This is a genomic window from Streptomyces ossamyceticus, assembly GCF_001418475.1.
GTDB lineage: Bacteria > Actinomycetota > Actinomycetes > Streptomycetales > Streptomycetaceae > Streptomyces > Streptomyces ossamyceticus.
The window spans coordinates 1-44839 of record NZ_LIQX01000241.1 but is presented as its reverse complement, the minus strand read 5'-3'; the positions used below and the strand labels follow the sequence as shown (position 1 = coordinate 44839).

At 69.7% G+C, this 44839-nt stretch carries 67 protein-coding genes and 1 pseudogene; 59 read left to right on the top strand and 9 right to left on the bottom strand.

Annotated elements, in window-relative coordinates; all coding sequences use genetic code 11:
- Positions 1-576 (bottom strand): type II secretion system F family protein (locus AOK15_RS18970; RefSeq protein WP_055518353.1); only part of this gene is annotated, 576 nt, incomplete at its 3' end.
- Positions 560-1171 (bottom strand): annotated as a pseudogene (locus AOK15_RS18965) (ATPase, T2SS/T4P/T4SS family); the annotation flags it as partial. The pseudogene AOK15_RS18965 and the gene AOK15_RS18970, both read right to left, overlap by 17 nt.
- A gap of 36 nt (positions 1172-1207) precedes the next feature.
- Between AOK15_RS18965 and AOK15_RS48325 the strand changes: the two are divergent.
- Entirely contained in the window at positions 1208-2704 is a 1497-nt protein-coding gene (locus tag AOK15_RS48325) for a recombinase family protein (protein ID WP_055518351.1), read from the top strand.
- A gap of 38 nt (positions 2705-2742) precedes the next feature.
- Here the strand turns inward: AOK15_RS48325 and AOK15_RS18955 are convergent, their stop codons facing one another.
- Positions 2743-3753, bottom strand: a complete 1011-nt coding sequence (locus tag AOK15_RS18955) for a helix-turn-helix domain-containing protein (protein ID WP_420876927.1) — start codon at positions 3751-3753, stop codon at positions 2743-2745.
- Between the two features lie 189 nt (positions 3754-3942).
- On the opposite strand from AOK15_RS18955, the gene AOK15_RS18950 reads away from it, so the two are divergent.
- From AOK15_RS18950 to AOK15_RS18855, 21 genes are all read left to right on the top strand, one after another.
- On the top strand, positions 3943-4248 hold the full coding sequence (locus AOK15_RS18950) for a helix-turn-helix domain-containing protein (RefSeq protein WP_079058565.1): 306 nt from the start codon (positions 3943-3945) through the stop codon (positions 4246-4248).
- A gap of 17 nt (positions 4249-4265) precedes the next feature.
- Positions 4266-4781, top strand: coding sequence for a hypothetical protein (locus AOK15_RS18945; protein WP_055518346.1), 516 nt, complete (start codon positions 4266-4268; stop codon positions 4779-4781).
- Positions 4778-4984, top strand: coding sequence for a hypothetical protein (locus AOK15_RS18940; RefSeq protein WP_055518344.1), 207 nt, complete (start codon positions 4778-4780; stop codon positions 4982-4984). Before AOK15_RS18945 ends, AOK15_RS18940 begins: the two co-directional genes overlap by 4 nt.
- Positions 4981-5226 carry a hypothetical protein gene (locus tag AOK15_RS18935; protein ID WP_055518342.1) on the top strand — a complete coding sequence of 82 codons (246 nt, stop codon included), beginning with the start codon at positions 4981-4983 and terminating at the stop codon, positions 5224-5226. The genes AOK15_RS18940 and AOK15_RS18935 overlap by 4 nt, the downstream gene beginning before the upstream one ends.
- Entirely contained in the window at positions 5223-5540 is a 318-nt protein-coding gene (locus AOK15_RS18930; protein WP_055518337.1) for a hypothetical protein, read from the top strand. Before AOK15_RS18935 ends, AOK15_RS18930 begins: the two co-directional genes overlap by 4 nt.
- Complete coding sequence (locus AOK15_RS18925) at positions 5537-5962, top strand: hypothetical protein (RefSeq protein WP_055518335.1); 426 nt, start codon at positions 5537-5539, stop codon at positions 5960-5962. The genes AOK15_RS18930 and AOK15_RS18925 overlap by 4 nt, the downstream gene beginning before the upstream one ends.
- Before the next feature lie 79 nt (positions 5963-6041).
- On the top strand, positions 6042-8714 hold the full coding sequence (locus AOK15_RS18920) for a helix-turn-helix domain-containing protein (protein WP_055518332.1): 2673 nt from the start codon (positions 6042-6044) through the stop codon (positions 8712-8714).
- Between the two features lie 52 nt (positions 8715-8766).
- Positions 8767-9198 (top strand): hypothetical protein, encoded by a 432-nt coding sequence (locus AOK15_RS18915; RefSeq protein ID WP_055518330.1) that lies wholly within the window; start codon positions 8767-8769, stop codon positions 9196-9198.
- Positions 9199-9300: 102 nt separating this feature from the next.
- The gene (locus tag AOK15_RS18910; RefSeq protein WP_055518328.1) at positions 9301-9792 is read left to right on the top strand and encodes a single-stranded DNA-binding protein; all 492 of its coding nucleotides are present in this window, start codon (positions 9301-9303) and stop codon (positions 9790-9792) included.
- Positions 9792-10265, top strand: a complete 474-nt coding sequence (locus tag AOK15_RS18905; RefSeq protein ID WP_055518325.1) for an HNH endonuclease — start codon at positions 9792-9794, stop codon at positions 10263-10265. The genes AOK15_RS18910 and AOK15_RS18905 overlap by 1 nt, the downstream gene beginning before the upstream one ends.
- A gap of 10 nt (positions 10266-10275) precedes the next feature.
- The gene (locus tag AOK15_RS18900; protein WP_055518323.1) at positions 10276-10476 is read left to right on the top strand and encodes a hypothetical protein; all 201 of its coding nucleotides are present in this window, start codon (positions 10276-10278) and stop codon (positions 10474-10476) included.
- Positions 10473-11096 (top strand): hypothetical protein, encoded by a 624-nt coding sequence (locus AOK15_RS18895; protein WP_055518321.1) that lies wholly within the window; start codon positions 10473-10475, stop codon positions 11094-11096. The genes AOK15_RS18900 and AOK15_RS18895 overlap by 4 nt, the downstream gene beginning before the upstream one ends.
- A gap of 32 nt (positions 11097-11128) precedes the next feature.
- The gene (locus AOK15_RS18890; RefSeq protein ID WP_205632168.1) at positions 11129-11338 is read left to right on the top strand and encodes a hypothetical protein; all 210 of its coding nucleotides are present in this window, start codon (positions 11129-11131) and stop codon (positions 11336-11338) included.
- Positions 11339-11434: 96 nt separating this feature from the next.
- Positions 11435-11803: a hypothetical protein gene (locus AOK15_RS18885; RefSeq protein ID WP_055518317.1), complete on the top strand. Its 369-nt coding sequence runs from the start codon at positions 11435-11437 to the stop codon at positions 11801-11803.
- Positions 11800-12180 carry a DUF6907 domain-containing protein gene (locus AOK15_RS18880; protein WP_055518315.1) on the top strand — a complete coding sequence of 127 codons (381 nt, stop codon included), beginning with the start codon at positions 11800-11802 and terminating at the stop codon, positions 12178-12180. Before AOK15_RS18885 ends, AOK15_RS18880 begins: the two co-directional genes overlap by 4 nt.
- Positions 12177-13289 (top strand): hypothetical protein, encoded by a 1113-nt coding sequence (locus AOK15_RS18875; RefSeq protein ID WP_055518314.1) that lies wholly within the window; start codon positions 12177-12179, stop codon positions 13287-13289. Before AOK15_RS18880 ends, AOK15_RS18875 begins: the two co-directional genes overlap by 4 nt.
- Entirely contained in the window at positions 13286-13462 is a 177-nt protein-coding gene (locus AOK15_RS45670) for a hypothetical protein (RefSeq protein WP_167738830.1), read from the top strand. Before AOK15_RS18875 ends, AOK15_RS45670 begins: the two co-directional genes overlap by 4 nt.
- On the top strand, positions 13459-13785 hold the full coding sequence (locus AOK15_RS18870; RefSeq protein ID WP_055518312.1) for a hypothetical protein: 327 nt from the start codon (positions 13459-13461) through the stop codon (positions 13783-13785). The genes AOK15_RS45670 and AOK15_RS18870 overlap by 4 nt, the downstream gene beginning before the upstream one ends.
- A 103-nt stretch (positions 13786-13888) precedes the next feature.
- Positions 13889-14083: a hypothetical protein gene (locus AOK15_RS18865; protein ID WP_055518310.1), complete on the top strand. Its 195-nt coding sequence runs from the start codon at positions 13889-13891 to the stop codon at positions 14081-14083.
- Between the two features lie 78 nt (positions 14084-14161).
- Complete coding sequence (locus AOK15_RS18860) at positions 14162-14341, top strand: DUF6257 family protein (protein WP_055518308.1); 180 nt, start codon at positions 14162-14164, stop codon at positions 14339-14341.
- An 83-nt stretch (positions 14342-14424) separates the two neighbouring features.
- On the top strand, positions 14425-16557 hold the full coding sequence (locus AOK15_RS18855) for a cell division protein FtsK (RefSeq protein ID WP_055518306.1): 2133 nt from the start codon (positions 14425-14427) through the stop codon (positions 16555-16557).
- A gap of 193 nt (positions 16558-16750) precedes the next feature.
- Here the strand turns inward: AOK15_RS18855 and AOK15_RS18850 are convergent, their stop codons facing one another.
- The 3 genes from AOK15_RS18850 to AOK15_RS18840 form a co-directional block, all read right to left on the bottom strand.
- On the bottom strand, positions 16751-17290 hold the full coding sequence (locus tag AOK15_RS18850) for a PIN domain-containing protein (protein WP_055518304.1): 540 nt from the start codon (positions 17288-17290) through the stop codon (positions 16751-16753).
- The gene (locus AOK15_RS18845) at positions 17287-18429 is read right to left on the bottom strand and encodes a helix-turn-helix domain-containing protein (protein WP_079058563.1); all 1143 of its coding nucleotides are present in this window, start codon (positions 18427-18429) and stop codon (positions 17287-17289) included. The genes AOK15_RS18850 and AOK15_RS18845 overlap by 4 nt, the downstream gene beginning before the upstream one ends.
- Before the next feature lie 184 nt (positions 18430-18613).
- A complete protein-coding gene (locus AOK15_RS18840; protein WP_107099442.1) occupies positions 18614-18811 on the bottom strand; it encodes a hypothetical protein in 198 nt (65 codons plus the stop codon).
- A gap of 184 nt (positions 18812-18995) precedes the next feature.
- On the opposite strand from AOK15_RS18840, the gene AOK15_RS18835 reads away from it, so the two are divergent.
- From AOK15_RS18835 to AOK15_RS18675, 34 genes are all read left to right on the top strand, one after another.
- The gene (locus AOK15_RS18835; protein WP_055518298.1) at positions 18996-19196 is read left to right on the top strand and encodes a hypothetical protein; all 201 of its coding nucleotides are present in this window, start codon (positions 18996-18998) and stop codon (positions 19194-19196) included.
- A complete protein-coding gene (locus tag AOK15_RS45080; RefSeq protein WP_157870299.1) occupies positions 19193-19405 on the top strand; it encodes a hypothetical protein in 213 nt (70 codons plus the stop codon). The genes AOK15_RS18835 and AOK15_RS45080 overlap by 4 nt, the downstream gene beginning before the upstream one ends.
- A 14-nt stretch (positions 19406-19419) precedes the next feature.
- Entirely contained in the window at positions 19420-19620 is a 201-nt protein-coding gene (locus AOK15_RS18830) for a hypothetical protein (protein ID WP_055518296.1), read from the top strand.
- A gap of 547 nt (positions 19621-20167) precedes the next feature.
- Positions 20168-20650 carry a hypothetical protein gene (locus tag AOK15_RS18825; RefSeq protein ID WP_055518294.1) on the top strand — a complete coding sequence of 161 codons (483 nt, stop codon included), beginning with the start codon at positions 20168-20170 and terminating at the stop codon, positions 20648-20650.
- A gap of 148 nt (positions 20651-20798) precedes the next feature.
- Positions 20799-21197 (top strand): PASTA domain-containing protein, encoded by a 399-nt coding sequence (locus tag AOK15_RS18820; protein WP_055518291.1) that lies wholly within the window; start codon positions 20799-20801, stop codon positions 21195-21197.
- A gap of 129 nt (positions 21198-21326) precedes the next feature.
- A complete protein-coding gene (locus tag AOK15_RS18815; protein WP_055518289.1) occupies positions 21327-21536 on the top strand; it encodes a hypothetical protein in 210 nt (69 codons plus the stop codon).
- Between the two features lie 88 nt (positions 21537-21624).
- A complete protein-coding gene (locus AOK15_RS18810) occupies positions 21625-21930 on the top strand; it encodes a hypothetical protein (protein WP_055518287.1) in 306 nt (101 codons plus the stop codon).
- Between the two features lie 20 nt (positions 21931-21950).
- Positions 21951-22235: an HNH endonuclease gene (locus AOK15_RS18805; RefSeq protein ID WP_055518285.1), complete on the top strand. Its 285-nt coding sequence runs from the start codon at positions 21951-21953 to the stop codon at positions 22233-22235.
- Between the two features lie 2 nt (positions 22236-22237).
- Complete coding sequence (locus tag AOK15_RS18800; protein WP_055518283.1) at positions 22238-22426, top strand: hypothetical protein; 189 nt, start codon at positions 22238-22240, stop codon at positions 22424-22426.
- Between the two features lie 6 nt (positions 22427-22432).
- Positions 22433-22870 (top strand): AAA family ATPase, encoded by a 438-nt coding sequence (locus AOK15_RS18795; RefSeq protein ID WP_055518281.1) that lies wholly within the window; start codon positions 22433-22435, stop codon positions 22868-22870.
- A gap of 190 nt (positions 22871-23060) precedes the next feature.
- Positions 23061-23336, top strand: coding sequence for a hypothetical protein (locus tag AOK15_RS18790; protein ID WP_079058566.1), 276 nt, complete (start codon positions 23061-23063; stop codon positions 23334-23336).
- On the top strand, positions 23329-24843 hold the full coding sequence (locus tag AOK15_RS18785) for a terminase (protein ID WP_055518277.1): 1515 nt from the start codon (positions 23329-23331) through the stop codon (positions 24841-24843). The genes AOK15_RS18790 and AOK15_RS18785 overlap by 8 nt, the downstream gene beginning before the upstream one ends.
- Positions 24840-25040 (top strand): hypothetical protein, encoded by a 201-nt coding sequence (locus AOK15_RS18780; protein WP_157870297.1) that lies wholly within the window; start codon positions 24840-24842, stop codon positions 25038-25040. The genes AOK15_RS18785 and AOK15_RS18780 overlap by 4 nt, the downstream gene beginning before the upstream one ends.
- Complete coding sequence (locus tag AOK15_RS18775) at positions 25037-26371, top strand: phage portal protein (RefSeq protein ID WP_055518273.1); 1335 nt, start codon at positions 25037-25039, stop codon at positions 26369-26371. Before AOK15_RS18780 ends, AOK15_RS18775 begins: the two co-directional genes overlap by 4 nt.
- Positions 26371-27186, top strand: coding sequence for an HK97 family phage prohead protease (locus AOK15_RS18770; RefSeq protein WP_055518271.1), 816 nt, complete (start codon positions 26371-26373; stop codon positions 27184-27186). Before AOK15_RS18775 ends, AOK15_RS18770 begins: the two co-directional genes overlap by 1 nt.
- Positions 27183-28640, top strand: a complete 1458-nt coding sequence (locus AOK15_RS18765; protein WP_055518268.1) for a phage major capsid protein — start codon at positions 27183-27185, stop codon at positions 28638-28640. Before AOK15_RS18770 ends, AOK15_RS18765 begins: the two co-directional genes overlap by 4 nt.
- Positions 28641-28713: 73 nt before the next feature.
- Positions 28714-29001 carry a hypothetical protein gene (locus AOK15_RS46110; RefSeq protein ID WP_055518266.1) on the top strand — a complete coding sequence of 96 codons (288 nt, stop codon included), beginning with the start codon at positions 28714-28716 and terminating at the stop codon, positions 28999-29001.
- The gene (locus tag AOK15_RS18755; RefSeq protein WP_055518264.1) at positions 28998-29420 is read left to right on the top strand and encodes a hypothetical protein; all 423 of its coding nucleotides are present in this window, start codon (positions 28998-29000) and stop codon (positions 29418-29420) included. The genes AOK15_RS46110 and AOK15_RS18755 overlap by 4 nt, the downstream gene beginning before the upstream one ends.
- 10 nt (positions 29421-29430) lie before the next feature.
- The gene (locus tag AOK15_RS18750) at positions 29431-29988 is read left to right on the top strand and encodes a head-tail connector protein (protein WP_055518262.1); all 558 of its coding nucleotides are present in this window, start codon (positions 29431-29433) and stop codon (positions 29986-29988) included.
- Positions 29988-30455, top strand: a complete 468-nt coding sequence (locus tag AOK15_RS18745) for a hypothetical protein (RefSeq protein ID WP_055518260.1) — start codon at positions 29988-29990, stop codon at positions 30453-30455. Before AOK15_RS18750 ends, AOK15_RS18745 begins: the two co-directional genes overlap by 1 nt.
- A gap of 27 nt (positions 30456-30482) precedes the next feature.
- The gene (locus AOK15_RS18740) at positions 30483-30689 is read left to right on the top strand and encodes a hypothetical protein (RefSeq protein WP_055518258.1); all 207 of its coding nucleotides are present in this window, start codon (positions 30483-30485) and stop codon (positions 30687-30689) included.
- Positions 30690-30692: 3 nt separating this feature from the next.
- The gene (locus AOK15_RS18735; RefSeq protein WP_055518256.1) at positions 30693-31679 is read left to right on the top strand and encodes a phage tail tube protein; all 987 of its coding nucleotides are present in this window, start codon (positions 30693-30695) and stop codon (positions 31677-31679) included.
- Between the two features lie 7 nt (positions 31680-31686).
- Entirely contained in the window at positions 31687-32193 is a 507-nt protein-coding gene (locus AOK15_RS18730) for a hypothetical protein (protein WP_055518254.1), read from the top strand.
- Between the two features lie 9 nt (positions 32194-32202).
- The gene (locus AOK15_RS18725; protein ID WP_055518251.1) at positions 32203-32667 is read left to right on the top strand and encodes a hypothetical protein; all 465 of its coding nucleotides are present in this window, start codon (positions 32203-32205) and stop codon (positions 32665-32667) included.
- A 130-nt stretch (positions 32668-32797) separates the two neighbouring features.
- The gene (locus tag AOK15_RS46105; RefSeq protein ID WP_055518249.1) at positions 32798-36181 is read left to right on the top strand and encodes a phage tail family protein; all 3384 of its coding nucleotides are present in this window, start codon (positions 32798-32800) and stop codon (positions 36179-36181) included.
- A 6-nt stretch (positions 36182-36187) separates the two neighbouring features.
- On the top strand, positions 36188-38659 hold the full coding sequence (locus tag AOK15_RS18715) for a LamG-like jellyroll fold domain-containing protein (protein WP_055518247.1): 2472 nt from the start codon (positions 36188-36190) through the stop codon (positions 38657-38659).
- 8 nt (positions 38660-38667) lie between these two features.
- Positions 38668-39111 carry a hypothetical protein gene (locus AOK15_RS18710; protein ID WP_055518245.1) on the top strand — a complete coding sequence of 148 codons (444 nt, stop codon included), beginning with the start codon at positions 38668-38670 and terminating at the stop codon, positions 39109-39111.
- Complete coding sequence (locus AOK15_RS18705; RefSeq protein WP_055518242.1) at positions 39108-39653, top strand: hypothetical protein; 546 nt, start codon at positions 39108-39110, stop codon at positions 39651-39653. The genes AOK15_RS18710 and AOK15_RS18705 overlap by 4 nt, the downstream gene beginning before the upstream one ends.
- An 8-nt stretch (positions 39654-39661) precedes the next feature.
- Complete coding sequence (locus AOK15_RS18700; RefSeq protein ID WP_157870296.1) at positions 39662-39862, top strand: hypothetical protein; 201 nt, start codon at positions 39662-39664, stop codon at positions 39860-39862.
- A 63-nt stretch (positions 39863-39925) separates the two neighbouring features.
- The gene (locus AOK15_RS18695) at positions 39926-40432 is read left to right on the top strand and encodes a hypothetical protein (RefSeq protein ID WP_055518237.1); all 507 of its coding nucleotides are present in this window, start codon (positions 39926-39928) and stop codon (positions 40430-40432) included.
- Positions 40432-41181 (top strand): LysM peptidoglycan-binding domain-containing protein, encoded by a 750-nt coding sequence (locus AOK15_RS18690; protein ID WP_079058561.1) that lies wholly within the window; start codon positions 40432-40434, stop codon positions 41179-41181. Before AOK15_RS18695 ends, AOK15_RS18690 begins: the two co-directional genes overlap by 1 nt.
- A 9-nt stretch (positions 41182-41190) precedes the next feature.
- Positions 41191-41418 carry a hypothetical protein gene (locus AOK15_RS18685; RefSeq protein WP_055518233.1) on the top strand — a complete coding sequence of 76 codons (228 nt, stop codon included), beginning with the start codon at positions 41191-41193 and terminating at the stop codon, positions 41416-41418.
- A complete protein-coding gene (locus tag AOK15_RS18680) occupies positions 41382-41858 on the top strand; it encodes a hypothetical protein (protein WP_240508494.1) in 477 nt (158 codons plus the stop codon). The genes AOK15_RS18685 and AOK15_RS18680 overlap by 37 nt, the downstream gene beginning before the upstream one ends.
- The gene (locus AOK15_RS18675; protein WP_055518231.1) at positions 41855-42184 is read left to right on the top strand and encodes a hypothetical protein; all 330 of its coding nucleotides are present in this window, start codon (positions 41855-41857) and stop codon (positions 42182-42184) included. Before AOK15_RS18680 ends, AOK15_RS18675 begins: the two co-directional genes overlap by 4 nt.
- Positions 42185-42255: 71 nt before the next feature.
- Here AOK15_RS18675 and AOK15_RS18670 read toward each other — a convergent pair whose 3' ends face one another.
- Genes AOK15_RS18670 through AOK15_RS18660 form a run of 3 tightly spaced genes read right to left on the bottom strand, consistent with a single transcriptional unit; the run spans position 42256 to position 43890 of the window.
- Positions 42256-43107 (bottom strand): helix-turn-helix domain-containing protein, encoded by an 852-nt coding sequence (locus AOK15_RS18670; protein WP_055518229.1) that lies wholly within the window; start codon positions 43105-43107, stop codon positions 42256-42258.
- Between the two features lie 23 nt (positions 43108-43130).
- Entirely contained in the window at positions 43131-43658 is a 528-nt protein-coding gene (locus AOK15_RS18665; protein WP_055518228.1) for a DUF6879 family protein, read from the bottom strand.
- Entirely contained in the window at positions 43630-43890 is a 261-nt protein-coding gene (locus tag AOK15_RS18660; RefSeq protein ID WP_055518225.1) for a hypothetical protein, read from the bottom strand. The genes AOK15_RS18665 and AOK15_RS18660 overlap by 29 nt, the downstream gene beginning before the upstream one ends.
- Positions 43891-44098: 208 nt before the next feature.
- Here AOK15_RS18660 and AOK15_RS18655 point away from each other — a divergent pair, with 208 nt between their 5' ends.
- From AOK15_RS18655 to AOK15_RS18645, 3 genes are read left to right on the top strand one after another with little or no spacing between them, the layout of a single operon-like run.
- Positions 44099-44332 carry a hypothetical protein gene (locus AOK15_RS18655; RefSeq protein WP_240508493.1) on the top strand — a complete coding sequence of 78 codons (234 nt, stop codon included), beginning with the start codon at positions 44099-44101 and terminating at the stop codon, positions 44330-44332.
- The gene (locus AOK15_RS18650) at positions 44329-44550 is read left to right on the top strand and encodes a hypothetical protein (RefSeq protein ID WP_055518223.1); all 222 of its coding nucleotides are present in this window, start codon (positions 44329-44331) and stop codon (positions 44548-44550) included. The genes AOK15_RS18655 and AOK15_RS18650 overlap by 4 nt, the downstream gene beginning before the upstream one ends.
- Positions 44547-44735 (top strand): hypothetical protein, encoded by a 189-nt coding sequence (locus AOK15_RS18645; protein ID WP_055518221.1) that lies wholly within the window; start codon positions 44547-44549, stop codon positions 44733-44735. Before AOK15_RS18650 ends, AOK15_RS18645 begins: the two co-directional genes overlap by 4 nt.
- Positions 44736-44839 lie beyond the last annotated feature (104 nt).

The window sequence follows — 44839 nt, the reverse complement described above, 5'->3', positions numbered from 1 at the left end:
GCCCGCGCCCCGGTCGACGGCCACCCGCCAGCACGCGGCGAGCCCCAGCAGTCCGTCGGCGCCCGGTTGCCGCGCCGCGTCGGCGAGCGCGCCCGGCACGTCCCCGCCGAACCGGGCCGCCGCCAGCACCACCGCCTGCGCCTCTCCGAGCCCGCCCGAGTCCCGTGCGGCCCGCAGCAACGCCTCTCCCGGCTGCCGTCCGGCCCGCACCTCCCCGGCGAGCGCCGAGCACAGCGCGACCACGGCTTCCCCGCGCCTCTCGTGGGCCCGGCGTTCCTCCGCCGCCCGCCTCACCCGTCGCAGCAGCGGCACCCCGGCCGCCCCGGCGAGGACCGGCAGCACGGAGGCCCCCAGCACAGCGAGGAGCAGCCCCGCCACCGGCGCCCACCACTCGAACCCGAGCTGCCGCACCCGGCCGACCACCCTCTGCCAGGGCGGCGGTCCGATCACCCCGCCCCCGGTCAGCAGGGACCGGGCCCGTCGAGGGACGCTGTCCCGGCCCCCGCCCACCATCCAGGCCGCCGCCCCGGCACACACCAGGGCCACGCCGGCCGACGCCTCATCGACTCCCGTCACAGGCCCTACTCCCTTCCCGCAGTTCGCCCCGGAGCAGCCCTCGCAGCCGCTCCCAGCCCCGCTCGTGCACGAACGCCTCCGCGCCCCATCGCAGCGCGGGCACCGTCACGACCAGCCCCGACGCGTCACGCTCCAGCACATGGATCTCGGCGATCCGGCGCCGCCCGTCCCGGCCCCGCACCAGATGCAGGACCACCGACAGCGCGGCCGCCAGCTGGCTGTGCAGGGCGGCCCGATCGAGCCCGGCGGCCGTCCCGAGCGCCTCCAGCCGGGCCGGTACCTGTCCGGCCGCGTTGGCGTGCAGGGTGCCGCAGCCGCCCTCGTGGCCTGTGTTCAAGGCGGCCAGCAGGCTCACCACCTCCGGGCCGCGGACCTCGCCGACGACGAGCCGGTCGGGGCGCATCCGCAGCGCCTGCCGCACCAGGTCCTGGAGTTCGACGAGGCCGACGCCCTCCTGGTTGGCCGGTCTGCCCTCCAGCCGCACCACATGCGGATGGTCGGGCCGCAGTTCCGCCGAGTCCTCGGCGAGCACGATCCGCTCACCCGGGTCGACCAGGCCGAGGAGCGCGCTCAACAAGGTCGTCTTCCCGAACCCCAGATAGAGACACCACTAGTCCGGCACACTCGGGGCATGAGCAGCACTCCAACGGGGGGCACCCGGACGCGCGCGGTCATCTACTGCCGCATCAGCCAGGACCGCACCGGCGCCGGCCTCGGCGTCGACCGGCAACGCGAAGACTGCCAGGCGCTCGCGGAACGTAACGGCTGGGACGTCGTCGAGGTGTACGTCGACAACGACGTGAGCGCCTACTCCGGCAAGCTCCGCCCCGACTACCGGCGCATGCTCGCCGACCTCGACCAGGGCACCGCGACCGTTGTCATCGTCTGGCACACCGACCGGCTCACCCGCTCGATCGTCGAGCTGGAGGAGTACATCGAACTGTCCGACCGCCGCGGCATCTCCACGCACACCGTGCAGGCCGGGACGATCGACCTCGCCACACCGTCCGGCCGGATGACCGCGCGGATCCTCGGCGCCGTCGCCCGCCAGGAGTCCGAGCACAAGGGCCACCGCGTCGCCCGCGCCCGCCAGCAGAAGGCCATGGCCGGCGAGTGGGCGGGCGGCATCCGCCCGTTCGGGTGGGGTGTGCCCACCGGGGAGACACGCACGAAGGTCGACCGGCGCACCGGCGAAGAGACCGAGGTGCCCGAGCTCGACATGAGGAAGGCCGTGCCGGAGGAGGCCGAGGCCCTGCGCTACTGGACGGACGAGATCCTGTCCGGCGGGTCGATCCGGTCGTTGGTGAAGTGGTGCGCCGACAAGGGCGTCACCACGACCCGCGGGAACGCTGTCACCCACCAGGACATGCGGGACATGCTGCTGCGCCCCAGGAACGCCGGGATCGCCGTCTACAGGGGCGAGGAGGTCGGCCGGGGGCAGTGGGAGCCGATCGTCGAGGAGACGAAGTTCAGGGCCGTCGTGGCAGTCCTGAAGGACCCCTCACGCAGGACGACACCGGGGGGCACACCGAAGTGGCTGGGTTCGATCCTGTACCGGTGCGGCCGCGGCGACTGCCCGCACTTCGTGTACGTCACCCAGTCCGGCGGCCGCTCGTACCCGTCGTACCGGTGCCAGACCGGGCACGGCGGCGGACGGCGCGCCGAGATCACCGACCAGTACGTCGAGGACACCATCGTCCGGCGCCTGGAGCAGGACGACGCGCACGAGCTGCTGCTGCCCGGACCAGACGACATCGATACGGCCAGCCTCCATGCGGAGGGCGAGCGGATCCGTCAGCGGATGCGGGACCTCGGCGGCCTGTTCGGTGCGGGGCAGCTGGAGCTGGCGCCGTTCACCGAGGGCATGGAGACCGCCCGCGCGCAGCTCGACGGGGTGACGCGGCAGCTGGCCCGTGCGGCAACCGTGGATCCGCTCGTCGGGTTGGTGGGGGCGCCGGATGTTCGGAAGGCGTGGCGGGGCCTGGATCTGGAGCAGCAGCGGACGGTGCTGCGGTCGCTGGTCGAGGTGACGCTGAAGACGCCGCGGCCGGGGCGGATGCCGGACGGCGGGTACTTCGACTACGACGCCGTCGTCTTCCACTGGAAGCGGGGGCGGCCGCCGATTTAGCGAAACCTCTTGGCGACGCGTTCGGTCGTTTCCTGCTGTTAAGCCTTGCTGCCCGGATACTGCGCACCCGCCTTATATGAGGAAGACGGCGTATGCGCTGGCCGCGGTGGCGGCTTTTCGTAGTCACCCTCCTCGTCACCCTCATAAACGGGGTGCAATTGCATGATCAGTTCATCACCCTTTGCTGCACGAATGGAATCGATTCGCCCAATAAGGTACTGGTAATGCCTTTCCATCTCGCGCTGCTGAGAGGTCGCCTGCTGCAGCATGGCCCTCGCCATCGTAGTTTGCTGCCGAGCCATCTCTTCCCTCTCCATGGCTTGGGCGAACTGACCTGCCGCCGCGTTGACCTGCATACCAATTTCACCTAGCCGTCGCTCGACCGCCTTAGCTTCCGCCTGCAACTCTTCGTCATTTGGAGGCCACTTCATTTCCTCGGGCGCGTCATGGCTAAAGCCTGACCCGAGCAGCCAGTCCACCGTGGTACCTAGGGCAAAGGCGATTGCTTTGGCCTCCGCCATCCGGAGAAGCCGCGTCCCGTTCTCCAGGCGCCTGATGTCCTCGTTTTCGAGGACAGGCTCCTTTCCTGCAAGCCTCTTCGCCAAATCCTCAAGCGAGATCCCCTGCAGCTTGCGATAGCGTTTGGCCTGACGCATAAAGATGTCTTGCGCAAGGTGCCCAGATTGGACTAGTTCAATTTCACGAGAGTCCAAAAGCCTGTAATCGGGTGCAGCCACTACCACATCACCCTCGCGGCCAGCGCCGCCCGCCGGGGTAGATGAGTTGTCGAAGAACGGACCGTCAAGGTCGAGGCCATCCAGCACTCGCTTCTCAGTGCCCGGATGCCAGTCAAGGGCGCCAACGAGGGCATCGACAGACTTGGGCCACCGCGTTGGGACTCGCCCTTCCTCGATCAGTTGAATGCTCTTCTCCGAGACCCCTGACATTTCAGACAGCCGCTTCCGGCTGTAACCCTGGCGCTCGCGCGACTTCCTGATCACGTCACCGAGGCGGGCCCAGTCGCTGGGCCCCCACTTCATGCCTGCCACTTGAACCCCTCGCCCCTGTCAACGATTGGCAACAGTCTTGCTACCACCCTAGAGACTGGTAACGAGTCTGGCAATAAGGCATGACTAGCCGTCATGGACCCACCGCCTGACCAGGCAACTTCCTGGTTACCCTCGGTAGGTTGGCACTTTTACTTGTCTCATTGCCAACCATTGCCATAGTGTCTGGTCATGAAGACGGACGGACGCCTGATCCGGCGTAAGAGGATCGGGCTGGGCCACGGCATGAACCGCTTCGCCGCCCTCGTCGGCATCAGCGGCGCCGCACTCAGCCGCATCGAGAACGGGCAACGCAACCCACGGCCCGAAACGCTCAAGAAGATCACAGATGCACTCGGCTGCCAGATCAGCGAGGTCATAGCCGAGGAGGCCGGTGCCGGTCCCGCGTGCGAGGCGGGATCGGCTGCCGGAAATGACGAAGAGGCCGCGTGCGAGGCGGCCTCTCCTGTCGAGCAATCCGTCACTACCTGCAAGTAAGGAACGGGACAGCTCTGATGAACGATGAAACCACGAGAACGACGACGTCGACCAGCCCGGCCATCAGCGGCGCCGACGAGGCGGTGAACCGCGTCCTCGACGCGAGCCGCGACAAGATCATCGCCGTCCTCCCCGAGGTCGTCGACAAGGCCGCCCGCGAAGCCTTCGCCGACTACACCCCGGAAGCCGCCGCGCGGATCGCCGAGACGATGATCGGCATCCTCATCGGCACCATCTGCCGCGACTACCCGGGCGTGTGCACCGACACCGAGCCGGGCCACTTCGATCACTTCAATCACGAGCACTCCGTGACCAACAAGGACGGGGAGCACATCCTCGACGTCGGGTTCGTGCAGCTCTCCGACGGCGGCCCCGCGGCCATCTACATCGGCGGCATGCACCACGAGGACCTGCGGCCAGAGGAGGTCCGGGCGAAGACCGCCGAACTCCGCCGCCTGCTCGACCAGGCCGACGAGATGGCGGACAAGGTCATCGCCATGACCGCGGTCCACGCGGGCGGGGTGCAGGCATGAGCACGCTGACCACCCGCGAGCGCATCATCCGACAGCTGAAGACCAGTCACGCCGAGATGAACCGCATGGGTCTCGGCAGCCCCGCCCTCGACGAGTTCAACGCCGAGGTGATCCGCCAGGTCACCGAGGCGGCGGACCCGGCTGCCACCCTCGACGCCATCGTTCAGGTGATGGCGGAGCACCGCGCCGGAGCGACCGCATGACCGGCATGACGAACACCGGAGTGGCCGCAGGGGGAGCCTGCGGCCGCCCGGCCCTCAGCGAAGCCGAGCAGACCCGCCGGGCCGCACGCCCCGTCCGCTTCGAGGACCCTGCCCGCAACGCCGCCTACTGGGCCCGGATCGACGCGATCGTGGCCGAGGCTCCGCCCTTGACGAACGAGCAGAAGGCGATCATTCGCACGGCCTTCAGCACCGCCACGACCAAGGCTCGGGAGGCGGCGTGACGCGCACCCCGCAGGACACGTTCCTGTCCGACCAGACGCTGGCCACCGCGCGGACCGCGGCCGCCGACCCGAGCACCGTCCCCGTCGCGATCACCGCCGCCAACGGCGAGCAGTGCACCTGGTGCGACTGCCCCGACGGGCCGGACTCCCCGCACAACCAGCGCGGTTACCGCTGCCCCGGCTGCCCGGCCACGGCGGCGAACGTCGTCAGCACCTTCGCCGCCCCCAACCTGCGGTACGACTTTCCGGCCTGCGACCGGCACACCACCGACATCGTGGCGTCCATCGCCCACCTCGTAGGAGGCGCCAAGTGAAGGGCACCGTCCACATTCAAGTCGGTCGGTTCGACGCCAAGGTCCACAGCCCGTTCGAAGCCAAGGACTACATCAAGGACCTGCCCCGTACCTGGCGCGCCTGGGACAAGGCAGAGAAGTGCTGGGTCGTGGAGCTGTACGCGGTCGACACCCTCACCGCCACCCTGCGCGCCGCCGGGTTCACCATCCGCACGACGCACGACGCGGGCGCCCGGCAGCAGTACAGCGCGCCGCCGCCCAGGGCCGAGCGGAACGCGGACACCTGGGCGGACTCCATGTACAAGGCGCTCGGCAGGGACCTCGGAGACAAGGCGTACAAGGCGCTCGTCCCCGTCCTCCATCCCGACCGCGGCGGCGACACCGTCTGCATGCAGCAGCTCAACGCCGCCCGCGACAAGGCCAAGCTCCAGCCCGCCCGGTGACGCGAGCGCGGCGCCGCCAGAGGGTAGCGCCGCGCCATCACGAACACCATCGGCATCACGGGAAACGAGAGACACGTTCGTGAACACCAACACCGAGCCGCTGGCCGCAGACCCGGAGACCACCCGGGCCTGGCTCGCCCCCCGTTTCGAGGCGCCGGGCCTCGTCTCGCTCTGCTCCAAGAACAACTGGACCGGCATCCAGACCGATGACCTGGACCGCGCTGTCGCATGGGTCATGGAGGAGGATCGCACCGGTGCGGAGGGCATCTACTGCCGCGTCACCACCGTCACGTCGCGGTTCCCCGCCGGGACCCGAGGCAGCGCGCGCGACTCCCGCGCCCTCTTCGGCATGTGGTCCGACATCGACTTCGGCAACGACCTCCACAAGGCGACCGACCTGCCCGGCAACGCCGACGAGGCTCGCGACGTCCCGCGCTTCGCGAAACTCCCCGAGCCCACACGCGCCGAGCACTCCGGCGCAGGCCTCTACGTCTGGTGGGAGTTCGAGAAGCCGCTCGTCATCGGCGAGGACATCGACTTCGACGACGCCGCCGAGCTCGCCGGGAACTGGCAGAACATCCTCCAAGCCGGCGCGAAGACGATGGGCTTCGGCTACGGCACCGGCGTCAGAGATCTCGCGCGGGTACTGCGGCTGCCCGGCACCGTCAACCGCAAGCCCGGACGGACGCCGACTCTGTGCCGGGTCATCGAGGACACCGGTGTGCGCTTCCACGCAGACGACATCCGGCAGATGGCTGCCGACCTGAAGCCGAAGCCGAAGAAGCGCGCGGCCCCCAAGCCATCCGCGCCGCGCGGCAATTCGTCACGCCCCGGTCCGGCGCGCGGCGGCCGAGGGCCAATGGAAGTTCTCGGCGATCACGCGTGCTGCGGTGAGATCCTCATGCACGTCGGCGCGACCTACGCCGAACAGCTCCCAGGCAACTGCTCGTACTGCGGCTCAGGGTGCCAGCGGTGGAATCGCCCCGGCTGGGACGACACCTGTTCCAAGGACGGCATCGCGGTCCACAAGGACGGTGCCGCTGTCACGATCCGCACCGACAACTTCCCCGGCATCACAGCCGCCGCGATCGGCCACGTCCTGTCCTCCGGCCAGTTGTTCGCCGCACTGCACCACGGAGGCGACGAGTCCGAAGCCTCACGCGACATCATCCGCGCCGCCCACGGCCGCGACGGTGCGAGCGCCGCCGCCCAGGCCCTGCCCGCTGCCGTCCTCAACGACGTCCGCTCGGCCACGGCCCGCGAGGAAGACAGGCAGCACGACCAGGACCAGGCCGAGCAGGCCGCCGAAGACGAGCCGGAAGCACCGCCCTCGGGATCACCCGCCGCGCTACTCGCCGAGTTCCTCCAGCAGATGCAGACGTACATCCACCTCAACGACTACGGGCACATCATCTTCTCCCTCGCCGTCGCCGTGTCCTCCGACCTCGACGGCGAACCGCTCTGGGGCATGCTCGTCGGCCCGCCCTCCGGCGGCAAGAGCGAGGCCGTCAAAGCCCTCGACGACTCCGCCGACGAGCACGTCGACGACATCACCGGGCCAGCCCTCCTGTCCTGGATGCCGGGCAAGAACCCCAAGCCCGCAGGCATCCTGACCCGCATTCCCAGCCGCGCGTTCGTCACGATCTCCGACTTCTCCACCGTCCTCGCCACGTCCGACCGCGGCGGCCGCGACACCCTGTTCGCGCTCCTCCGCCGCGCCTACGACGGCCACGTCGTCCGCGAGGTCGGCAACTCCCCACGCCCGCTGACCTGGACAGGACGCCTCACTCTGCTCGCCGCAGTCACCCCGGCCATCGACAACTTCTCCTCCCACACCGACGCGCTTGGACCCCGGTGGTTGTACTGCCGCCTGCCCGAGACCGACAACGCCCACAAGAAGGCGACCGTCCGCAAGCGCCGGAAGATCGAGGGGCTCGCCGAGAAGCAGGCCGAGGCCCGGCGCCGCGCGTCCGAACTCGTGCGTGTCGCCCGCCGGGTCGTCGGTGACGTCGAGCTGGACGACGAGATGTACGACCAGCTGGAAGACGCGGCCATGCTCACCTGTCTCGGTCGCGCCGCCGTTCCACGCAACGCCTACGGTCGGCGGGAGATCGACGGCATCCCCGTCATCGAGGAGCCTGCCCGCGTCACCGGGCAGATCGTCGCGCTCGCCAAGTCGCTTCTCGCCCTCGGCGTGCCCCGCGGCCAGGCCCTGGCACTCGCCGGCAAGTGCGCCCTCGACACGGTGCCGCAGGCCCGTCTGGCCTGCCTCCGGCAGCTCGCTGGTGGCGAGGCCATGACCGTCTCCGAAGTCCGGCGCCGCACGGGCCTCAACCGGCATGTCGCCCGACGGGCGCTGGAGGACATGGAGGTCCTGGAGCTGACGACGTGCCCGCGCCACGAGAAGGACGAGGACACCGAGGAGTCGGGGTTCCCCTCGGCGAACCCGTGGCAGCTGGGCGAGGAGCGGGCTCTGGTGACGCGCGTGCTGGCCGCACAGACCGCTACCGAACAGGCGAGCGATTCCGAGGGCTCCCCCTTGGCACGAAGTGTTGGTTACCAAACCCCAACCCCCCAAGAAAGAAACCTTAACGATCTTGGGAAGCGCTCGTCAGAAGGTTCCGGTACGCGCGCTACCCACACTTCGGGCCAAGCAACGTCCCAGGCAGCGCCGCCCCCAGCGCCCGAAGACGCGGGGCTGTGGGACGTGCCGCTCGAAGAGCCCGACGACGACTGGGCCCAAGCCAGCTGAGACTTCCGGCCGTCACTCGGCAGCCGGCCAACCCAACCGGAGGAGAACCACCGTGAGTATCACCAGCGCAGATGTCCGCAGCCTGAGCCACTGGATCGACGAAGCCACCGCCACCTACATCGCCGACCTCTGGAACACGGCCTACCCGGGCATGCGCGCCACCCTCACCGAAGAGATCAAGCGCGTCACGCCCTTCGCCGAGGCCAACGACGAGCACAGCGACCACTGGAAGGGGCACGCGATCCGCGCCAAGAACACGCGCAAGCGGCTGGCCCAGCTGGACAACGGCACGTACCGCGGATGCACCCGCAGCCCCGGCGGCTTCAGCATCTCCGGCGCTCTCACCGAGGTCAGCGCCATCGTCCACATGCGAACCGGATACCTGGCTGGCCCGAACGACGGCAACGTCTACCGGCTGCTCGCCGAACTCTCGGACTCCACCGCGGCCCGGCACGCCCAGCTCGCGGCCGTGAGCGACGCCTGACCCGCACAACATCGGCCGGGCCCGCGGTTATCGGGCCCGGCCTCCCACCCAGCATCTCGCGTGTCTGCCATGCCAGACACCGCCTACCCGAAGGAGTCCGCCATGGCTGGCGAGACCGTCATCACCGTCGTCGGCAATCTGGTCGACGACCCCGAACTCCGCTTCACCCCGGCCGGCATCGCCGTCGCCAAGTTCCGCATCGCCTCCACCCCCCGCGTCTACGACCGCCAGGCCAACGAGTGGAAGGACGGCGACCCGCTGTTCCTCACCTGCTCGGTGTGGCGGCAGGCCGCCGAGAACGTCGCCGAGTCCCTCGCCAAGGGCACACGGGTCATCGTCCAGGGCCGGTTGAAGCAGCGCTCATACGAGGACCGCGAGCAGGTTAAGCGGACCGTGTACGAGCTGGACGTCGACGAGGTCGGGCCGACCCTCGTGCGCGCCACCGCCAAGGTCACCAAGAACCCGGCGAGCGGCGGGCAGCGACAGGCAGGTGTTTCAGGTGAAACACCCGACCCGTGGGCGAACGCCCGCCCTGCGAACGGGCAGCAGCAGGGTGGCGGATGGGGTGGCGCGCAACAGGAGGCCCCGTTCTGATGCATGCCTACATGGAACTGCAGGCCTCCCACCCGGACGGCTTCAAGACGGTCCTGCTGGACGTCGAGGACTACGAGCGCCTCGGCCGCCGGGTGCTCAGTATCGGCAGCCACGGCTACGCCCAGATGTGGACCGGCGTCACCGTCGCTCTGCTGCACCGCTGGCTCATGGACGTGCCCGGCGGTACCGGCTACCGCCTGCTCGTCGACCACATCAACCGCGACCGACTCGACTGCCGCCGCAGCAACCTGCGCCTGGTGACCCCGTCCGAGTCCAACCTCAACCGCTCAATCCCGGAGCGTGACCTACCGCTCGGCGTCTACCGAGTGCGCTCCGGCCGGTACCAGGCCGCGCTGAAGCGGAACCGGGTGCGCATGTACCTCGGCACCTACGACACCCCCGAGCAGGCTGCGGCCGCCATCGAGGCCGCCCGCACCGAGGCCGACGGTCCCGCCGTCCGTCCAGCCGCGTGAGGAGTACGACATGACCGACACCGAGCTCCAGATGCTCCTCACCGGCGTCGCCCTCGGCGCCCAGGGGATGAGCATCCTGCATACCTACTGGGCCAGCAAGGACGCCCGCCGCAGCGCCGCCCGAGCCGCGGCCGCCGTCAAGCGGTCGGCCGGTGACCGCTACCTGTCCAGCCTCCGCCTCTACCAGCTGCAGCACCGGAGCCCGGTATGACGGCGACTTGTGGACTGTGCGAGCGGGACCTGGAGCACGGCTACCTGTGCCCCGGCTGCGCTCTCGGCACCGCTCGCCGCCTCGACCGGATGCCCCGCCTGTACGAGGCCCTCGCCGCGTTCCTCCACCCTGGCGGCCGCCGCCCCGAACTGGGGCGGTCCCGGCCGACCGAAGCGCCGATGCCGATCGCCGAGCCCGCGTTCAGCCTGCGCGGGCCCGGCGGCATCGTCGGCGTCCTGGAGGACTGGCGGTCCGCGATGCAGGCAGACCGCGGGTGGGGCGAGCCCGCCAGGGAGGGCGGCACCGAGCGCCGCGTCGCCGTCGCGGCGCGGGCGCTGGCCATGAACCTGGAGTGGATCGCCGCGTCGTGGCCGATGGCCGGCCCGTTCGCCGAGGAGATCCGCGGCCTGGAGCGGGATGTCGCGTCGATCGTGAACCCACCCGAGCGGTCGCTGCGGCTGGGCAACTGCCCGGCCGTGTACGAGGACGGCGTCGTGTGCGGGGCGGTGCTGCGGGTGCCGGCGGGCACGGCGAAGGTGGAGTGCCGGTGGTGCGGGTGCGAGTACCCGCCGTCCACCTGGCTGGAGTTGAGGTCGCTTCAGGGTGGCGAGGCAGCGTGACTATAACGGCCCCCCGTGATAGTCTCTGCGTTGTGACCGAAGAACCCTGGAGGGTGCGGTTCCAGCGTGAGGACGAGCTGGTGGAACAGCTCCAGTCACAACTGGCCGAAGCCCTGAAGCGGCGCGGTGAAGCGCTCGCCGAAGGCAAGGCCGAACTCGGCAGTTCCTACAAGGTCGCGAAGGAACTCGGCCGGAGCTACACCGTCATCAACGACGCGATCAAGAAGTACTCAACCGAATAGAGCGGGGCCGGCCGTCAGCTCCCGGGTGGTGGAACACCCGAGGCGCGCGCGACGACCGACCCCTCACCGAACGTCCTGACCTAACCAGGAGTCGGCATGACCGATCATTTCGCGTGCGCCGAAGCGCCCGCAAGTTCCCCGTCCACCCCCACGCAGAACCCGGGCGACGCCCGCGACCTCCGCAACCTGCTTCAGGCCGTCCTCGAAGCCGTCACCCTGCCCTACGACACCGCCGAGTACGCGCGCCGGATGGAGGAGCGGGCCGGCTGGGTCCGCGCCACCGTCCAGGGCGCCCTCGCGGAGGATCCGGCGGACATCGGATGGAACGCGGACTACCTCCGCGGCAGGCTCCGCGCCGAGGAGACCGAGGCCGCCGAGAGGGCCGCCAAAGCTTCCGTCGACCGCGCCTTCCCCCTCGTCGCCCAGTTCCTCGCCGACGAACGCGCCCGGGGTGAGCAACAGTGACCGAGTCCCGCACGATCACCCTGCCCACCGAGGACCACGGAAGCGTCACGCTCCCCGAGCCCACATGGTGCGTCGGCCACGCCGACCACCGGCCCGACACCTACCGCGCCGACATCCTCCACAAGGGCCCCGACGTCACCCTCACCTTCCGGGCCGCCGAGGTCATCACCGCCTGCCTGGCCCAGTCGCCGTTCGCGACGCCCGGCACCCCCAGCCTCGGCGGCCGCACGGTCGGCGTCTCCGTGTACCCGCCCGGCCGGACCCTCGCCCCGGTCGGCCTGTACGAGCTGGCCTCCTTCCTCGACAGCTACGCCGACCGCTTGCGCGACCTCGCCGACCAGCTCACCTCGATCCTCGCCGGAGGTGAGGGCCAGTGAGCACCCCGCGCGAACTCACGAACGGGCAGGCCGGAGTGCTCGGCACGGCCGCCGCCCTGATGGTCGTCGTCGGCGGGTTCGGCGCCTGGGGCACCTACAGCAACGCCGTCGCCGAGTTCCACCGGCAGGCCACCGCCGCCGGTGTCGTCGCCGCCGGCGAGGGCCTCACCCTGATCCTCGCCATGGTGATGCTCGGCCGGACCATGCTCGGCCAGTCCTCACCCGCCATCGTCCGCGGCGGCATGTGGCTCGCCCCGCTGTCCGCCAGCGGCATCGGCATCACCATCGCCAGCGACACCCGCGAGGCCGCCGTGTACGCCGTCACCCCGCTCGCCATGTCCGGCGCCGCCGAGGGCCTCGGCTTCATCGCCCGGAGCATCGTCGTCTACCGCACCGGCGTGGACGCCGAAGTGATGCGCCGCAACGCCGACGCCGCCCGCCAGCTCGCCTTCCAGCGGGCTGTCGCCGACGGCCACCCCGGCAAGCTGCGGCGCAAGATGGCCGTCCGCCAGTACTGGAGGCTCGCCAAGTACGTGGGTGTCGGCGACACCGAGCTCGGCGCCGGCCTCGTCGACGTGCAGCGTGTCCGCGTCCGCGATGGCGCTGATGCGGCCCTCGCCTCCATGTACGGCGGACAGAGGTCCCAGCAGGACCCCAGTCCAACCCCGGCCCGGTCGGCGCAGGCCGTGCTGCGGGAGAAGTTCGCCGAGATGGACCCCGCCGACGTGATCCGGATCGCAGCGGATGCGCACCCTGATGCGCCCCCGCCCGAGCTGGCCGCGCTCCTCGTCTCCTACGGGGTCGTCGTCGACGCCGTGCAGGTCGCCGTCGTCCTCGGCCAGCAGCCCCCCGAGTACGAGGTGCATCGACCCGATGCGCCCGCGCATCAGCAGGTCAGCGAGCTGGAACCGGTCAACCTCCAGGGCGCCGTCGAGGAAGCCGCCTCCACCCTCGGCGCGGACGCATCACCCCGCGACATCGCCGAGCACCTGGCCCAGCACCGGCGCCTGCTCGTCGACGAGCCGTACATCCGCACCGCCCTGTCACGGGCCGCGAAGAAGCCCCAGCCGGAGACCCCGGCCAAGCCGATGGAGGGTGGATACGCATGATGCGCCTCGCCTTCGGCGCCCTCCTCGGGTTCCTCGTCGCCTACCCCTCGCTGCTCTCCGGCGTCCTCGCCGTGGCCACCGCGGTCGCCTCTCAGCCGGTCGTCCTGGCGGTCGCCGCCGGGGTCATCGCCTGGCCGCGCATCACCCGCCGCATCAGGGGGTGGGCCCGATGAGCGATGCCCTCGACAAGGCCGAGCAGGCGGTCCGCAACGCGGAGACCGACACCGCCGCCGTGCAGCTGGCGCTCGCAGCGATGGAGCTGGCGAAGCTCGCCACCCAGCAGCAGGCGCAGGCGCCCGTCCATCAGTGCCAGCACGACCACCGCAAGGCCGGCCGCTCGACCGGCGAGTGGATCGGTATCGCGTGTGCGGTGTGCGTCGGCTCCATCGGCCTGGCGTTCGCGAGCCTCGCGTTGGCGATCCTCGGCGGCGTCGGCGCGATCGTCGTCCTCGTCGTGCGGGACATGTGGCGCGAGGCGCAGCGCAAGGGCCGCTGACCTGCCCTTCCGTCCTCGGCAACCGTTGCCGTCTGAGCAACGGTTGCGGGGGCGCGGTGGGGCCGGCCAACCGGCCAGCCCACAACCCGAAAGGACACCCGCCATGGGACTCAGGAACACGCGCGCCTTCGCCGCCACCCACGTCGCAGCCCAAGCCGCGATCGACGCCGAGAACGCCTCCCCCGAGGACACGGCCGCACTCACCCAGAAGGCCGCGGAGAAAGCCGCCCGCGCGGCCAGCCTCGGCGTAACCCCCGAGACCATCGCCGCCACTACCGACCTGCGCCGCCGCCGCTGACAGCTGCCCGCGGCACCCGACCCGTGCGGGTGCCGTGGGGAGCCGGGACAGCCCCGGACCGCCAGGGAGGAACCCACCGTGGCCGACAACCCCGACATCGCGTTCTCGGACTTCACCGCCATGGAGAAGTTGCAGGTCGTCGCCCTGACCGCCCGTATGGCCAAGCGCGGCGCGGCCGGGGACGGCGTCGACATCAGCGACCTGCAACGCAAGGTCGAACGCATCGAGCGCCAGGCCGCCCGCCGCAAGAAGAGGTAGCCGCGCCCCGGGGACGGCGTCCAACCGCCAAGCCGTCGCCGTCCCCGGGCTCCCACCCTCCGGAGAGAGAAGGAAGCACCAGCATGACCGAGACCGCGCCCGAGCGCGTCAACGGACACACGGCCCCGCAGGTATCGCTCCTCAAGTTCGCCCCCGAGCCCGACACCGCCCCGGCCCCCGAGACGACCGTCGAGGACAAGCCGCGGCCCCGCCGCCGCGTCCGCATCGACCACCTGCGGCGCGTCGTCGTCGAGGCCCGCGAGCACGGCTCCTACCGGGCCGTCGTCCGGCACGGCGCCTACGTCGTCGGCGGCGCCCGCCTGCTCACCCGCCGGGCCTGGGACTCCCGCACGACCGCCCGGCACGAGCGCATGATGCGTGCCGCCGAAGCCGCAGGTCAGGAAGACGTCGCCCGCGACTGGGAGCAGCGCGCCTACATCTTCCGCCAGTCCCGCCACCGGCGCCGCATGGAACTCCTCCAGCTGGCCATCAACGCGCCGAAGGCCCTGTTCATGGGCGCCACCGCCGGGGCCGGCGTCCTGCTGCTCCTCGGCATCATGCTGGCCTGGGCCAACCACGACGTCGCCGACGTCCTCACCCCGCTCGCCACCGTCATCCAGTTCGTCGCCTGGGTCGCGTTCATCGCCGGCGTGGTCTGGGACCCGCTGCTCGCCTGCCTGCCGTGGATCGCGCTCGCCGGGGTGTGGGCGGTCGGACGGCACCGGCAGATGGCCCCGGCCTGGGCTCTGCCCGGCGACCCCGAACAGCGGGACGTCGTCCCCGACGAGGGCGCCATCCTCAAGGCCCTCGGCAACCTCGGTATCGCCCCGCTCAACAAGGCCATCAAGGAAGGGTGGCAGCCGCGCTGGGTGTCCCCGACCACCCGGTCCGGTGGCGGATGGCACACGCAACTAATGCTGCCCATGGGCGTCAGCGTCGAGATGATCGCCGACAAGAAGGAGGTGCTTGCCCACAACCTGCTCAGGAAGCCGATCGAGGTATGGCCGACCGAGCCGCGCGACCAGGCTGGCGTACTCGATCTGTGGGTGGCCGACCCTGGCGTCCTCACCAAACCGGTGCCAGCCTGGCCGCCCCTGACGGAGGGCACGACCGACTTTTTCAAGGGTGTGCCGGTTGCGATCAACGCACGTGGCGACCAGGTCATCGGCCGACTCATGGCGGCGAACTACCTGATCGCCGGAATCATGGGATCTGGCAAGTCATCGCTGGTCATCGCCCTGCTCCTCGGCGCGATGCTCGACCCGCTGGTCGAGATCGACGTGCACGTCCTGGCCTACAACAGTGATTACGACCCGATGCGGCCCCGCCTGCGAAGCCTGGTCAAGGGCGATGACGACGAGCACGTCGTTGCGGCCATGGACACGCTGCGCCGCCTCGCTGCGGAGGTGTCCCGTCGCGGGCAGGAGCTGGAACGCATCGGCACGGACACCAAAGTCACTCGCGAGATGGCGGAACGCGACCCGTCCATGCGGCCCCGCATCGTCGTATTCGACGAGGTCCACGAGCTGTTCACACACCCGGAGCACGGCAAGGAAGCCAAGGAACTGGCGCTGAAGGTCACCAAGAAGGCCAGGAAGACGGCCATCATGCTGCTGTGGATCACCCCTGATGCGGATGCGGCGAGCCTGCCGCGCGGGATCTCCAAGACCGTGTCCCACCGGGTCGCGTTCGCGATCAACGACCATCAGGGCAACGACGCGATCCTCGGCACCGGCATGCACAAGAACGGGTACTCGGCGACCACCCTCGTTGCAGGTGAGGACGTCGGCACCGCCATGGCCGCAGGCTTCGGGAAGACCCCTGGGCTGATCCGCTCCTACTTCGTGCGGAAGGAGGCAGGCATCGACGAGGTGACGCCGGTCGTCGAGCGGGCCATGGCCCTGTACGAGGGCACCGCAGCCCCGGAGGCGCCCGCCTACGCGCCGGCGGACCACCTCGCCGACATCCTGACCGTCCTCGGCCACGAGCCGAAGCTGCGCACTCAGGACGTCCTCCACCGGCTCCGCGACCACAACCCCGGCGAGTACGACGGCTGGTCGTTCCGTGATCTGCGGCGCGTCCTGAACGACTGCGGGCACGGCGAGTACAAGACCGGCGGCGGTGTCATGCACGTCAGTCGGCAGCGGATCGTGGACGCCATCGCCGACCGTGAGGACGCCACCCAGGACGGCGACGAGGACGACCTCGACGAGTAGGGAGGCGCCCGGATCCCAGGGAGTTCTCCCTACCCGGCTCCCTGCCCTGCCTCCCTGTACATGACCTGCGGAAATGGCCAATCGGGGAGGCAAGGGAAGCAGCATAAGAAGCCATTCCCTGCCCCTTGAAACGGGGCGTCGGCCTCCCCCGTGCTGCTTCCCTCCCTGCCGAGGGTTTTGGACGGTTGCCCGGTCAGCCTTGTGTGAAGTCGTGGTAGCTCGCAGGTATGCGAACCCCGCGGTTTGCATCGTCCATCCGTTGAAGGACCTGCTGCGCCTCGTCCCACTCCAGATCCCCACTGGCGTGGAAGTCTGCAAGCAATCGCGTGGTGTCCCAGGTCGTGAGGCTGTTGCGGCCAGCCATACGAGCCGCATCCCGATCATCGGTGAGCAGAACCGCCCCAGTGAGCTCAACTCGCGTACGCATCGCGTGGATGGACTCGGCCTCGCCTAGGTGGAGGGTCGGCTCGTTGCGGGTACCGCCGAGCGCGGTGCGAAGACGACCGACGTTCTTCTGGTCCTCCGTCCGGTTGAGTTCGATCGGCTCACCGAGCCAGCCCTCGTCGAGTAGCGGCTGCAGTGCCGGAAAGTTGTGGACCCACTTCCGTAGCTCGGCGTCCACGGCCTGCGTGCAACGAGGCGTGCGTACGGCAAGGCCCGACTTGAGCAGCTCCATATCGCCTGATGCAGCAAAGTTGATCACAGAGCAGGCGTCGGTTATCAGGATCGTCACGGAGTGAACACCGGTTCCTTGTCCTCGGCCACCTCGCTCGCAGCTCCGTCCAAAGCCTCATGCAGCAGGTCCGTCTCGCATCCAAGGACGCGCGCTGGCCACTGGGCGCTGATGTCGCCAGCCACGAACGCCCGCAGGCAACGTTCCACGAGCGCCTCCGGTAGCCGCTGCCTGCTCTGATGCTTGACCAGCTCGAAGTAGCGGTCTTCCCAGCCGCCTTCTCGTGCCGCCTCGGGCGCGGACATACAGGCAAGGCGGCTTCGCTCAGCGCCATCGACGAGGCCCAGATTCTTGAGTCGCCAAGCCAGTGCATCTGAGGAAACGAGGAAGTCGCCGACCAGGGAGGCGAACAACGTCGGTGTGATCTTGTCTTTGACTCGCTCCCGGATCTCCTGCTCTGGCATGAGCAGCGCGGCGGCAAACGAGTTGGCGCGCATTTCTGCGATGCGGTGGTGCGTGGACATGACGTCCTTGTCGACGACGAGGCCCATCGTGTCAACGTCCCCCGCGAGGTGATGTTCCAGTTCGTGAGCCAGGGTGAAGCGTTGACGGCTCCAGGCGGCATCCGTGTTGATCACGATGATTCGGCAGTCCTCGCTCCGCCAGGAGAGGCCATCGAAGCCGGGGCCGAACGGCTGAGCAGCGACGTGGATGCCAAAGGCGGCTTCGATTGCGCTGGGCATGTCGGCACGGAAGTCATGGGCCAGGAGAGCACGTGCAGCTTCGGCCAGCGTTGGGCCATCGGCGATTGCCAGCCCACTGAACGCAGGGCGCTCCCAACCGACGAGTGGTGAGATGACCTGAGCGATTCCGAGATCGTTCAATGCCGCCTCGGTCTCGTCGAAAGTCTCGGCGCGCTTCACGGCCACCTCCCACGCGGGCGACTCGTCCGAGTCATCGCGGGCGGCGAGTGCGACTGCAGGCGGCCGCTTGCCTGTGAGCAGGTAGTCAACGGTCGTACCGAAGTGCTCGGCGATGGCCGCCAGCTCGTAGGTGGAGAAGTGGCGATCCCCGCCGAGAGACAGGGACATCTTCGGTTTCGTGATTCCGATGGCTTCGGCCAGTTGGGTCTGGTTCATCCCGGCGCCATCCATGAGTGACCGGACGCGGCTCTGTAGGGTTTCTTCCTCGTTCGGCATGCCTCCAGGATACCCGGGATTTTCGAAAATCGAAACAGGTTGCACCGGCCCTCACCTGCACAAATGATCTGCACGCTACGTGAGAACTGCAGCTCAGGCGCCATGCGGGAGACCTGGGGCGCGAGAGGCATCCGCCAGACGGTTGTTCGAATGAGAGCGCGCCTGTCTGCCCCAGCTCGCCAGTTCAGTGTTCCCACTCCTGTGGTCCGCCGCCGCGCCATTCGATCAGCCCGGACGCCGCGACGTATGTCTCGTCGGCGTCCTCATTCCCGGCCCAGTGCAGGAACTCAGCAACGTTCCGCAGGCTGTGCGCCCGGCCGAGGATCTCGCCGACGACGCGCACACGGCGTCCGTCGTCCTCGTCGGGCAGGTAGATGATCAAGGGCGTAATGGAAGCCCTAAGTCAGCGTCGCCTATACGGCAGCAGGGCGCATCCTCATGCCTCTGGCCGGGTGAGAGACCCCTGGCAAACCGCACGATCAGGCGGAGCGGCGCTCACGCGAGTCGGGCAGTAACTCAGGCATGAACAGTGAAGGTCAAACGGCAGCTGCTTCGGGCAGATCCACATGACCCCCGAGCAGCGCCGAGCGCTTCTCGGCGACGAGGTCATCGCGCGAATCCATGAAGAGGTCGAGGCCGCCGCGCGCGACTTCGAGAGTGCGCCGCCCGAGGTTAGGGCCGAGGTGATCCGCCGGCTCCGGCCGATCCTCGCACCGGCCGCAGCCCGCTTGCAGGCACGCAGGGCCGCTGAGGTGAATGCGACATGAGCGAGCCGTTCTCCTTCGAGAACGCCGAGCGAACTATCGGTGAGGCCGGCATGAAGGCCGCCGAGCGGAACGCGGCGGAGGCGCCCCCGATCAGCCCGACGATCCGTGCGCAGGTACGCGCGGTGGTCGCGTCGGCCCGCGCTGCACCGTCAACCCCTTCAGCAGTTCCCGCCGAGAGAGACGAACTTGTTCCCGACGCAGACGCGTAGAGCACCATGAGCTCATGGAGTCACAGAACCTGAGGCCCGGCCACCTCACCGCCCACCAGGCCGCGCAGCAGCTCGGCATCACCCTCGCCGGCGTCCGCAAGCTCGTCCAACGCGGGCGCCTGAGCCGCTCCGGCGGCACCGAGCGACAGCCCTGGTACGCCGTCGCAGACGTCACCGCCCTCGCCGCTACACGGCCCACCCGCAACGCCGCTTGACCGCAGGTCAGCCGCGTGTCACGATCCCGGTGAACAACTGTGCCCTCAAACGGCACCCACACGCCGCTCGGGAACCCGAGCAACAGAGGTCCAAAAGCCCGCTGGCCACGACCCACGGACGCCCGGACCAAGACCAGGGACCGGCCACCACGCTCGTCGCAGGGAGCGGCTGGTCCCTTTCCACGTCTCTAGCGAAGCCCCAGCCGGGTAGGGCTGGGGCTTCACCGATTCGTGGATCAGGCGATCTTCTCCACGACTCGCATGACCAGATCGATCAAGGCGATCACCACCGCCCAGAACGCCCAGTCCGGTCCAGAGCCATTGGGCTCATCGGGCAACGGACTCTGCCTCCTCCTGTCGGAATCACCAGCACCTGGAAGTAGTGGTGGGGAGCCCGATCTGCGACGCGGAAGTGGCGAGCGTCACTCACTAGAGGAGTAAGGCACGGAGAACGGCCGCGCCGCGTGTCACAGGACGGCCACAGCGCCGACAACCCCTGCGACGTGACGACATGATGCCCCCTCAGCCACACCACCCAGGGGGAACCATGCGCACCCGCGGAGCCATCAGCGCCGTCACAGCCGTACTCGCCCTCACCCTCGTCGGCTGCATCGGCAGCGACGACGACGGCAAGGCCAACAGCGGCGGCAACTCCTCGGCGCCCGAGGCTCGTCAACTCGACACGGCGCCGAACATCGCCGATGCGCTCAATGACGCCGGGTTCACCGCGTCCACGCCCAAGGAGCGGACCGACGAGTCGTACATCACCAAGGTCGGTGGCAAGTCCTACGGCCTCACGATCACGGACAAGGCTGGGCAGGCCGCGGCCGGCGAGAGCGGCATCAACATGTTCCCCAACGCCGAGTCGCTGAAGGCGTGGATCCCGCTCTCCAAGAGCTTCGGCGGAGTAGCCGTCACCGGCGACACCTGGGCAGTCAGCCTGCCCACCAAGAGCAAGGAAGCCAGGGCCGACAGCCTGCGCCTCGCCCCGAAGGTCGCCGAAGCCCTGGACGGCACAGTGCAGCGCTGACCGCCTCCAGCCAAGGCCCCGCCCGACAGCGGGGCCTTCGCCATGTCCGGCACCCATTCGTGTCACAGGACCGCCACTCCACCACCACGACCACCCCAAACGGCGCATGATGCTCCCTCAGCTCACGCAACACCCGTGGGGAAACAACATGGACAAGCGCACCATCGCCGCCGCACTCGCCGCCGCAGCCCTGCTCACACTCACCGCCTGCGAAAGCGACACCAGCCCAAGCAAGCCGGACAGCACAGCCCAGGACACCAGCAAGCAGCCCAAGACGGACGCCAGCACGAAAACACCCGACGAGGCCACCGACGAGGCCGAGCCGGAGACCAGCGAGGTGCCCGACGTCGTCGGCATGAACCACGGCGAGGCGCAGAGCCTGCTGCGCAGCAAGGGCTTCATGGTCAACGAGGAGGACGCGTCGTCCGAGGGCCGCTGGATCCTCGACAACAGCAATTGGAAGGTCTGCCGCCAGGACCCGGCGCCGGGCACCACGGGCGCCCTCCGCGTCGCCATCTACTCCGTCAAGCTCGACGAGTCCTGCTGACCATCCACACCACTCACGACGAGCCCCCGGTGACCTGAACCCGGGGGCTTTGTCGTGCCCGGCGGCGGCGCGGAAGGGCACGGGCGAGGGGCTGCCCCACCGCGCCGCCGCCCATCCAACGGAGGCGCCATGCCCCACATCCCCACGGCGCCCCACAGCGCCGCCGAAGCCGCCCACCAGCTCGCCCGGCAAGGCGCACACGTCCACCTCGTCTCCGAGGGACACAGCACCTGCCTCAAGGGCTGCTGCGGGCCCGAACCGCTCACGCTGCCCGACACCGTCCGCGAGCGGGCCCGGCTCACCCGCCTCACCCTCGCCATCGAAGCCCAACGCCGCTGACCACGTCACAGGACGGCCACAGCGCGTACGGACGCCCCCGGACGGCGGCATGATGCCCCCTCAGCGCCACATAGCCCTGGGGGGAACCATGCGCACCCGTACAGCCATCACAGCCGTCCTGCTCGCCCTCGCCGCCACCACGACCGCCTGCGGCGGCGACAAGGCCGACCCCGCAGCCTGCAAGGCCGCCATGGAGAAGCAGTTCGAAGACGCCAAGGACGGCAAGGAAGGCAGCCGCCCCGACGCGTGCGACGGCGTCGACGACAAGACCGTGAAGAAGTACGCCGAGGAGATCGTCGCCGACCAGACGACCAAGGAAGTCGAGAAGTCGCTCGACGACATGGAGAAGGAAATCGACGACACCCTCGAAGAGCTGGAGACCTCGACTCCCTGACCCGCTGGAGGTGGGCGCCCGTGGCCGGCAACCCGCGCAACGGGCGCCCCTACCGACGGCTCGTCGACTGGCTCCGCGCCCAGCAGCTCCCCTGCTGGATCTGCGGTCACAACATCGGCTACCACCTCGACGCCCGGCACCCACTGTCCTTCACCCTCGACCACCTCGTGCCGCTCTCCCGAGGCGGCGACCTCCTCAACCGGGCCAACGCCCGCCCCGCACACCGGCGCTGCAACAGCAGCCGCGGCAACCGCACCAGCACGCCGCCGAAAGTGGCGCCGCAGCGAGCCTCCAGGAGATGGTGACCATGGCATCCGGTGAGACCACCGGCACGGTTATGTGCCCCGTCTGCGAGCAGCCAGTGACGTACCCCGTGCGCCTCTGCCACCGCACCAGGACCGAGGCAGCAGTCGCCTTCGACCTCGCCCCCGTCCGCGAGCACATCGCCAGCCACGAGGCTCGCTTCACCACGGAGCTGCCACCGACAGCGAGGTGACGCCGCGTGCTGTACGTCATCACCGGCCCGCCCGCCGCAGGCAAGTCCACCTGGATCGACGCACACGCCACAGCCCGTGACATCGTCATCGACCTCGACCGCATCACCCGCGCACTCACCGGCCCCGGTGCCCCCACCTGGAACCAGGACCCCGTACAGCTCCGCGTCGCACACCGCGCCCGGTACGCCGCCATGCACGAGGCCTTCGAGGTCCGCGACAAAGTCGATGTCTACCTGATCCACACCATGCCCACCGGCAAGGCACTCGCTCGCTACAAACGACTCGGCGCACGCATCGTCGTCGTCGACCCCGGCCGCGACATCGTCATGGCCCGCATCGACGCCATGCGCGACCCCGACATGCAGAGGGTCGCAACCCGCTGGTACCGGTCCCGCAGCAGCCGGTCACGCGAGGCTATGCCGCAGTCCTCACGGTCCTGGTGACCAGTGGCGATCCGCCCCATGGGAGGGGGCGGGTAGCTGACGGGGGATGAAGACCGGGCGACCCAAACGCCCTTCTCGCCCGATTTTTTGCGCGGCCCAAATCCTCTCCCTAATCCGGCGAAGCAAGCTTCAGCGAAATAGCGAGCGTCACCCTGCGTGACGTCACGCTGTGTCACGGCCGGGGGTGATCATGAGGGTCGCCGACAAGATCGCCGCCGAGCTTGACGATCTTCACGCTGAGGAGACGTCGCCCGGAATGGCGGCCGTCGCCCTCGCGCTGGCCAGGGCGATCGACTCCACCGACGTTCCCGCTTCACAGGCCAAGGCGGCACACGAACTCCGCTCGATCATGGCCGACCTGCGCAAGCTCGCGCCCGTCGAGGCGAAGGGGGACACGGTCGATGACATTGCTCAGCAGCGAGCGAAGCGCCGGGCCGCTGCCCGCGAGCAGGCAGCCGGTGGCTGACGGCCCCTACGGTTGGCAGGAGCCCCCGATCCAGACCGCGCCGCCCTCGGTGTCCAGCGCCGGCCAGGAGGCCATCGACCTGGCGGCCAGGGCCGGGCTGAAGCTGGACCCGTGGCAGCAGCACGTGCTGCGCGTCGGCATGGGTGAGGCGCCGGACGGCTCGTGGTCGGCGTTCGAGGTCGCGGTGAACGTGCCGCGGCAGAACGGCAAGGGCGGGATCATCGAGGCCCGCGAGCTGTGGGGCCTGTTCATCGGCGGCGAGCAGCTGATCCTCCACAGCGCCCACGAGTTCAAGACGGCGAAGAACGCGTTCAAGCGGATCGAGAAGCTGATCCGAGGATGCCCTGACCTGCACAAACGCGTGAAGGCGTACCGGTACACGGTCGGCGAGGAATCGATCGAGCTGCACTCCGGGCAGATCCTGCGATTCATCGCCCGCTCGAAGGGCTCGGGCCGCGGCTTCACGGGCGACTGCAACATCCTCGACGAGGACATGATCCTCGGCGACAACGAGATGGACGCGCTGCTGCCAACGATGGCGGCCGTGGAGAACCCGCAGATCTGGTACCTGGGTTCGGCCGGTATCGGGGCGCCCTCGGTGCAGCTGGCGCGGCTGCGGAAGCGGGCCCTGGCGGCGATCGAGGCCGGGGCGCCGGACCCGAGCTTGGCGTACTTCGAGTGGTCCTGTGACCTGCACGTGGACGAGTGCCCGAAGGACTGCACGCAGCACGACGACTCGGCCTCCGACGAGGCGGTCCTGAAGTCCAACCCGGCGGTCGGCTACCGGCTGACGCTGCAGAAGGTGGCGAACGAGCGCTCCACACTCGGCGCGGCCGGATACGCCCGCGAGCGGCTCGGCGTCGGCGAGTACCCGTCGGACACGGCAGACACGTGGACGGTCATCGGCGAGGACGCCTGGCGGGCCCTGGCGGCCGCGGAGTCGGCTCCGAGCGACCCGGTGGCGTTCGCCGTCGACATGACCCCCGAGCGGACCCATGTGGCGATCGCGGTGGCCGGTGAGTGGCGGGGTGGCACGCACGTTGAGGTGGTCGAGCACCGGCCGGGGACCGGCTGGTTCAAGGAGCGGGCGCGGGACCTGACGAAGAAGTGGGGGCCGCGCTGCTGGGTCATCGACCCGGGCAGTCCGGCCGGCGCCCTCATCGGCGATCTGACGGAGGCGCTGAAGGCCGATCCGGACGACGAGGACGAGGAGCCCCGTCTGCTGGCTCCGGTGGTGCAGACGAAGACGCGGGAGATCGCTCAGGCGACGGGCCAGTTCTACGACGCGGTCACCGAGCAGGCCCTGTCCCATCTCGATCAGGCGCCGCTCGCCGCGGCGCTGGCGGGCGCTCAGAAGCGGGCGCTGGGTGATTCGTGGGCGTGGGCGCGGCGGATCCCGTCGGTGGACATCAGCCCGCTGGTGGCGGCGACGCTCGCGAAGTGGGGGCTGTCCGTGGAGGTCGAAGAGGAGTCGGAGGGGTCGGAGCCGTGGGCGGTGTACGGGTGAAGCGCATACGGCTGTCGGCGCTGGCGTGGTCGCGGCTCGGCTACACGGTCGGCTGCCTGACGGCCTCGGTGGGCGTCGGGATGGAGTTCGGGCCTGGGTGGGGGCTGACGGTCGGCGGCGCCCTGGGGGCGGCCTCGTGCCTGCTGCTGATCGACGTCGAGGCGAAGGAGCCCCCGGAGGGCGGTGATGTCCTGTGAACCTGCTGCAGCGCGCGTTCCAGCGCTTCGACCTGTCCTCGGCGCTCGATGACGCGTCGTGGTCGACGGGCGGCAACACCTACTTCGGTCTCGGCCGGCCATCGGGCGGCGAGGAGCGGGCGTCCGCGTGGGACTTCGAGGCGGCGGTGCGCTTCGCGTACAAGCGCAACGGGCCCATCTTCGCGTTGATGCTGGTCAGGCAACTGGTGTTCTCCGAGGCGCGGTTCCAGTTCCGGCAGATCCGCAATGGCCGGCCCGGCGAACTGTTCGGCACGCAGGCCCTGTCGGTGCTGGAGACCCCCTGGGTGGGCGGTACGACGGGCAAGCTTCTGTCGCGGATGATCCAGGACGGCGACCTGAACGGGAACGGGTTCGTCACGAACTACAACCCCGGCCGGCTGAAGCGGATGCGGCCGGACTGGACGATCATCGTGACCGGTTCCGAGGAGGAGCCGCACCTGGCGGGTGACGCCATCGACGGCGACCTCGTCGGCTACGGCTACGCCCCACAAGGGAACTGGGACGATCCGGTGTTCCTGCTGCCCGAGCAGGTCGCGCACTTCGCCCCGATCCCCGATCCGGAGTTCCAGTTCCGCGGCATGTCGTGGCTGACGCCGGTGGTGCGGGAGATCACCGCCGACTCGGCGGCGACCACGCACAAGCTGAAATTCTTCGAGAGCGGTGCGACTCCGCAGCTCGTGGTGTCTTACGACGCGCAGGTGACCCCGGAGAAGTTCGCGAAACTCAAGGCCGTGATGGACGCCTCGCACGCCGGGGTCGACAACGCCTACAAGACGCTGTTCCTGGGCGGCGGCGCCGATGTGACGGTCGCGGGCAAGGATCTGCACCAGCTCGACTTCAAGGCCACCCAGGGCGCCGGGGAATCCCGGCTCGCGGCAGCGGCCGGGGTGCCGCCGTCGATCGTGGGGTTCTCCGAGGGCCTGGCCGGGTCGTCGCTGAACGCGGGCAACTACACGGCCGCCCGGCGCCGGTTCGCGGACGCCACGATGCGCCCGCTGTGGCGGGAGGCCGCAGGGGCCCTGTCCACCCTCGTCGACGTCCCCACCGGAGCGGAACTCTGGTACGACGAGCGGGACGTGGCGTTCCTGCGCGAGGACAGCAAGGACGCCGCCGACATCCAGGGCGTGAAGTCCCGCACGATTCGTCAGCTGATGGACGCCGGGTTCGAGCCCACCTCGGTCGTCGCCGCCGTCGAGGCCGACGACTTCGCCCTGCTGAAGCACACCGGGCTGTACTCCGTGCAGCTGCAGAAGCCCGGCACCGCCCCGCCCGGCACCAGCCCCGCCCCACAACCCACGGAGGAGCCGTGATGGACGCATTCATTCGCAGCTTCCCGCTGGAGGACATCCGTGTCCGCGCCGGCGGGGACGGCCGCACAGTCGAGGCCTACGCCGCAGTGTTCGACACCCCGACGGAGATCCACGACCAGGACGGCCACTACAACGAGGTCATCGACCGCCGCGCCTTCGAGCGCACCCTCAACCAGCTCGCCCCGGCCGGCTCCCGGTCGACGTGGCGGGTGGGGGTCTTCTACAACCACGGCCGCACCATTTGGGGCACCCCGTCCGAGCGCGGTTCCATGCCGATCGGGACGCCGGTCGAGGTGAAGGCCGACAGTCGGGGCCTGCTGACGGTGACCCGCTACAACCGGACCGAGCTGGCGGACGAGGTGCTGGAGAACATCCGCGAGGGTGCCATCACCGGCCAGTCCTTCACGGGCGGGTTCGTGCGCTCCGACCCCGGCCGGGCGCCGCGCGGTGGCTGGCGGGCGGACGCGAAGGGCAATCTGCGCACCGTGCGCCGCCAGGAGATCCGCCTGAAGGAGTACGGGCCGACCCCGTTCCCCGCCTACCCGGACGCCGCCGTCGTCGGCGTCCGCGCCGAGCAGGCCGCGCGCCTGCTCGCCGACCTTCCCACCGACGAGCGTGAACGACTCGTCGAGATGCTCCGGACCGGCACCCCGCTGGACCCGCCCGCCGAGGGCGATCCGGCAGGCCCGCCGGCCGATGGCGACCCCAACCCGGGCCCCGCCGCCGAGGACCCGCCCGCCGAAGGGCTCTCCGCTCGGCAGAAGATCGCGTGGACCAAGCTCCGCGCCGAGATCAAGGCCAGGAGGGCCCTGTGACCACCAAGAAGGCGAAGAAGTCCGCGAAGCTCAAGGAGGCTCTGGAGTCGATTCGCTCCGAGCTGCTGGAGCTGGAGGAGGTCGAGGAGCCGACCGAGGAGCAGGCCGCGCGGGCGACTGAGCTGCTCGGCGAGTTCGACACCGCGCAGGAGGCGTACAACGAGCAGGTCGAGCACGAGCGGCGCGTGGACGCCGTCCGTGCGGCGGCGCTCACCCCGGGCGGGCAGGAGCGCACCCCCGGCGACACCCCGGACTTCCTTCGGCACCGCGGCAACCCCTACGAGGACCTCGACCGGGTGCGCGGCGCGAACGTCCACGACCGCACCGCGGTTGCCGACCTGCGCACCCGCGCCCTGTACGCGGTGGAGCTGGCGGGCGAGCTGCTCAGCGAGGACCAGCAGGAGCGCGTGGAGAAGCTCGTCCGCGCGGACCGCCGGGGCCGGATGTCACAGCACCTGCTGCTGACCGGCTCCGACGACTACATGCGGGCGTTCGAGGCGCTCCTCGCCAACGGCGGCAACCCGGCCCTGCTGGAGGACGACGAGCAGGCCGCGTACAAGCTGGCCGAGGCGCACCGCCGGGCGATGACCCTGACGGACTCCGCGGGCGGCTTCCTGGTGCCGTTCACCCTCGACCCGACGATCATCCTGACGAACTCGGGTAGCGCGAACCCGTTCCGGCAGGTGTCCACGATCAAGACCGTCACGACCGACACGTGGAACGGCGTCAGCTCCGCTGGCGTGACGGCGGAGTGGCTCGCGGAGTCCAGCCAGGCCGCCGACGCCTCGCCGACGTTCGCGCAGCCGTCGATCACGCCGAAGAAGGCCGCGGCCTGGGTGCAGGGCTCCTTCGAGGTCCTCGCCGACTCCGGGTTCGGTACGGAGGTCGGGCCGCTCCTCGCGGACGCCAAGGACCGCCTGGAGGCGACCGCGTTCGCCACCGGCAACGGCACCACCCAGCCCAAGGGCGTCATCACCGCCGTGTCCGCCGTGGGCGGCTCGGTCGTCACGTCGGCGACCACCGACACCTACGCGGTCGCCGACGTGTACGCGGTCGAGCAGGCGCTGCCCCCGCGGCACCGGCTCACGGGTTCGCCGTCGTGGATGGCGAACAAGGCGATCATCAACAAGACCCGGCAGTTCGACACCTCCGGCGGTTCCAGCTTCTGGGCCAACCTCGGCATGGGCCAGCCCGAGCAGCTGCTCGGCGCGCCGATCTACGAGGCCTCCGCGATGGACGGCGTCATCAACGCCGGCGCGGAGAACTACGCCCTGCTGCTCGGCGACTTCCGCAACTTCTACATCGTCGACCGGGTCGGCATGACGATGGTGTACGAGCCGCTGGTCAAGGGCGCCAACGGGCGGCCGACCGGCGAGGCGGGCTGGTTCGCGTACTGGCGGGTCGGCTCGGACGTCGTCAACGCCGACGCCTTCCGGCTCCTGAACATCACCTGATCCCCGTCCACCCCGTTCGGGCGCGGCCTGCGTGCAGTGGGCCGCGCCTGTCCCGTTCCAGGAGCTGCGAACGATGTATCGAGCGAAGGACACGTTCTGGGTGCCGGGCAACCGGCGCATCGTCAAGGGCGATCTCGTCGCCCCGGACGACCCCGCCGTCGAGGGCCGCGAAGACCTCTTCGAGGAGGTCGTCATCCCGCAGGCCGTGGCGCGTGAGGCGGCGAAGCCGGCCGCGAAGAAGACCGCGGCGAAGAAGACCACCGCCGCCAAGCCCCCCGCGTCCTCCGGCGACAGCAAGAAGGACGACCCGGCCGACGACGACCCGCAGGAGAGGAAGTCCGATGGGGGTGGCCAGGAGTGAAGCGCACCGTCTACAACCACGTCCGCGCCAGGGCCACCCTGGCGATCGCCCTGCGCACGGCGGCCGCCAACGGCACGGCCGTCGACCGGAAGCTGTCCGGGGCGTCCGGCACCAACGAGTGGTACGGCTCGGCGATGCTCGTCGTCCACACCGGCACGATCACCGACGGCACCCACGCCATCACCCTCGAAGTCAGCGACGACAACTCCAACTGGTCGGCGGCCGCGGCCGCTGATCTGCAGGGCTCGCTGCCGTCGATCGGCTCGTCCAACGACGACACCCTGTACGAGGTCGGCTACACCGGCACCGCCCGCTACCTGCGCGCGGTCACCACCCCGTCCGGCACGACGACCGGCGGTGTGTACGGGGCGACGATCCTGCTCGGGTTCCCCACCGTCCTGCCCGTCTCCCGCACGTGAGGGGGTAGCGGTGGCGCTGCTGACACTGGCCGAGGCCAAGGCCCAGCTGGACATCGACGGCTCCTCGCACGACACCGAGCTGCAGGCCTACGTCGACGGCGTCACCGCCGCCATCGAGGCGCACGTGGGGCCGGTGGAGAACCGGTCGGTGACCGAGTCCCACACGGCCAGCGGTGTGCGGCAGCTGGTGCTGCTGCAGACCCCGGCCGTGTCGCTGACGAGCGTCGTCCCGGTCCTCACGAACGGCACCACCTACCAGGTCGCGGCCCTAGACCTGGACGGGGCGACCGGTGTGGTGCAGCGGCTGGACGGCGGACGGCTGTACGGGCCGCTGCGCATCACCTACGTAGCGGGCCGGGGCTCGGTGCCGGCCACCATCAACCTGGCGGCCCGCATCATGGTCCAGCACCTGTGGCGCACCCAGTACGGCTCGTCCCGCGCCGGGGCGGGCATCGGCGGCGGCGAGGACTTCTCCGTCACCGAACCCGTCGCCGGGTGGGGCTACGCGATCCCGAACCGGGTCCTGCAACTGCTGGAGCCGTACAAGCTGCCCCCGGCGGTGCTGTGATGGCGACCTCTCGTGTTCCGGCCGCCATCACCGAGCTGCTGGCCATCCTGCGCGCGGCTCCCGCCCTGAACGGGGTGCGGGTCGTGGACGGCCCGGAGCCGACGAACCTGAGCGACCGGCAGTTCGTCTTCGTCGGCTGGCAGCCCGGCGCGGACGCCGCGGTGCAGCTGGTGCAGGACTTCAACTCCGCGGGTGCCCGGACCCGTGACGAGAACTTCACCATCGCCTGCTACGCCGAATCCCGCGGCGGCGACAAGGACATGGCGCTGCGCAGGACGCGCGTCTTCGAGCTGGTGGCCGCCGTCGAGGACGCGCTGCGGGCGACGAACGCAGCGCCGACGGCGCCGACCCTGAACGGTGCGGTGCTGTGGTCGCACCTGACGACCGGCAGCCTGCAGCAGGTGCAGAGCAACGACGGCGCGGTCGCCGGCCTCGCCTTCAGCGTCTCGTGCCGGGCCCGCATCTGACCCACCCCCTACCCGAGGAGTCCTGTCATGGCGCGTGTGCGCTACCTGGGGCCCGAGCAGGTCACCGTGCCCGAGCTGGGCCGGACCGTCGAGCCCGACGAGATCGTCGAGGTTCCCGACGCCAGGTTCGAGGGCTACGCGTGCCAGCCCTCGAACTGGGAGGTCGTCGAGGAGCCCGGCGCCGCGAAGAAGAAGACCAGCGCGGCGAAGGCGCCGCAGAACCAGGAGGGCTGATCCATGGCGATCGGATCCGGTCTCGGCGCCCAGCTCGGTCTGGCGCCCGAGGTCACCTACGGCACCTTCGTGGCGCCCAGCAAGTTCGTCGAGTTCACCAAGTTCGGCGTGCAGCTGAAGAAGACCACCGCCCAGTCCGCCGGGGTGGCCGCGGGCCGCCTGCTGCCGCTGTCGGCTCGGCGGGTGGTGACCCAGCGCGAGGCTCAGGGTGCGGTGGAGATGGAGGTCACGAACAAGGCCATGGGCCTGTGGCTGAACACCCTGATGGGCGGCGGCGGTACGCCCACCCAGCAGGGCGCTACGGCCGCCTACCTGCAGACCCACACGCTGGCCGACGTCGCGGGCAAGTTCCTCACGCTGCAGGCTGGTATCCCGCTGACCACGGGCACGGTCACCGACAAGTCGTTCGTCGGCTGCAAGATCATCAGCGCGGAGTTCTCGTGCGAGGTCGGCGGCATGCTGATGGCGACGTTCGAGATTGACGCGAAGAACGTCGACGAGACCCAGACCCTGGCGGCCGCCACCTACCCGTCCATGTCGCCGTTCCATTTCGGGCAGATGGCGCTGAAGACGGGCACGTTCGGGGCGGAGGCCGCGCGGGACGGCATCCGCAAGGTGTCCGTGAAGTTCGAGCGGCCGCAGGACGTGGGCCGCTTCTACGCCGGCCAGGCCGGGCTGAAGAAGGAACCGATCTCCAACGATCAGGTGAAGATCACCGGCAGCGTGGAGATGGACTACGTCGACACCACCCTCGACGACCTCTTCACCAGCGACGCGGCCACCAGCCTCGTGTGGGAGTTCATCGGCCCCAACATCGCCCTGACCCACGACGAGACCTTCCGGATCAAGCTCCCGGCGATCCGCTTCGACGACGCCCCGCCCACCGTCGAGGGCTTCGAGGTCATCAAGCCGACCCTGTCCTTCACGGGCCTGTACGACGGCACCAACCAGCCGTCCATCGAGTACATGTCCACCGACACCGCCCTGTGAGCTGACCGTGGCGCAGCAGGTCCGGATCCTCCACACCGGCAGCCTGCTGGAGCTGTCACGGCGCCTGCGCGCTGCCGGTGGCGAGAACATCCGCCAGTCCATGCACCGCCGGATCCGGCGCGCGGCCGAGCCCCTCAAGGACGATCTGCAGGCCACCATGCGCGGCCTGAACATCCGACCGCCCGGACGGTCGACCCGGCCCGGTGGCCCGTCGCCCACGACCCGCCCACTGCGGGCGACGATCGCCGACGCGATCCGGATCAGCGTCCGCACCGGCGCCAGCCCCGGCGCGACGGTGTGGGTCGACAAGGGCCGTCTGCCGCCCGACCTGAAGAACATGCCGAAGGTGCTGAACGACGGCCGCGTCCGGCACCCCGTCTTCGGCAACCGGCGCCGCTGGGTGAACCAGTGGGCGCAGCCGCCCTGGTGGGACACGACCGTCCGCCGGCACACCCCCCGCATCGAACGTGAAGTCGCCCGTGTCCTCGACGACGTCCGGCGCCGCCTCGAATAGGAGCAACCGTTGATCATCAAGTACACGCCCGCCGACGGCGAGCCGCAGACGTTCGACGCCGGCAGGCTGCGCGCCTCCGAGATCCAGATCGTGGAGCGCACCGCCGACCGCCGGTGGGCGGAGCTGAAGGACGCGATGGGCGAAGGCGACGTCAACGCCATGCGCGTTGCTGCGTGGGTCGTCATGAAGCGCACCCAGCCGTCCCTGAGGTTCGCCGAGTTCGACCCGTGGGAGGACGAGATCCGCGCCCTCCTCGACGAGCGGGAGACCAGCGCGTTCGCCGAGAAGCTCTACGCCAAGTACGGCAGCGACCCGGCGGAGCTGGCCGAGGCGTTCGACGAGCTGCGGGACGCGGCCGCCGACCGTGAGGCGTGCGAGCAGGCCATCGCCGACGTGACGGCCCCAAAAGACCCGGCGCCCGCCGAGCCGGAGCAGCAGAGCGAGACGACGACAGCTTCACTCACCGAGTCCTGAGCTACCTGCCGCTATTCGCATTCCACTACGGCTTCACCCCCCGGGACGTCGACGACCTCACCGAGGCGCAGTTCGACCTGTACGCCCGCTGGCTCGATGACCACCAGGCCCGACTGCAGGGAGGTGAGTGATGGCCGAGCGGATGCGGTTCGTCCTCGACGGCGACGACCGACTGAGCCCCGTCCTGAACCGGGCGGGCGACAGCGCGACCCGTCTGCACCGGCGCCTGGACGACTCCACCCGCGCCAGCTCCGCCTCGATGCGGGTGTTCACCAGGGACGCGGGCGGACAGCTGCGCGACCTGGAAGGGCGGTTCGTGTCGGTCGCGCACGCGGCCCGCCTGATCCAGGACTCCAGCGGACGCTGGCGGGACCTCAACGGCCGGTTCGTGTCCTCGGCGACCGCGGCCCGCCGCATGGCGGCCGTGACCACCGGCCTGCCGCCCGCGCTGCGCGCGGCGGGCAACGCCGCCGGCGACACGGCCAACCGGATGCGTCGGCTGAACGACGACACCGACGCCGCGGGCCGCACCCTCACCCGCGTCACGAACACGGTCAACGGCCGACTGCGCGACAGCCAGGGCCGGTTCCTGTCCGCAGGCGGCGCGGCCTCCAGCCTGGGGGATGCGGCCGAGGGCGCGGGCGGCAAGCTCAGTGGGGCGGGCGGCGTCATGGGGGCCGTGGCCGCGGTCGCCGGTCTGTCGCTGCTGCCCGCCCTGGGTGCGCTGATGCCGATGCTCGCCGGGGCCGGGCTCGCCGCCGGCACCATGAAGCTGGGTTTCGCCGGCATCGGCGACGCCCTGGAGGCGGCGAGCAAGGGCAAGAAGGAATACCGCGAGGCCCTGAAGAAGCTGTCGCCCGAGGCGCGCTCCTTCACCAAGGAACTCGTCGGGCTGAAGAAGGAGTTCGCCGGCGTCGGCAAGGACGTCCAGAAGGCGATGCTGCCGGGATTCACCAAGGCGGTGGAGTCGGCCGGGCCCGTGGTGAAGATCCTCGGCCGGGGCATGACCGAACTCGGCGGCGCCTTCGGCAAGGCGGCCGAGGGCGCGGGCCGCCTGTTCAAGGACTCCGGGTTCCAGAAGGACCTGCAGGCGAACCTCACCATGGGGCGCCAGTTCATCGGCGACATGATGTCCGGGCTCGGCGGGCTCGGCCGATCCTTCCTCGACTTCGGCGCCGCGTCGAAGCCCACCCTGACCGCACTGTCGGGCGGCATCCGCGACGTCCTCGGTCAGGGACTGCCCGGCATGTTCGACGGGCTGAAGGTCGGCATCGAGGGCAGCAGCAAGTTCCTCAACGGCCTCTTCAACATGATCAACAGTCTGCTGCCCGCGATCGGCCGGTTCTCGGGTGAAGTGGCCCGCTCCCTCGGCCCGCTGATGGGAGAGATGTTCACCTCCCTCGGCGTGCGCGGCGCCGGAGCGCTGGACACCCTGGGCCAGGTCGTGAAGGGACTGACCCCGGTCTTCAAGGACCTGGGGTTCGGACTGAAGGCCACGACCCAGCTCATCGGCATCATCGGCCCCACGGTCAAGGACACCGCGTCCGCGATCGTGGGCAGCCTGCTGCCCAGCTTCTCCGAGGTCGACAAGGCACAGGGCCCCCTGCAGCGGCTGTCCGGGTGGATCCAGGACAACAGGGGCTCCATCCAGGAGTTCGCCCGGCAGGGAGCGAACGCGTTCCTCACCCTGGTCCAGGCCGGGGTGACGCACTTCCCCACCCTGATCAGGATCTTCCGCCTCGTCACCGGTGGCATGGTCACTGCGCTCGGCGGTGTCCTGCACGCCGCGGCCTCGGCGTTCGGCTGGATCCCCGGCATCGGCGACAAACTGAAGTCGGCCGACAAGGCGTTCGGCAGCTTCAAGGACTCCTACCTCAGCGGCCTGAAGGCGGCCGAGGACAAGGCCCGCGGGTTCGCCGCCTCGGTGAGCCCGAAGCTCGCGGCGGGGAAGCTGAAGCTCAACATCTCCAACTGGCAGTCTCAGATCGAGACGGCCAAGGCGAAGATGAAGAGTCTGCCGCCGAGCAAGCAGGCCAAGCTGCAGGCGAAGATCGACGACCTCACCAACAAGATCGCATCCGCCAAGGCACAGCTGGCCAGCATCGACGGCCGGACCGCCACGACGTATGTGACCACGTACTTCCAGTACAAGGGCAAGAAGATCGCCGCGTTCTCCGCCGGGCGCATGGCTTCCGGCGGGCCGGTCGGATTCCCCGGCGGGGGCCCTGTTCACGGTCCGGGCACGGCCACCTCGGACAGCATCCCGACGATGCTCTCCGACGGCGAGTACGTCATCAACGCCCGCTCCACATCGAAGTACCGGGCGCTGATCGAGGCCATCAACCAGGACCGCCTCGGCACCGGCAAGGGCATGAGCGGCGCCGGTTCCGCCGTCGCCGCCGGCCTCGCCGGGGGTATGACGTCCGGGCTGTCCATGGTCAAGGCGGCCGCCCGGCGCACGGCGGCCGCGGCCATCGCTGGCATGCGCGAGGAACTCCAGATCGCCTCGCCGTCGAAGCGCACGACGGCGCTCGCCAAGGACATGGGCGCTGGTCTGATCAAGGGTCTGACCGGATCCCGCGACAAGATCAAGGCGACGGCGAAGGATCTCGCGGCCGACATCTGGAAGGCCTTCGACGGGTCGAAGGACAACCGTCTCGTCGGCATGGTCAACCGGCAGACCAAGCGCCTGCTGTCCCTGGCCAGCCAGCGGGACAAGCTCGCCGAGAAGATCAAGGCGGCCAAGGACTACGCGTCCAACGTCACCTCCAGCGCGCGGCAGCAGGCCGGGCTGTCCAGCCTCGGCATGGAGGAAGGCGAGGTCACCGCTGGCGGTATCAAGGGCGGACTGCGCTCGAAGGTGGAGCAGATCCGGAAGTTCACCGGCTACGTCAAGGAGTTGGCGAAGCGCGGCCTGAACAAGTCGCTGCTGCGGCAGATCCTCGACATGGGCCCCGAGCAGGGCTACGCCTACGCCTCTGCCCTCGCCGGTGCGGACAGGGCCACGTACAACGAGATCAACTCCCTGCAGAAGCGGATCGACACCGACACCCGGTCCCTCGGCCGGACCGGCGCCGACCGCCTCTACGACAGCGGGAAGAACGCGGGCAAGGGGTTCCTGCGGGGGCTGGAGTCCCAGCAGGACGCGATCGAGAAGCTCATGGTCAAGATCGCGAAGGGGATGGAGCGGGCCCTGAAGCGGGCGCTCGGCATCAAGTCGCCGTCCACCGTGATGGCCCGGCTCGGCGCGTACTCCACCGAGGGCCTGGCCCAAGGGCTCGGCGACGGCATGCCGCTGCTGGACCGGGCGCTCGCCGAGGTCTCCGAACGCGTCGCTGGGACACAGCCCGTCATCGGCCGCCCCGCCGTGACCACCGGCGGCGGACAGCCAGTGCACGTCCAGATCGACGTGCACGGGTCGATCGATCCGGTCGCGACCGCCCGCGCGATCCGGAAGGCGCTGCTGGAACTGAAGCGGGTGCACGGCGTGAGCATCGATCTGGGAGTGGGGTGAGAGCGGATGCCGCTGCTCGTGGAGATGGGTTGGGGCGGCATGGTGCAGTCACCCGAGACGATCGCGTGGACGGACATCACCACCCGCGTCGACGTCGTCCAAGGGGTGACCATCACCCGCGGTGCCAGCGACGAGCTGAGCGACACCCAGCCCGGCACCGCCACCCTCGCCCTCGACAACCGCGACGGGGCACTCACCCCGGGCAACGCCGCCTCGCCGTACTACCCGAACGTCAGGAAGCTCGCCCCGATCCGGATCAGCGTGGCCGTCATGCCCACGCTGTCCGGGTCGGCCCCGTACCCGATGGCGATGCTCGGCGACGACTTCGACGACGGCCGCGTCGACACCACGCTATGGGTGGCGAACACCGGCGGGGCCGGGACGGAGACGGACGAGGGCCGCCTCCGCATCACCGTCGCGCCGGGCGTGGACACGAACTTCACCAGCGCCCGGCAGTGGACGCTGGCGGGCAGCAAGCTCACCGCGAAGCTGGCCGCCGTGCCCGCGCTCAACGGGTCCTCGAACTGCGCGGCCTCGATGTGGGTCACCTCGACCACGTCGGGCACGCGGCTCGGCTGGCGGTACGACGCTTCCACCGGTGTCATCTCCGCGCAGTCGCAGACGGGGTTCGCGGACGGCGCCGCCGTGAACCTGACGTACAGCGCGGTCGACCACCCGTGGCTGCGGGTGCGGGAGTCCGGCGGCACCGTCACGTGGGAGACCTCGTCGGACGGGTTCATCTGGACGTCCCGCCGCACCCTCGCCACCCCGGCCTGGGTCACCTCGCAGACCCACGCGGTCGACTTCCCCACCACCCGCACCGGCGGCACGGCCGGCTACATCGAGTGGGACCTGGTCGGCGCCGAGATCCGGCCGAGGTTCTGGGGCGTCGTCAACGAGTGGCCCGTGCGCTGGAAGGGCCTCGGGTCGAAGGTGGTCATCAGCTGCACCGACCTGTTCAAACGGCTCGGCACCGCGCCCGCGCTGCGGTCGATGCTGGCCGAGGAGATCCTCCACCAGGACGTCGCCGGGATCACCGACGTCGTCTCCGCGTACTACCCGCTGAGCGAGTCCGCGGACTCCTCCTCGGCGGGTGACATCTCCGGTGGCGGCTGTGGCTCCCTCGCCCTCACCCAGCTCGGCAGTGGCGGCACGCTGGAGTTCGGCGGCGACGGTCTCACCGAGACCGGGGAGAGCGCGCCCACGTTCACCCCGTCCTCGGCGTCCGTGGGCAAATACCTGACGGGCGACCTCGGGGTGGTGTTCGAGTCGAACTCCAACGCCTACACCTCGCAGACCATCGAGTGCTGGTTCCGGACCACGACCGCGAGCCGGGCGATCTTCGGGCTGTACGAGACGAACCTGGACCACCAGATAGTCATCGCCATCAACGCGTCCGGTCAGCTCACGGTGGAGGCCACGGACACCGGCGGCCCACTGGTGGTGAACACCGCACCAGGTGTCACCGTCACCGATGGTGAATGGCACCACGTCGCGCACGTCATCGGCCTCAACGACCGTTTCTACATTGACGGCTCACCCAGCACCTTCACTCTGGCCGTGCCCGACATGTCGGGGCTGCGCTTCCTGCACGTGGGGGGATACCGCGGGGGCCGCCTGTTCGCCGGCGAGATCGCCCACCTGGCCATCACGCACTCCACCTCCTCGGTCATCGACACCATCGCCCCCCTGCACTGGGAGGCGGGCACGACCGGGTTCGCGGGCGAGGACGCCGACGCCCGGATCGAGCGGCTCGCCCGGTACGGCGGCGTGAACTCGGTGACCGTGTGGGGCAGCGCCTTCGACCCAGTCGCCTCCCAAGGGGCCGCCGGGTCCAACGCCCTGACGCGGATGCGGGAGGTGGAGGCCACCGAGTCCGCCCGGCTGTTCGCCGAGCGCGACTGGTTCGGGATCGCTTTCCAGTCCCGCGACGTGCGCTACAACCCCTCGCCCTCCAGCGAGGTGTTCACGATCGACTACGCCGACCTGGACACCGACGAGGTCGAGGCGTCCGACGACGACCAGAAGATGGTCAACATCGTCGAGGCGTCGAGGCCTGGCGGGGCGACGCAGCGCGTCACCTCTGCGGTCTCGGTCCTCACCTACGGGGAGAAGCCGAAGTCTCTGTCCATCCTGAAGACGACCGACGGCAGTGTCCTCGACGCGGCGAACTGGCTGGTGTCCCGGTACGCCGACCCGCCTGTCGAGCTGCGTGAGATCCCGATCGAGGCGCACACGATGTCCAACTACTTGGACATCCTCGACGCCGACATCTCCAGCTACTTCTCCGTCACCAGCCTTCCGTCGCAGGCGCCGGCCTCGTCGATGCGGGTGACCGTCGAGGGCTACACCGAGACGATCAAGCACAACGCCCACCGCATCGAGTTCCACACCAGCAAGGCGTCGACGGACAGCATCTGGGTGCTGGACGACGCGGTGTACTCCGTTCTCGGGTCCACGACCCGCCTCGCCTACTAGGAGGTCACGTGGCCCTCGCCATTCCCGTCGTCCGGGCGGAGACGTTCTACACGCCTTCGCACCCGCAGCGCCCGGACGCCTGGGCGCTGGTCGCCCCGGCCGAGCGGGTGTTCCGCTGGTACGAGGACCGCGTCCAGCGCCGCGTCCGCCCGCCCGACGGATTCGTGATCGGGCAGCGCGCGTTCGCCCGGATCAACCACAACCGGTGGGTCGCCGACTGCCCGTGCGGCTCGGCGCAGGTCGTCACCCCGGCCGACCCCCGCATCGCGTGCACGGAGTGCGGGCTCGGCTGGATCGTCCTCGTCTTCCCCGAGGACGTGGCCGCCGTCGAGGCGAGCGTCGCCGACGAGCTGCCGCACCTGCGGAACTGGTGGCACCCAGACGACCCCGTCTCGTGGGGGATCCCGCCGTCTGACGCTGTTGACCCGCTCGCCGAGGAGGTCAGCCCGTGACGTTCGCCCCGCGCACCTGGGTGGTCGGCGAGGTCGTCACCGCCGCCCTGCTCAACCAGGAGATCCGCGACCAGTTCAACACCTTCTTCGGCGCGTGGACCGACTACAGCGGCACGTTCGTGTGGGGCGCCGAGGTCGGCAGCCAGCCCGCGATCGGCAACGGCACGATCGTCGCCCGCTACCTGAAGGTGGGCCGCACGGTCGACTACCTGCACCGCATCACCATGGGCAGCACCACCACCTACGGCGACGGCGGCGGCACCCCGTCGGCGGCGAACTACTACTTCAGCCTGCCGGTCGCGCCGTCCTCGACGTGGTCCGGGCACCGCTCGCAGACCGTCGTCTGGCGCGACGACTCCGCGTCCCTCAACCAGATCGGCGTCGGAGTCGTCAGCACGGTCAACCACGCCAACGGATCGCTGCGGCAGATCTCCACGCCGGGCACCGCGTCCGCCCCGTTCTGGGACTCGGTGGCACCGTTCGCGTCCCTCGCGGCGAGCGATGTCTTCTACCACCAGGGCCGCTACGAGGCGGCCGCGTAAGGAGTGCAGTGGACCTACCGTTCATAGAGGTGCAGGCCCGGAACACCGACGGCAGCCGAGCCACCGTGAGCTTCCAGTTCGCGGGCGGTGACCTGCCCGTCTCCGAGGCCGACATCGTCGCAGCGGTGAGCGAGCGGCTGTCGGCGGTGCCCGGCGTCACCGGGGTCACGGCCACCCGGCACCACGTCGTGCAGACCATCCTCCTCTGACCTCACCGCCCGTCCGCGCCCCGAGCCACCAGGCCGGGGCCTTCGTCATTCCTGGAGGTCTGTGTGGCTGGTGTCCGAGTCGTCTCCCTGAAGGCGGCCGTCCCGCAGTCGATCCCCGCCGACGGCCAGTACCACCTGCTGAAGTTCCCGTTCGACGTCGAGTCCTACGACCCGTGGAACATGCACAGCCCGCTGCAGCCCGACGCCTACTCGTTCCCGGCCACGAGCTGGGCGACGCAGCCCCGCTCGGGTCTGGTGTGGCCGTGCTGGCAGGACGGCGTCCGCGGCTGGGGCACCGTCCACGGCCTCGTCTACTGGGAGGCCGGCGACTACACCGAGGTCCGCTCCCGCATCGTCCGCGACCCGCTGGACATTGCCAGCGGCTACGACTCCACGTGCACCGAGGACCACGTCGCCAACCCGGGCGGGCAGTTCCGCGCCAAGAACTGGGGTCTGTTCATCGACCCGCAGGTACCGCTCGGCCTGATGGTCCGACACAACGCGTCCGACGCGGTCGACGTGACCCTCGCCGAGTTCAAGCTCGTCATCCACCCCGTAGAGGAACCCTGATGGCTACACCTATGTCTGCCGCGCAGTTCGCCGCGGTGCTGAAAGCCGAGGGCGTGACGGTCGTCGAGGTCGACGACTGGGAGCACCACAACCGCAACCACAAGGGACCGTGGGGCCCGGTCCACGGCGTGATGATCCACCACACCGTGACCAAGGGCAGCGCCCGCACCGTCGCGATCTGCCGCGACGGTTACACCTCGCTGCCCGGCCCGCTCTGCCACGGCGTCATCACCAAGGACGGCCGCGTCCACCTCGTCGGCTACGGCCGCGCGAACCACGCCGGTAGCGGCGACGGTGACGTGCTCCAGGCCGTCATCGCCGAGCGTGCTCTGCCCGCCGACAACGAGGCGGACACCGACGGCAACCGCCACTTCTACGGCTTCGAGTGCGAGAACCTCGGCGACGGCCTCGACCCGTGGCCCGAGCGCCAGCTCGAAGCGATCGAGCAGGTGTCGGCGGCGATCTGCCGCCACCACGGTTGGAAGGAGGAGAGCGTCATCGGGCACCTGGAGTGGCAGCCCGGAAAGGTCGACCCGCGCGGCTTCACCATGGCGTCGATGCGCGCCCGCATCCACGACCGCCTCGCCCCGACCACCACCTACACCGTGCGCGCCGGCGACACCCTGTGGTCGATCGCCGCGAGCAAGCTCGGCGACGGCAACCGGTGGCGCGAGATCGCCGACCTCAACTCCCTGAAGGACCCCGACGCGATCACGCCGGGCCAGACCCTCAAGCTCCCCAAGAAGTGAGGCAGCACCATGGCATCGCCCTCCGCCCCCATCGAGAAGAAGGTCAAGGCCGGTAGCGCGGTCGCCTACCTGGTCAGCCTGGCCGGCCTGGCGATCCTCGGCGCGGTCACCGACGACCCGTCGCTCATCAGCAGCATGCCGGACGCGCTGGAGCCGTTCGTCCTCGCGCTCGTTCCGGCCGCCGCGGCATGGATCGCCGGGTGGGCGGCACCGCACACGCCGCGCTCGGACGTCTGATGCGGGCGGCGGTCCGGCGGTTGGGCAAACAGCTGGGCCGCCGCGGACGCGTCCTTCTCATCCTCGGTGTCGGGAAGATCTGTTACGGCGCCGGGTTCATCGTCGAGCCGCCTCCACCTCGAGGGCTGGAACTGCTGACGATGATGTGCGGCCTCGCGTCCTGGGCCTGGCTGTGGATCGTGTGCGGCACCGTCACCGCGGCGAGCGCGTTCCTCCGCGTCGGCCGGGACCGGTGGGGCTTCGTCGCAGCGCTCGTCCCGCCCACCGTGTGGGCCACCGCCTACGCCGTCAGCTTCCTCGCCGGGGAGTACTCGCGCGGGATCTTCCCCTTCATCTGGTACGCCACCTCACACGTGGCATTCATCGTGTGGGCCTCGCGTGTCCCGGAGGAGGCACCTGTACTGACTGCTCGCCGGGGGGCTGAGAGGAGACCCGGGTGAGCACGCTCGTCGGTGTCGCTGGAGCCATAGCCGCCGTCCTCGCCGCCATCGTGGCCGGCTGGTTCTCCGTTCGCGGGTCTCGGGCGGCCGCCCGGATCTCGGCCGCGCCCACTGCGAAGCAGGTCGACCTGTCGGTTCTTCAGGCGTCGGTGGACCGGCTGGAGAAGGAGTGCGGCGAACTGCGGCAGGAGTACACGAAGACCCGCAGCATCCTGTGGTCACTCAGTCGGTGGGCCCTGTCTTTGCGGGACCAGGTCATCAGCAGCGGCCGTACTCCGCAGGCGCCACCCCGAGATGTGGAGGACTTCTACCGAACCGGAGTGTGACCCGCTCGACGACAGCGCCCCCTGCACGGTCCATCACGGGCCGTGCAGGGGGCGCTTCGTCATGCCCGGGGTCAGTGCAGCGCCTCGATGGCCTTCAGGATCAGAGCGCGCGCCTCGGCCCCGTAGACGGCCATGCCGCGCAGTTGCTCGAACGCCTTCAGGTACTGCGCGATCTCGGTGGGCTGTGTGATCTGGACACGGGCCGCCAGCAGTTCCACCGAGACAAGCGCGTCGTCGTACATGTGGAAGGTTTCCTGTGGCCACAGAGGGCGGTCCGGTGTCGCACTAGGAATGATGCCCAACGAGACCGCCGGCAGGGCGCCCGCCGTGAGCAGGTAGCCGAGCTGCGCAGCCATCGCGTCGCTGTCGCCCAACTGGTAGTAGAGCACCGGCTCCTCAATGACCATGGCGAACCGGTGCCCAGGTTCGTGGATGATGCGGGAGCGTTCGAGTCGGGCGGCAACGGCTTCCGCTACATCGTTGGGGATGTCACGGAACCTGGTGATCGAGGACATCAGTCCCAGCGCGTAGCCCTCGGTCTGGAGCAGGCCGGGGACCAGGGTGGGCGAGTAGATCCGGAACAGCTTCGTCGACTTGTACAGCGGCACGTAGCTGTTCTGCAGTTGCTTGAGGCCGGTCCGGACCTTGCGCCGCCAGTCCATGTACATCGACTCGGCGGTGCGGGACTGGGCGATGATGTCGGCCGCCTGATCGGCTGCCCCGCACGCCTCGCACCATCTGCGGATGTCGTCGGCCGAGGGCGGCGTGCGCGCTCCTTCGATCCGATACGTCTTCGGGTGGCTCCAGCCGCAGCGCAAGGCCAGCTCAGGCCCGGTGATCCCAGCGTCGGCGCGGAGTTCCTTCAGCCGCCCGGCGACTGCTTCGCGGGCGGCCTGGGCCGATGAGGAGGGGGAGATGGGCATGAGCTGGCCTGGTCACCTTCGCGCTAGCTGATCTCGTAGTTCTCGTGCGGGACGGCACGTGCCCACACTGCCTCGAAAGCCTCGGCGCACAGCTTCACTGCGGCCGGATGCTCGCTGATCTCGCCGCCTCCGGAAGCGCCTTCACCGGTGAAATGGTTCCATCGGATCAGGCGGTCGTCGATCAGCCAGAAGTCGTTGCCGGGCAAGGCGAGATCGGATGCCTTCCGCCGGGGCAGCCACCTCACCTGCTCGCCCGCGGCGACGTTGGTGAACGTGCCGTCGTACAGGAACCGGGTGTACTCGCTGACCGGTTCGGAGACGATGCGGGCTCGGCGCACTACGACCCCGCGGGCGACGGTCTCCGAGATGAGATCGAGCCACGGCCGCCACCAAGAGGAGCGGTCGGCCGGGTCGTGGCGGAAGCCGGCCCGCCATTCGGCAAACGGACCCTTCTCGTAGTCGACGGCGTAGGAGTCACGCATCTCCAGGTGGACGGCGGAGCGTTGCGCCGCTCCGAGCAGTTCATCGAATGTCGGCACGCTCGACGGCATCGCACGCCTCCCTGATCATCGGCACCATCCTGGCGGGGATACGGATCACTGCCTCGTGGTCCGGGATTCCCTTGGCGTGGCCGGGAACCTCGAACGCGGCGCACTCTGCTTCGAGTTCGGGGCCGGGCTTCCACCCTTGGAGTACGAGCTCCCGCTTCTCCTGGTCGACCCACACGGTGGGGCTTTCACCGTCTCCGGTGTTGGGGTCGATTCCGATGAACTGTAGGTGCACGGCCGCCTCCGTCGCGTGTTGTGTTCAGGGATGTACACCACCGTGCTGTGACGGTGACTACTGGTCAAGGGCGCCTGCACGCGCGTGTACATCGGTGCACATTGCTGGAGACCTCACACACGACACTCCTAGCGTCGGCAGATACGAAAAGACCCCGGCGAGGTGTCAGCCTCCCGGGGCGCGGCCAACGCTGCTGAGGAGCGCCGACATGGCAATTCCTACCACCCACCTGACAGAGGCGACAGAGACGCCCGCCGAGCCAGCCCCACCGCCGGTCACCCCTAGGTCGCACGGCTACTGCTCGTGGCACGAGGGGTACGCGTGGGGCGTCCGTCCGGTCCGCGAGTGGGACGAGGGCTCCGGGCCCGCCCAGCGCGGCCTGTTCGCCTGTCCGCCCTGTCGGCTCGCGCTGGACCTGGTGCCGCTCGGGGACCAGGTATGAGCGCCCGCATCGAGTTGCCGCCCGTCGAGCAGCTCTCCTCTGGACAGTTCCGCGGCCTCAACTGCGTCTGGTGCGGGGTGAAGCTCACGACCGGAGCGGTCAGCGCCGGAATCGCCCGCGGCCGGTCCGGCGCCCACATCCTCGACACCGAAGTGTGGTCCTGCCCCAACTGCGTGAGCGTCCCCGTACCCGACCGCGAGCCAGGAGACCACCAGTGACCGCGCGCACCACACGGCCTGCCGGACTCATCCCCGCCCGCGACATCCCGCCCGGACCGCGCGGACTCGCCGGCTACTGCTGGGTCCAGGACCCGAAGACCGGCGTGCACTGCTGCGAGCCGGTCGGACACGAGTCGAAGTCGCGGCAGCACGTAAACCCCTACGCGAAACAGCGCTGGACGTAGACCCCCGCCCGTCCCTGCACCCCGTGAGCTCATCGAGGGCGGGCGGGGGTCTACGTCCAGCGCTGTTTCGCGTAGGGGTTTCTTCGAGTCCTGGCCCCGGCAGT

Excerpts from the sequence above, each read along its gene's own strand:
- AOK15_RS18790 (WP_079058566.1), top strand. The coding sequence starts at position 23,061 with ATGAGGGTCGCCGACAAGATCGCCGCCGAGCTTGACGATCTTCACGCT.
- AOK15_RS18905 (WP_055518325.1), top strand. The coding sequence starts at position 9,792 with ATGCATGCCTACATGGAACTGCAGGCCTCCCACCCGGACGGCTTCAAG.
- AOK15_RS18845 (WP_079058563.1), bottom strand. The coding sequence starts at position 18,429 with ATGCCGAACGAGGAAGAAACCCTACAGAGCCGCGTCCGGTCACTCATG.
- AOK15_RS18690 (WP_079058561.1), top strand. The coding sequence starts at position 40,432 with ATGGCTACACCTATGTCTGCCGCGCAGTTCGCCGCGGTGCTGAAAGCC.
- AOK15_RS18655 (WP_240508493.1), top strand. The coding sequence starts at position 44,099 with ATGGCAATTCCTACCACCCACCTGACAGAGGCGACAGAGACGCCCGCC.
- AOK15_RS18770 (WP_055518271.1), top strand. The coding sequence starts at position 26,371 with ATGGACGCATTCATTCGCAGCTTCCCGCTGGAGGACATCCGTGTCCGC.
- AOK15_RS46110 (WP_055518266.1), top strand. The coding sequence starts at position 28,714 with ATGTATCGAGCGAAGGACACGTTCTGGGTGCCGGGCAACCGGCGCATC.
- AOK15_RS18735 (WP_055518256.1), top strand. The coding sequence starts at position 30,693 with ATGGCGATCGGATCCGGTCTCGGCGCCCAGCTCGGTCTGGCGCCCGAG.
- AOK15_RS18885 (WP_055518317.1), top strand. The coding sequence starts at position 11,435 with ATGACCGATCATTTCGCGTGCGCCGAAGCGCCCGCAAGTTCCCCGTCC.
- AOK15_RS18815 (WP_055518289.1), top strand. The coding sequence starts at position 21,327 with ATGCCCCACATCCCCACGGCGCCCCACAGCGCCGCCGAAGCCGCCCAC.
- AOK15_RS48325 (WP_055518351.1), top strand. The coding sequence starts at position 1,208 with ATGAGCAGCACTCCAACGGGGGGCACCCGGACGCGCGCGGTCATCTAC.
- AOK15_RS18835 (WP_055518298.1), top strand. The coding sequence starts at position 18,996 with ATGACCCCCGAGCAGCGCCGAGCGCTTCTCGGCGACGAGGTCATCGCG.
- AOK15_RS45080 (WP_157870299.1), top strand. The coding sequence starts at position 19,193 with ATGAGCGAGCCGTTCTCCTTCGAGAACGCCGAGCGAACTATCGGTGAG.
- AOK15_RS18830 (WP_055518296.1), top strand. The coding sequence starts at position 19,420 with ATGGAGTCACAGAACCTGAGGCCCGGCCACCTCACCGCCCACCAGGCC.
- AOK15_RS18900 (WP_055518323.1), top strand. The coding sequence starts at position 10,276 with ATGACCGACACCGAGCTCCAGATGCTCCTCACCGGCGTCGCCCTCGGC.
- AOK15_RS18895 (WP_055518321.1), top strand. The coding sequence starts at position 10,473 with ATGACGGCGACTTGTGGACTGTGCGAGCGGGACCTGGAGCACGGCTAC.
- AOK15_RS18855 (WP_055518306.1), top strand. The coding sequence starts at position 14,425 with ATGACCGAGACCGCGCCCGAGCGCGTCAACGGACACACGGCCCCGCAG.
- AOK15_RS18865 (WP_055518310.1), top strand. The coding sequence starts at position 13,889 with ATGGGACTCAGGAACACGCGCGCCTTCGCCGCCACCCACGTCGCAGCC.
- AOK15_RS18740 (WP_055518258.1), top strand. The coding sequence starts at position 30,483 with ATGGCGCGTGTGCGCTACCTGGGGCCCGAGCAGGTCACCGTGCCCGAG.
- AOK15_RS18950 (WP_079058565.1), top strand. The coding sequence starts at position 3,943 with ATGAAGACGGACGGACGCCTGATCCGGCGTAAGAGGATCGGGCTGGGC.
- AOK15_RS18870 (WP_055518312.1), top strand. The coding sequence starts at position 13,459 with ATGAGCGATGCCCTCGACAAGGCCGAGCAGGCGGTCCGCAACGCGGAG.
- AOK15_RS18715 (WP_055518247.1), top strand. The coding sequence starts at position 36,188 with ATGCCGCTGCTCGTGGAGATGGGTTGGGGCGGCATGGTGCAGTCACCC.
- AOK15_RS18745 (WP_055518260.1), top strand. The coding sequence starts at position 29,988 with ATGGCGACCTCTCGTGTTCCGGCCGCCATCACCGAGCTGCTGGCCATC.
- AOK15_RS18810 (WP_055518287.1), top strand. The coding sequence starts at position 21,625 with ATGCGCACCCGTACAGCCATCACAGCCGTCCTGCTCGCCCTCGCCGCC.
- AOK15_RS18945 (WP_055518346.1), top strand. The coding sequence starts at position 4,266 with ATGAACGATGAAACCACGAGAACGACGACGTCGACCAGCCCGGCCATC.
- AOK15_RS18935 (WP_055518342.1), top strand. The coding sequence starts at position 4,981 with ATGACCGGCATGACGAACACCGGAGTGGCCGCAGGGGGAGCCTGCGGC.
- AOK15_RS18940 (WP_055518344.1), top strand. The coding sequence starts at position 4,778 with ATGAGCACGCTGACCACCCGCGAGCGCATCATCCGACAGCTGAAGACC.
- AOK15_RS18685 (WP_055518233.1), top strand. The coding sequence starts at position 41,191 with ATGGCATCGCCCTCCGCCCCCATCGAGAAGAAGGTCAAGGCCGGTAGC.
- AOK15_RS18665 (WP_055518228.1), bottom strand. The coding sequence starts at position 43,658 with ATGCCGTCGAGCGTGCCGACATTCGATGAACTGCTCGGAGCGGCGCAA.
- AOK15_RS45670 (WP_167738830.1), top strand. The coding sequence starts at position 13,286 with ATGATGCGCCTCGCCTTCGGCGCCCTCCTCGGGTTCCTCGTCGCCTAC.
- AOK15_RS18650 (WP_055518223.1), top strand. The coding sequence starts at position 44,329 with ATGAGCGCCCGCATCGAGTTGCCGCCCGTCGAGCAGCTCTCCTCTGGA.
- AOK15_RS18820 (WP_055518291.1), top strand. The coding sequence starts at position 20,799 with ATGGACAAGCGCACCATCGCCGCCGCACTCGCCGCCGCAGCCCTGCTC.
- AOK15_RS18910 (WP_055518328.1), top strand. The coding sequence starts at position 9,301 with ATGGCTGGCGAGACCGTCATCACCGTCGTCGGCAATCTGGTCGACGAC.
- AOK15_RS18800 (WP_055518283.1), top strand. The coding sequence starts at position 22,238 with ATGGCATCCGGTGAGACCACCGGCACGGTTATGTGCCCCGTCTGCGAG.
- AOK15_RS18670 (WP_055518229.1), bottom strand. The coding sequence starts at position 43,107 with ATGCCCATCTCCCCCTCCTCATCGGCCCAGGCCGCCCGCGAAGCAGTC.
- AOK15_RS18825 (WP_055518294.1), top strand. The coding sequence starts at position 20,168 with ATGCGCACCCGCGGAGCCATCAGCGCCGTCACAGCCGTACTCGCCCTC.
- AOK15_RS46105 (WP_055518249.1), top strand. The coding sequence starts at position 32,798 with ATGGCCGAGCGGATGCGGTTCGTCCTCGACGGCGACGACCGACTGAGC.